This is a genomic window from Rhodobacter maritimus, from assembly GCF_058747975.1.
In genome coordinates, this window is the sequence record NZ_CM179095.1 from 3058422 (window position 1) to 3113831 (window position 55410).

At 66.7% G+C, this 55410-nt stretch carries 56 protein-coding genes (2 of these 56 running past the window's edge); 25 read left to right on the top strand and 31 right to left on the bottom strand.

Annotation, left to right across the window (positions count from 1 at the left end; genetic code table 11):
* From AC4PTO_RS15360 to AC4PTO_RS15375, 4 genes are all read left to right on the top strand, one after another.
* On the top strand, positions 1–723 hold the 3' end of the coding sequence (locus AC4PTO_RS15360; protein ID WP_492729927.1) for a hybrid sensor histidine kinase/response regulator. It extends 1203 nt beyond the left edge of the window; the window shows 723 of its 1926 coding nt (coding positions 1204–1926); its start codon lies off the left edge, out of view; it ends in the stop codon at positions 721–723.
* Positions 720–1436, top strand: coding sequence for a response regulator transcription factor (locus AC4PTO_RS15365; RefSeq protein ID WP_492729929.1), 717 nt, complete (start codon positions 720–722; stop codon positions 1434–1436). The genes AC4PTO_RS15360 and AC4PTO_RS15365 overlap by 4 nt, the downstream gene beginning before the upstream one ends.
* Before the next feature lie 68 nt (positions 1437–1504).
* Positions 1505–1762, top strand: coding sequence for a WGR domain-containing protein (locus AC4PTO_RS15370; RefSeq protein WP_492729931.1), 258 nt, complete (start codon positions 1505–1507; stop codon positions 1760–1762).
* A 9-nt stretch (positions 1763–1771) separates the two neighbouring features.
* On the top strand, positions 1772–2920 hold the full coding sequence (locus AC4PTO_RS15375) for a saccharopine dehydrogenase C-terminal domain-containing protein (protein WP_492729933.1): 1149 nt from the start codon (positions 1772–1774) through the stop codon (positions 2918–2920).
* Here AC4PTO_RS15375 and AC4PTO_RS15380 read toward each other — a convergent pair.
* The 4 genes from AC4PTO_RS15380 to AC4PTO_RS15395 all read right to left on the bottom strand — a co-directional run bounded on the left by AC4PTO_RS15380 (position 2917) and on the right by AC4PTO_RS15395 (position 5948).
* Positions 2917–3570, bottom strand: coding sequence for a pseudouridine synthase (locus AC4PTO_RS15380; RefSeq protein ID WP_492729935.1), 654 nt, complete (start codon positions 3568–3570; stop codon positions 2917–2919). The genes AC4PTO_RS15375 and AC4PTO_RS15380 overlap by 4 nt on opposite strands.
* Positions 3571–3601: 31 nt before the next feature.
* Positions 3602–4234 carry a LysE family translocator gene (locus tag AC4PTO_RS15385; protein ID WP_492729937.1) on the bottom strand — a complete coding sequence of 211 codons (633 nt, stop codon included), beginning with the start codon at positions 4232–4234 and terminating at the stop codon, positions 3602–3604.
* Positions 4235–4305: 71 nt separating this feature from the next.
* Positions 4306–4761, bottom strand: a complete 456-nt coding sequence (locus AC4PTO_RS15390; protein ID WP_492729939.1) for a GAF domain-containing protein — start codon at positions 4759–4761, stop codon at positions 4306–4308.
* Positions 4762–4772: 11 nt separating this feature from the next.
* On the bottom strand, positions 4773–5948 hold the full coding sequence (locus tag AC4PTO_RS15395) for an acetyl-CoA C-acyltransferase (RefSeq protein WP_492729941.1): 1176 nt from the start codon (positions 5946–5948) through the stop codon (positions 4773–4775).
* 99 nt (positions 5949–6047) lie between these two features.
* Between AC4PTO_RS15395 and AC4PTO_RS15400 the strand changes: the two genes are divergently transcribed.
* Positions 6048–6395, top strand: a complete 348-nt coding sequence (locus AC4PTO_RS15400) for an STAS domain-containing protein (RefSeq protein ID WP_492729945.1) — start codon at positions 6048–6050, stop codon at positions 6393–6395.
* A complete protein-coding gene (locus tag AC4PTO_RS15405) occupies positions 6385–6882 on the top strand; it encodes an ATP-binding protein (protein ID WP_492729947.1) in 498 nt (165 codons plus the stop codon). Before AC4PTO_RS15400 ends, AC4PTO_RS15405 begins: the two co-directional genes overlap by 11 nt.
* Before the next feature lie 177 nt (positions 6883–7059).
* On the opposite strand, the gene AC4PTO_RS15410 is transcribed toward AC4PTO_RS15405, so the two are convergent.
* Positions 7060–7275: a hypothetical protein gene (locus tag AC4PTO_RS15410; protein WP_492729949.1), complete on the bottom strand. Its 216-nt coding sequence runs from the start codon at positions 7273–7275 to the stop codon at positions 7060–7062.
* A 341-nt stretch (positions 7276–7616) separates the two neighbouring features.
* Between AC4PTO_RS15410 and AC4PTO_RS15415 the strand changes: the two genes are divergently transcribed.
* Positions 7617–9044, top strand: coding sequence for an efflux transporter outer membrane subunit (locus AC4PTO_RS15415; protein WP_492729950.1), 1428 nt, complete (start codon positions 7617–7619; stop codon positions 9042–9044).
* On the opposite strand, the gene AC4PTO_RS15420 is transcribed toward AC4PTO_RS15415, so the two are convergent.
* The 3 genes from AC4PTO_RS15420 to hspQ all read right to left on the bottom strand — a co-directional run bounded on the left by AC4PTO_RS15420 (position 9038) and on the right by hspQ (position 12140).
* Entirely contained in the window at positions 9038–9730 is a 693-nt protein-coding gene (locus AC4PTO_RS15420) for a sugar transferase (protein WP_492729952.1), read from the bottom strand. The two genes, AC4PTO_RS15415 and AC4PTO_RS15420, sit on opposite strands and share 7 nt — an antisense overlap.
* Positions 9731–10276: 546 nt before the next feature.
* Positions 10277–11692: a mannose-1-phosphate guanylyltransferase/mannose-6-phosphate isomerase gene (locus AC4PTO_RS15425; protein WP_492729954.1), complete on the bottom strand. Its 1416-nt coding sequence runs from the start codon at positions 11690–11692 to the stop codon at positions 10277–10279.
* Between the two features lie 121 nt (positions 11693–11813).
* Entirely contained in the window at positions 11814–12140 is a 327-nt protein-coding gene (hspQ, locus tag AC4PTO_RS15430; protein WP_492729956.1) for a heat shock protein HspQ, read from the bottom strand.
* Positions 12141–12326: 186 nt separating this feature from the next.
* Between hspQ and AC4PTO_RS15435 the strand changes: the two genes are divergently transcribed.
* Entirely contained in the window at positions 12327–12905 is a 579-nt protein-coding gene (locus AC4PTO_RS15435) for a transglycosylase SLT domain-containing protein (RefSeq protein WP_492729957.1), read from the top strand.
* A gap of 16 nt (positions 12906–12921) precedes the next feature.
* Here the strand turns inward: AC4PTO_RS15435 and AC4PTO_RS15440 are convergent, their stop codons facing one another.
* The 4 genes from AC4PTO_RS15440 to AC4PTO_RS15455 form a co-directional block, all read right to left on the bottom strand.
* The gene (locus tag AC4PTO_RS15440) at positions 12922–13524 is read right to left on the bottom strand and encodes a LolA family protein (RefSeq protein WP_492729959.1); all 603 of its coding nucleotides are present in this window, start codon (positions 13522–13524) and stop codon (positions 12922–12924) included.
* A 104-nt stretch (positions 13525–13628) separates the two neighbouring features.
* Positions 13629–16730: a DNA translocase FtsK gene (locus tag AC4PTO_RS15445; protein WP_492729961.1), complete on the bottom strand. Its 3102-nt coding sequence runs from the start codon at positions 16728–16730 to the stop codon at positions 13629–13631.
* Between the two features lie 12 nt (positions 16731–16742).
* Entirely contained in the window at positions 16743–17921 is a 1179-nt protein-coding gene (locus tag AC4PTO_RS15450; protein ID WP_492729963.1) for an aminotransferase class I/II-fold pyridoxal phosphate-dependent enzyme, read from the bottom strand.
* Positions 17922–18041: 120 nt separating this feature from the next.
* A complete protein-coding gene (locus AC4PTO_RS15455) occupies positions 18042–19367 on the bottom strand; it encodes an amidase (RefSeq protein WP_492729964.1) in 1326 nt (441 codons plus the stop codon).
* A gap of 77 nt (positions 19368–19444) precedes the next feature.
* Here AC4PTO_RS15455 and AC4PTO_RS15460 point away from each other — a divergent pair, with 77 nt between their 5' ends.
* A complete protein-coding gene (locus AC4PTO_RS15460; protein ID WP_492729966.1) occupies positions 19445–20671 on the top strand; it encodes a UbiH/UbiF/VisC/COQ6 family ubiquinone biosynthesis hydroxylase in 1227 nt (408 codons plus the stop codon).
* On the opposite strand, the gene AC4PTO_RS15465 is transcribed toward AC4PTO_RS15460, so the two are convergent.
* From AC4PTO_RS15465 to AC4PTO_RS15485, 5 genes are all read right to left on the bottom strand, one after another.
* Positions 20668–20856, bottom strand: coding sequence for a Trm112 family protein (locus AC4PTO_RS15465; RefSeq protein WP_492729968.1), 189 nt, complete (start codon positions 20854–20856; stop codon positions 20668–20670). The genes AC4PTO_RS15460 and AC4PTO_RS15465 overlap by 4 nt on opposite strands.
* Positions 20853–21488, bottom strand: coding sequence for an LON peptidase substrate-binding domain-containing protein (locus AC4PTO_RS15470; RefSeq protein WP_492729970.1), 636 nt, complete (start codon positions 21486–21488; stop codon positions 20853–20855). The genes AC4PTO_RS15465 and AC4PTO_RS15470 overlap by 4 nt, the downstream gene beginning before the upstream one ends.
* Positions 21489–21569: 81 nt before the next feature.
* A complete protein-coding gene (gene trxA / locus AC4PTO_RS15475) occupies positions 21570–22469 on the bottom strand; it encodes a thioredoxin (RefSeq protein WP_492729971.1) in 900 nt (299 codons plus the stop codon).
* Positions 22470–22530: 61 nt separating this feature from the next.
* Positions 22531–23319: an exodeoxyribonuclease III gene (locus AC4PTO_RS15480; protein WP_492729973.1), complete on the bottom strand. Its 789-nt coding sequence runs from the start codon at positions 23317–23319 to the stop codon at positions 22531–22533.
* A 64-nt stretch (positions 23320–23383) separates the two neighbouring features.
* Complete coding sequence (locus tag AC4PTO_RS15485) at positions 23384–24820, bottom strand: aldehyde dehydrogenase family protein (RefSeq protein ID WP_492729974.1); 1437 nt, start codon at positions 24818–24820, stop codon at positions 23384–23386.
* A 234-nt stretch (positions 24821–25054) separates the two neighbouring features.
* Here AC4PTO_RS15485 and AC4PTO_RS15490 point away from each other — a divergent pair, with 234 nt between their 5' ends.
* On the top strand, positions 25055–25711 hold the full coding sequence (locus AC4PTO_RS15490; RefSeq protein ID WP_492729975.1) for a peroxiredoxin: 657 nt from the start codon (positions 25055–25057) through the stop codon (positions 25709–25711).
* A 47-nt stretch (positions 25712–25758) separates the two neighbouring features.
* Here AC4PTO_RS15490 and AC4PTO_RS15495 read toward each other — a convergent pair whose 3' ends face one another.
* The 9 genes from AC4PTO_RS15495 to rbfA all read right to left on the bottom strand — a co-directional run bounded on the left by AC4PTO_RS15495 (position 25759) and on the right by rbfA (position 34004).
* Entirely contained in the window at positions 25759–26568 is an 810-nt protein-coding gene (locus AC4PTO_RS15495; RefSeq protein ID WP_492729977.1) for a glycosyltransferase family 2 protein, read from the bottom strand.
* 91 nt (positions 26569–26659) lie between these two features.
* On the bottom strand, positions 26660–27349 hold the full coding sequence (locus tag AC4PTO_RS15500; protein ID WP_492729979.1) for a hypothetical protein: 690 nt from the start codon (positions 27347–27349) through the stop codon (positions 26660–26662).
* A 126-nt stretch (positions 27350–27475) separates the two neighbouring features.
* A complete protein-coding gene (gene pnp / locus AC4PTO_RS15505) occupies positions 27476–29623 on the bottom strand; it encodes a polyribonucleotide nucleotidyltransferase (RefSeq protein WP_492729981.1) in 2148 nt (715 codons plus the stop codon).
* 177 nt (positions 29624–29800) lie between these two features.
* The gene (gene rpsO / locus AC4PTO_RS15510; protein WP_492729982.1) at positions 29801–30070 is read right to left on the bottom strand and encodes a 30S ribosomal protein S15; all 270 of its coding nucleotides are present in this window, start codon (positions 30068–30070) and stop codon (positions 29801–29803) included.
* A gap of 161 nt (positions 30071–30231) precedes the next feature.
* Entirely contained in the window at positions 30232–31230 is a 999-nt protein-coding gene (locus AC4PTO_RS15515) for a calcium-binding protein (protein WP_492729983.1), read from the bottom strand.
* A 108-nt stretch (positions 31231–31338) separates the two neighbouring features.
* Positions 31339–31872, bottom strand: coding sequence for a DUF1643 domain-containing protein (locus AC4PTO_RS15520; RefSeq protein WP_492729985.1), 534 nt, complete (start codon positions 31870–31872; stop codon positions 31339–31341).
* Between the two features lie 35 nt (positions 31873–31907).
* Positions 31908–32810, bottom strand: coding sequence for a tRNA pseudouridine(55) synthase TruB (gene truB, locus AC4PTO_RS15525; protein ID WP_492729986.1), 903 nt, complete (start codon positions 32808–32810; stop codon positions 31908–31910).
* A gap of 50 nt (positions 32811–32860) precedes the next feature.
* Positions 32861–33595: a phosphodiester glycosidase family protein gene (locus AC4PTO_RS15530; RefSeq protein ID WP_492733653.1), complete on the bottom strand. Its 735-nt coding sequence runs from the start codon at positions 33593–33595 to the stop codon at positions 32861–32863.
* Entirely contained in the window at positions 33576–34004 is a 429-nt protein-coding gene (gene rbfA / locus AC4PTO_RS15535) for a 30S ribosome-binding factor RbfA (RefSeq protein ID WP_492729987.1), read from the bottom strand. Before rbfA ends, AC4PTO_RS15530 begins: the two co-directional genes overlap by 20 nt.
* Positions 34005–34101: 97 nt before the next feature.
* Between rbfA and dapB the strand changes: the two genes are divergently transcribed.
* Positions 34102–34917: a 4-hydroxy-tetrahydrodipicolinate reductase gene (dapB, locus tag AC4PTO_RS15540; protein WP_492729989.1), complete on the top strand. Its 816-nt coding sequence runs from the start codon at positions 34102–34104 to the stop codon at positions 34915–34917.
* 30 nt (positions 34918–34947) lie between these two features.
* Here the strand turns inward: dapB and AC4PTO_RS15545 are convergent, their stop codons facing one another.
* Complete coding sequence (locus AC4PTO_RS15545) at positions 34948–35127, bottom strand: DUF1674 domain-containing protein (protein WP_492729990.1); 180 nt, start codon at positions 35125–35127, stop codon at positions 34948–34950.
* Positions 35128–35197: 70 nt separating this feature from the next.
* Between AC4PTO_RS15545 and AC4PTO_RS15550 the strand changes: the two genes are divergently transcribed.
* The 10 genes from AC4PTO_RS15550 to AC4PTO_RS15595 all read left to right on the top strand — a co-directional run bounded on the left by AC4PTO_RS15550 (position 35198) and on the right by AC4PTO_RS15595 (position 47397).
* Complete coding sequence (locus tag AC4PTO_RS15550; protein ID WP_492729992.1) at positions 35198–36499, top strand: RsmB/NOP family class I SAM-dependent RNA methyltransferase; 1302 nt, start codon at positions 35198–35200, stop codon at positions 36497–36499.
* Positions 36500–36568: 69 nt separating this feature from the next.
* Entirely contained in the window at positions 36569–38353 is a 1785-nt protein-coding gene (locus tag AC4PTO_RS15555) for a heparinase II/III family protein (RefSeq protein WP_492729993.1), read from the top strand.
* Between the two features lie 21 nt (positions 38354–38374).
* Positions 38375–39961 carry a bifunctional phosphoribosylaminoimidazolecarboxamide formyltransferase/IMP cyclohydrolase gene (purH, locus tag AC4PTO_RS15560; RefSeq protein ID WP_492729995.1) on the top strand — a complete coding sequence of 529 codons (1587 nt, stop codon included), beginning with the start codon at positions 38375–38377 and terminating at the stop codon, positions 39959–39961.
* A 39-nt stretch (positions 39962–40000) separates the two neighbouring features.
* On the top strand, positions 40001–40498 hold the full coding sequence (lspA, locus tag AC4PTO_RS15565) for a signal peptidase II (RefSeq protein ID WP_492729997.1): 498 nt from the start codon (positions 40001–40003) through the stop codon (positions 40496–40498).
* A 98-nt stretch (positions 40499–40596) separates the two neighbouring features.
* The gene (locus AC4PTO_RS15570) at positions 40597–41139 is read left to right on the top strand and encodes a DUF3035 domain-containing protein (RefSeq protein WP_492729999.1); all 543 of its coding nucleotides are present in this window, start codon (positions 40597–40599) and stop codon (positions 41137–41139) included.
* Between the two features lie 71 nt (positions 41140–41210).
* Entirely contained in the window at positions 41211–42554 is a 1344-nt protein-coding gene (locus AC4PTO_RS15575) for a M16 family metallopeptidase (RefSeq protein ID WP_492730001.1), read from the top strand.
* A complete protein-coding gene (locus AC4PTO_RS15580; RefSeq protein ID WP_492730003.1) occupies positions 42551–43852 on the top strand; it encodes a M16 family metallopeptidase in 1302 nt (433 codons plus the stop codon). Before AC4PTO_RS15575 ends, AC4PTO_RS15580 begins: the two co-directional genes overlap by 4 nt.
* A 54-nt stretch (positions 43853–43906) precedes the next feature.
* Positions 43907–45781, top strand: coding sequence for a DNA mismatch repair endonuclease MutL (gene mutL, locus AC4PTO_RS15585; RefSeq protein WP_492730005.1), 1875 nt, complete (start codon positions 43907–43909; stop codon positions 45779–45781).
* The gene (locus tag AC4PTO_RS15590; RefSeq protein ID WP_492730007.1) at positions 45778–46944 is read left to right on the top strand and encodes a DNA recombination protein RmuC; all 1167 of its coding nucleotides are present in this window, start codon (positions 45778–45780) and stop codon (positions 46942–46944) included. Before mutL ends, AC4PTO_RS15590 begins: the two co-directional genes overlap by 4 nt.
* A gap of 108 nt (positions 46945–47052) precedes the next feature.
* Entirely contained in the window at positions 47053–47397 is a 345-nt protein-coding gene (locus AC4PTO_RS15595; RefSeq protein WP_492730009.1) for a DUF3775 domain-containing protein, read from the top strand.
* Positions 47398–47489: 92 nt separating this feature from the next.
* Here the strand turns inward: AC4PTO_RS15595 and AC4PTO_RS15600 are convergent, their stop codons facing one another.
* Complete coding sequence (locus AC4PTO_RS15600) at positions 47490–48176, bottom strand: response regulator transcription factor (protein ID WP_492730011.1); 687 nt, start codon at positions 48174–48176, stop codon at positions 47490–47492.
* 136 nt (positions 48177–48312) lie between these two features.
* On the opposite strand from AC4PTO_RS15600, the gene ribA reads away from it, so the two are divergent.
* Together ribA and AC4PTO_RS15610 are read left to right on the top strand one after the other, a co-directional pair.
* Positions 48313–49395 carry a GTP cyclohydrolase II gene (gene ribA, locus AC4PTO_RS15605; RefSeq protein WP_492730013.1) on the top strand — a complete coding sequence of 361 codons (1083 nt, stop codon included), beginning with the start codon at positions 48313–48315 and terminating at the stop codon, positions 49393–49395.
* A complete protein-coding gene (locus tag AC4PTO_RS15610; protein ID WP_492730015.1) occupies positions 49395–49958 on the top strand; it encodes a L,D-transpeptidase family protein in 564 nt (187 codons plus the stop codon). Before ribA ends, AC4PTO_RS15610 begins: the two co-directional genes overlap by 1 nt.
* Here the strand turns inward: AC4PTO_RS15610 and AC4PTO_RS15615 are convergent.
* The 3 genes from AC4PTO_RS15615 to AC4PTO_RS15625 all read right to left on the bottom strand — a co-directional run bounded on the left by AC4PTO_RS15615 (position 49955) and on the right by AC4PTO_RS15625 (position 53885).
* A complete protein-coding gene (locus AC4PTO_RS15615; protein WP_492730019.1) occupies positions 49955–50614 on the bottom strand; it encodes a YggS family pyridoxal phosphate-dependent enzyme in 660 nt (219 codons plus the stop codon). The two genes, AC4PTO_RS15610 and AC4PTO_RS15615, sit on opposite strands and share 4 nt — an antisense overlap.
* A complete protein-coding gene (locus AC4PTO_RS15620) occupies positions 50601–52778 on the bottom strand; it encodes a tetratricopeptide repeat-containing sulfotransferase family protein (RefSeq protein WP_492730021.1) in 2178 nt (725 codons plus the stop codon). The genes AC4PTO_RS15615 and AC4PTO_RS15620 overlap by 14 nt, the downstream gene beginning before the upstream one ends.
* Before the next feature lie 144 nt (positions 52779–52922).
* The gene (locus AC4PTO_RS15625; protein WP_492730023.1) at positions 52923–53885 is read right to left on the bottom strand and encodes a porin; all 963 of its coding nucleotides are present in this window, start codon (positions 53883–53885) and stop codon (positions 52923–52925) included.
* 261 nt (positions 53886–54146) lie between these two features.
* On the opposite strand from AC4PTO_RS15625, the gene AC4PTO_RS15630 reads away from it, so the two are divergent.
* Positions 54147–54668, top strand: coding sequence for a DUF3576 domain-containing protein (locus AC4PTO_RS15630; protein ID WP_492730025.1), 522 nt, complete (start codon positions 54147–54149; stop codon positions 54666–54668).
* Positions 54669–54817: 149 nt separating this feature from the next.
* Positions 54818–55410 carry the start of a leucine--tRNA ligase gene (gene leuS / locus AC4PTO_RS15635; RefSeq protein ID WP_492730027.1) on the top strand. Its footprint extends 1966 nt past the window's final position, so only the first 593 of its 2559 coding nucleotides appear in the window; it begins with the start codon at positions 54818–54820; its stop codon lies off the right edge, out of view.

A 55410-nucleotide genomic window follows, 5' to 3' on the forward strand; every position in this document is an offset into this window, starting at 1 on the left:
GTGGAGGCCCTCGATCAGCCGATCCTTCTGGACCCCGGACCCTTGCAGGACAGCCTTCTGAACCTGATGCTGAACGCGCGCGATGCGATCGGCCCCGCGGGCGGCCTGATCCGCCTTGAGGCCCATGCCCTGCGCGACACATGGGCCGAGATCGCGGTGAGCGATACCGGACCGGGCTTTTCGGACGAGGCGCTGGAACGCGGGCTCGATCCGTTCTTCACCACCAAGGGCGGCGAGGGGTCGGGCCTTGGCCTGTCCATGGTCTATGACCAGACCAAGCTGGCCGGCGGCACGGTGCGGCTGGAAAACACCGGCACCGGCGCGCGCGTCACCCTGCGCCTGCCGCTGCGCCCCGCCGAGGCGCCGGGTACGCCGATGCTGGTGCTTCTGGTCGAGGACAACGAGGAGATCCGCACCGAGGTGCGCGAGATGCTGCGCCGCCTTGGCCATTCCGTGCTGGAAACCGCAAGCGCCGACGAGGCCGAAGCCCTTGCCGCGCTGCCCGAGATCGGGATGGTGCTGTCCGACATCAACCTGCAAGGAACGCGCAGCGGGGTGGATCTGGCGCAGGCGCTCGGCGGGCGGGGGCTGGCGGTCGGGCTGATGACCTCGCTTCCGCCCGGCGATGCGACACGCGCCCGAGCGCCCTGTCCGGTGCTGCAAAAACCCTTTACAGAAACGGAACTCGCCGCCTTTCTCGCGGCGACCGGAGTGCATGCATGACCCCATCCGCCCAAGCCCCCCATGTCGCCATTCTGGACGACGAACCCGAAATCCGGCGGATGCTGTCGGATACCCTGGAAGAGGCGGGCTTTCGCACCACCTGCTACGGGCGCGCAACCGAGTTCGAGGCCGGGCTGAAGCGCACCGCCCCCGATGTCTGCCTGGTCGATCTTGGCCTGCCCGACCGCGACGGCCTGGCGCTGGTCCATCGGCTCGCGCTGGAATCGGGCGCGGCGATCATCATCATCTCGGGGCGGGCGCAGGTGCAGGACCGCGTCACCGGGCTTGAGCTGGGCGCCGACGACTACATCATCAAGCCCTTCGATCCCGCCGAGGTCGTGGCCCGCATCCGCGCCCGGCTGCGCAAGGGCCGCGGCGATACCCCGCAGCAGGCGCAAAGCGCACGGTTCGCCGGCTGGACCGCGCATTTCGAACGCTATGTGCTGATCGATGCCAAGGGCAACGAGGTGCCCTTCTCGCATGCCGAGGGCGAGGTGCTGCGGCTGTTTCTCGAAAGCCCCAACCGGCTGATCTCGCGGGCGCAGATGCAAGAGGCGCTTGGCGGCGCGGCCAGCGAAAGCTTTGACCGGGCGATGGATGTGCGGATCTCGCGGTTGCGCACCAAGCTGGGCGAAGATCCGAAGAACCCACATCTTATCAAGACGATATACGGCGCTGGCTATATCTTTCTGGGGGATGTCGCCTGGGGGTGAAGATTCCTCTGGCCCCGCCGCGCCGCTTCTGATTCTTTAGGGATGAAACCTGACCGGAAGGCACTGCCATGCTGACCCTCATCCTGCATCGCGGGGCGCGCGGACGCCCCCTGCCCGCGCGATCGTTCTATCGCGTCGAGGTCGCCGACAACCTTTTCGGGGAATATTCGGTGCTGCGCGAATGGGGGCAGGCGGGGCGCCGCGGGCGCCAGAGCCTGAGCTGGTTTTCCAACCTGCGCGATGCGGTGCTGGCCGCCGATAGCTGCCACCGCCGTGCGCAGGCCCGCGGATACCATCTGACCGAACGCCGGCTGGCGCAGCGCTAGGGGGCCATGATGACGGTGCATTGGTGCGGAACGGGGCTGTCTTCGGGGCCGGGCCTGCGCAGGTTGCTGGATGCGGGCCATGACATCCGGCTTTGGCATATCGACGAAAGCGCCGCGCGCGCCCTTGTCGCCCCGCGCAGCGCCCTGTTGCGCGACTTCTCGGAAGAGGCGCTTGCGGCCGAGCTGCGCCCCGGCGACATCGTGGTTTCCATGCTGCCGCCCGAGATGCACCTGCCGCTGGCCCGGATCGCGCTGCGCGGCCGGGCGCATTTCGCCTGCTCGTCCTACATCACCGAGGGGTTGCGCGCGCTTGACACCCCCGCGCGCGAGGCCGGGGTGGCGCTTGTGGCCGAGGTCGGGCTTGATCCGGGCATCGACCATCTGATGGCGCATGACCTGGTGGCCGATTACCGCGCCAGCGGCAAGGTGGCGCCGGGCAACACGATCTCGTTCCGGTCCTGCTGCGGCGGGGTTCCGGCGGTTCCGAACGCCTTTCGCTACAAGTTCAGCTGGTCGCCGCTTGGCGTTCTGCGCGCGCTCCGGGCGCCGTCCCGCTCGATCCGGCATTTCTCGGAACTGTCGGTCAGCCACCCCTGGGACGCGATCCTGCGTTATGACGCGCCCCTGCCGCAGCCCGAGACCTTCGAGGTCTATCCCAACCGCGATTCGCTGCCCTATCGCGCGGAATACCGCTTCGATCCCGAATGGCGGATCGAGGATTTCATGCGCGGCACGATCCGCCTTCTGGGCTGGGCCGATGCATGGCAGCCGGTCTTTGCCGCGCTGGAAGATGGCGGGCCGGACGCCGAAACCCGGCTGGCCGCGCTTGCCGAACGCCTGTGGCACGACAACGCCTATGCCCCGGACGAGGCCGACCGCGTGGTTCTGGTGGTCGACCTTGCGGTGAAGCGCGATGGCGCGACCGTCTGGCACAAGGCCTGGGCGCTGGACGCAAAGGGCGATGCGCGCGGCTCGGCCATGGCGCGGCTGGTATCGGGCACGCTGTCCCATGCCGTCGAGGCGATCCTGGCCCACGAGATCCCCGCGGGGCTGCACAGCGCGCCCCATGACCCGAAGCTGGTGCACCGCTGGCTGGGCGCCCTGGAAAGCCAGGCGCAATACCTGGCCAAGCGCGATCTGACGCGCGCGCATCCCTAGAACGGGCAGGGTGCCGAGAAGGTCATGTGCCGGCCGCTGTCGGGATGGCGCAGACGCAGGCTTTCGGCATGCAGCATCAGGCGCGGAAAGGCACGCGCGGCGCCCGTGGCGTAAAGCGGATCGCCAAGGATCGGGTGGCCCAGCTCCATCATGTGCACGCGCAACTGGTGGCTGCGCCCGGTCAGCGGCATCAGGCGCACGCGGGTGGTGCCATCGGCCTCGTGGCGCAGCACGCGCCAGTCGGTCTGTGCCGGGCGGCCGGTTTCATGGTTCACATGCTGGCGCGGCCGGTTCGGCCAGTCGACGATCAGCGGCAGGTCCACCCGCCCGCGCTCGGGGTTCAGATGCCCCCAGAGCCGCGCAAGATAGACCTTCTTCGTCTGCCGTTCCTCGAACTGGCGGCCCAGATGGCGCTGCGCATGCGGGGTCAGGGCAAAGACCATCACCCCCGAGGTATCCAGATCCAGCCGGTGCACCAGAAGCACCTCGGGATAGGCGCCGCTCAGCCGCGCGATCAGGCAATCGGCCCGGTCCGCGCCCCGACCCGGAACGGACAACAGGCCCGCGGGCTTGTCGACCACGAGGATTTCATGATCGGCATGCAGGATGCACGGCGCCTCGGGCGGCGGGGCATAGACGAAATCGTTCATCGCGCCGGAGTGCCCGCTCGGCGCAGGCGCGTCAAGCGGCCCCGTCCCAGACAAGGCGCGCGGCAAGCCCGCCGAACATCACCGCCGCGATCTTGTTCACCGCCCCCATCCGCGCGGAAAGCGACCGGCCAAGCCAGCCCGCGACGATGCCGTAGCCCATCGTCACCAGCGTGCCGGTAAAGGCGAAGATGGTGCCAAGGATCACCACCTGCTGCCAGATCGGGCCATAATCGGGCCGGGTGAATTGCGGCAGGAAGGCAAGGATGAACAGCACGGGCTTGGGGTTCAGCGCGTTGGACAGGAACCCCCGCCCCACCGCACGCAGGGGCTTTACCACGCCGCGCACCGCCCGCGCGCCCGTCCCGGCGCGCCAGGATTTCCAGGCCAGCCACAGAAGATAGCCCGCCCCCGCCCAGCGGATCACCGACAGCGCACCGGGATGGGCCGCGATCACCGCCGAAAGGCCAAGCGCAGCCAGCGTGATGTGCCACACGACGCCAAGCCCCACGCCCAGCCCCGCCATGGCCCCGGCGCGCGGCCCGCCCTGGATGCCGCAGGCCGTAGCGAAGAACACATCCGCGCCCGGCGCGAAGTTGAGGATCAGCCCGCCGATCGTGAAGGCGATCAGGCTTTCGGCCGGGAAGGCCATGACAACATCCCACATGATGCAACGCCTCCGGACCGGGTGCTTTGGCGCCAGATGTAGCCGCCGCCCCGCGCCTTGGAAACAGAAAATCAGACCGCGGCGAAAACCTCTGACAGAATCCCCGCAAGGGCCTCGGCATCCGCCTGATCGAAGGCATCGGCGCGGTCGCTGTCGATATCGAGAACCCCGATCAGCCGCCCGCCGCGCCCGAAGACCGGAAGAACGATCTCGGACCGGGTCGAGGACGAACAGGCGATATGGCCCGCGAAGGCCTCGACATCGGGCACGATCTGCACCGCGCAAAGCCGCGCGGCAGCACCGCAGACCCCGCGGGAAAACGGAATCACCAGACAGCCGTGCCCGCCCTGATAGGGCCCGATCTTCAGCACGCCCGGTTCGGTCACCCGGTAGAAGCCGGTCCAGTCGAAGCGGCTGTCGGCATGGTGGATCTCGCAGGCAAGCGTCGCCATGAGCGCGACCTCGTCGGTCTCGCCCTCCGTCAGCGAAAGGATCGCGCGGCGCAGGTCGGCATAGTTCACGCGCATCGGACGGTCCTTCAGGGGCGTTCGATGGCGATCGCGGTGCCCTCGCCCCCGCCGATGCAGATCGCGGCGATGCCGCGCTTCAGCCCCCGCGCCTCGAGCGCGTGCAGAAGCGTGACCATGATCCGCGCGCCCGAGGCCCCGATCGGATGGCCAAGCGCGCAGGCACCGCCATTCACGTTCACCCGCTCATGCGCGATGCCCATCCGCGCCATGAAGGCCATGGGCACCACAGCGAAGGCCTCGTTCACCTCCCACAGGTCGACATCGGCGGCGCTCCAGCCAAGCCGGGCCAGAAGCTTTTCGGCCGCCGGGACCGGCGCGGTCGGAAACTCGGCCGGGGCCTGGGCATGGCTTGCATGGCCGGGGATGCGGGCGCGGACGGGCATCCCCTCGGCCCGCGCAACCTCTTCCGAGGCCAGCACCAGCGCCGCCGCCCCGTCCGAGATCGAGGACGAATTCGCCGCCGTCACCGTGCCGCCGGCGCGGAAGGCAGGCTTCAGCGCGGGGATCTTCTCGGGGCGCGCAAGGCCGGGCTGTTCGTCCTGCCCCACCACGCTCTCGCCGCCGCGTCCCGCCACGGTGACCGGCACGATCTCGGCCGCGAAGGCCCCGCTTGCCTGCGCCTCAAGCGCGCGCGACAGCGAGGCAAGGGCATAGGCGTCCTGCGCCTCGCGCGTGAACCCGAAGGCCGTGGCGCAATCCTCGGCGAAGGTGCCCATCAGGCGGCCCTTGTCATAGGCATCCTCAAGCCCGTCAAGAAACACGTGATCAAGCGCCTGCGCATGGCCCAGACGCGCGCCCGAGCGCATCTTGCCCAGCAGGTAGGGCGCGTTCGTCATGCTTTCCATCCCGCCGGCCACCACCACGCCGGCCCCGCCCGAGGCGATCTGGTCATAGGCCACCATCGCCGCCTTCATGCCCGAGCCGCACATCTTGTTCAGCGTCGTCGCCGGAACATCCTGCGGCAGGCCGGCGGCAAAGCCCGCCTGGCGCGCCGGGGCCTGCCCTTGCCCGGCGGGCAGCACGCATCCCATCAGCAACTCGTCCACGCGCGCCGGCGCAACGCCCGCCCGCACCAGCGCCGCCGCGATCGCCGCGCCCCCCAGCCTTGCCGCCGGCACCGAGGCGAACGCCCCCTGAAGCCCGCCCATCGGCGTACGCGCCGCACCCGAGATCACCACACCCATCGCCAGATCCTCCTGCCCCTCAAATCCCGGTCTACGGATACCGAATGGTAAGCATTGCCGTCTAGCCTCGGCGTGAACTTCTTTGGTCGGAGCCCGTGAATGCAGCTGGAAGCAGAACCCCATGGCGGCACGCTGGTCGTGCATGTGAACGAATCCCGGATCGACGCGGCGGTCGCCATCCGCTTCAAGGATCTGATGCGCGACCTTACCGCCCCGCCCGCCGATCGCGTGGTGCTGGACCTGTCGCTTGTGGAGTTTCTGGACAGCTCGGGTCTTGGTGCGGTGGTGGCGGTGATGAAATCCCTGTCGCCCGAAAAGCGGCTGGAGCTGGCCGCGCTGACGCCAAACGTGGCGCGGGTGTTTCGCCTGACGCGCATGGACGGCGTGTTTCGCATTCATGAAACACTCGACTCGGCCCTTTGCGAAGGGGCACGCGATGCTGGCTAAGCGCAGAACCGAGAAGGTCCAGATTCAGCGCATGTTGCAACGGGCCGAGCCGCGGATATTCCACTATCAGTTCGTGGCCGACCCGCTGTCCGTCCGCTATGCCCTGCGCGCGGCCATGGCCCGGTTTCTGCGCCAGATGACCGAAACGGAAGCCGGCACGCTGGAGCTTATCCTGGCCGAGGTTCTGAACAACATCGTCGAACACGGCTACGAGAATTCGGGAGAGGGCAGCATCACCCTGTCTATCGTGCGCGACCGGCGGGGCATGAATTGCGCGGTCAGCGACGATGGCACGGCGCTGCCGCTTGAATGCCTGCTGCACAGCGAGTCCGAGGGGGCGGGCGGGCATGTCCGCCCCGATCCCGGCAAGCTGCCCGAGGGAGGTTTTGGCTGGTTCCTGATTCGCGACCTGGCCGAGGAACTCGGCTATCGTCATGAGAACGGGCACAATCTTCTGGCCTTCCGGCTGCCGCTTGAACCCGCCTGAGCCGGAATCGCTGCAAAAGATCGGCGCCGCCGACTCGGTCGGCAACGTCATCCGGGTGCTGATCGTGTTGAAAGGGAAAGTCCGGCGGATGCGGGCGCTGCCTACCGCCGGAGTCTTGTCGGCCCCTTCGGATCGGATTGCGTGATGCCGCCGCGATCCAAGGCCGGAAAGGCAGGGTCAGTCGATTTCTTGCGTCAAAAGCAATGGGTCGCGCCGCACGGACATGATGCACAGCGGCTTTACCAACGCATAGACAAGGGCCAGAAGGCTGACCAACGCCGCAGCCGCGAACAACACGACAAGCGCCGTCAGGAACGAATGCCCAAGGATCAGCGCCGCGCCAGCCGCGAAATAGCCGGCAATGCTACCCAGGATGATTGATCCAACCAACACGATCGCTTCCTTCCCATGACCACAACTTCCACGCGTCCAAGCTGGAATCCGTTTGTGTCAGGAATTGGGCGATTCTGGCGTGGCCCTGTGGCGTTTGCGATATCGCCCGGAAAACACGATCCCGCAATCTCACTATTTCCCTTCTAACCCCCCGGGTTTCCGTAAATTTCCAACGCTTGCGCCCGAGGTGCCATACCCCCAGGTGATGCAATAGCGGCACAATTTGTTGCCCACATGCACCGCAAGCTTGCCGGATGGCATTTCCTGCGCCATGCTTACGTTGAGGCAGATCCGCAAAGCGCACACCGAAAAATCGGGGCGTCCGGGAAGGCAGGCAAGAGATGAACGACAAGACGCGGCGCCTGGCGCCGAGAGTTGGCGTGGCACTGACAACCGCAGCTATAGCGCTTGCGGCATGTGCGCCGGAGCAGCCCTATTTCGCACCCGCATTCGGTTTCAAGAACAGTTACGCCTCGGCAAAGGGTGGCTCGCCCGTTCTGCTGTCGAATACCGAATGGTGGCGCGGCTTCAAGGATCCAACGCTGAACGCGCTGATCGACCGCGCGATGCGCGAGAACATCGACCTTGCCATCGCAAGAGAGCGCGTGAACGAAGCGCTCGCCCAGGTCGACAGCATCCCTGCCGAAGCCTCGCTGACACCCGACCTCGAGGCGAAGCGCACCAAGGCCTATGGCGGCTCCCCGCGTACGCGCACTGCCGCGGGGCTTGAGTTCTCGTGGCTGCTCGACCCTTACGGCGCGCGGCGCGAACAGGTCAAAGCCTCGAAGGCGCTGGTCGAGGTTGCCGACGCCGAGGTGGCCGCCGCACGCCTGCTGCTGCTGCAAAACCTCTGCAATGCGGTGATCGATCTGCGCTATCGCCAGCAACTTCTGGCGGTCCGGCAGGAAGAGGTCCGCGCCCGACGCCAGACACTGAACCTGACCCGTACGCTTGTCGACCAGGGGTCCGGCACGCGTCTGGACCTTGTGCAGACCGAAGCCCGCCTGGCCGAGACCGAGGCCGTCATCCCCATGCTGCGCGCCGCGATCGGGCAAGAGAAATACCGCATTGCAACGCTGCTTGGCATGGCCCCCGGATCACTGCCTGTCGATCTGGACCGTTCGACGCGGCAGTTGCGTCCCGCGATCACGCCCAATGTCGGCATCCCCTCGGACCTCATGCGCAACCGGCCCGATATCCGCATCGCGGAACGGCTTTACTACGCCTCGCTTTCGGATCTTGCCGTCGCGCGGGCAAGCCTCTACCCGCAACTGTCGCTGACCGGCTCGATCAGTCTCGTATCGCTTTCGGGGAATGGATCGGGCAGCGAATATGTGTTCGGCCCCAGCATCGTTCTGCCTGCCCTGCCCGACAGCCCGCGCCGCGCGGCCGTCAGCGTGCGTGAATCCCGCGTCCGGCAGGCCAATGCATCGTGGAAAGGCGCGGTTCTGGACGCGCTATACGATGTGGAAAGCGCGCTCCTTGGCTACTCCGCCAGCACCGAAGCGGTCAGCCGTTCGCAGCGCACCGTCAATCTTTATGACGAAACCGTTTCACTGACGCGGGATCTGGTCTCGAAAGACGGCGCGACGATCCCCGCCCTATTGGAAGCCCAGGAAAACAGTGCCGACGCCAAGCTGATCCTTGCCGAAAACATGCGCCAGAAAGCCCGCAGCTATGTGGCGTTGAATGTCAGCCTGGGGTCTGGAAACGCAGATGCGCTGCCCGAAGACAGCGCACCCGTAATCGCGTCGGCAGCTACTCAGTAGCCCGTGCAGCGCAGCACCACGTTCACGGTGCGCAACATGATGGACAGGTCGGTGCCGAACGACAGGGTCCGGTTGTATTCGGCGTCATAATCGGCGCGCGCAGCGAAGGTGGATTCGTTGCGATCCGATACCTGCCACTTGCCGGTGATGCCGGGGCGCAGCGCGTAATAATCCGTCCCGGGATACAGCGCGCGCTGTTCCACCATCATCGGGCGCGGCCCGATCAGCGACATGTCGCCCTTGAACACGTTCCAGAACTGCGGCAGCTCATCAAGCGAGGATTTGCGGCAGAAGGCCCCGATCGAGGTGATGCGCGGATCGCGCTTCAGCTTCTGAGTGGCATCCCATTCGCGGCGCGCGTCGGGATCTTTCTGCAGATACTCCTCAAGCACCATATCGGCGTTCGGAACCATGGTGCGGATCTTGTAGATTTTGAAGAGCCGCCCGTTCCGGCCGATCCGCTCTTGCGTGTAGAACGGGGAATAGCCCGTTGCCTTCATCACAAGGGCGATCACACCTACCAAGGTCAGGACCGCGGGGGCGATCAGGACCGTGAACAGAATATCAAATCCGCGCTTGCCGAACCGACGGTAAAACCCTTCGGGCTTATCGGTCGCCGCCTCGACAGCCTCCATAAATTTCAACTCGCCCGGAAATTGGGCGAAATCCTTCAAGTGTACGGTCATGTCGCACCCCGACCCGAAAAGTCTTTCTGCATCGATGTCACTCCGCACCTGAAACGCACTGAACCAAACTACGGGAGCCCATCGGCTATCTTTAGATGCCCAAGTAACACATAGCGGCAACCAACTGTAAACTACCCCAAACAGACAACTTAATCACATCATTGGCATAACAAACTGAAAACAAAAGAAAAAGAATAGCCCACACGCGGCAGTTGCACTTAATGGGGTTAATGCACTGTTGCCCAATTTCTGCCAAAAACGCAACTACGGTTTTCCTGACCACATTTGCGACACAACGGGTGCAATCAGTGATTGAGGGGGCGCAATTTGGAGTTGTGCGGCCATTGGGACACCCCGAATCAGATGGGCTTGCACCGGTCCCAGAATTCCTCGGATCTAATTGCCGATTGGGGCTAAAGCATGACTGAAGCCCTGCACAAGACTGACCGGGATCGCCAGATCCGGTTGCAAAACAATCAACATCGCGTATGTTTGCGCAAACATCCCACCAGAAATAGTTCCGCCCACCGCGCGATGCAATTCCGATCACTTGGCGCGGTTATAGACATCCTCGTATCGGATGATGTCATCCTCACCCAGATACGAGCCGGTCTGAACCTCGATCAGGAACATCGGTACCTTGCCGGGGTTTTCCATCCGGTGCACGGCCCCCAGCGGAATATAGACCGACTGGTTCTCGGACAGCAGCTGGACCGTTTCGTCGATGGTCACGCGGGCGGTGCCGCGCACCACGATCCAGTGCTCGGCCCGGTGCACATGGCTTTGCAGGCTCAGGATGCCGCCCGGCTTGACCATGATCCGCTTGACCTGGAAGCGGTCGCGCAGGCACAGCGTCTCATACCAGCCCCAGGGGCGATGGCAGCGCGGGAATTCCACCGCCTGCGGCACGTTCTTGCGCTGCAATTCCTCGACCACGGCGCGCACGTCCTGCGCGCGGTCCAGATCGGCCACCAGGACGGCATCGCGCATGGCGATCGCGGCGATGTTCTTCAGGCCCAGCCCGACAAGGTGGATGTTCTCATCTTCGGAGCGCAGCAGGGTATCGGTGCAGTCGATCGCCGTCACCGCGCCCGACAGCGCCAGGCGCTTCTTCCCTTCGGCCTGGAAGGCATGCAGCGTGAACCAGCTGCCAAGGTCCAACCAGTCCGCACCAAGCGGCACGGCCACAACGCCGCTGGCCTTTTCCATCACGGCATAGTCGATCGAGATCGCATCGGCCTTGGCATAATCCGCGGCACCAAGGCGCAGGAAGCCCAGATCCTTTTCCGCCGCCTCAAGGGCCGCACGGCAGGGCGCGATCAGTTCGGGCGCATGCCGGGCATAGGCCTCAAGAAGGTCGGCCACGCGAAACAGGAAGATGCCCGAGTTCCACAGGTAGTTCCCCGCCGCCAGCATCGCCTCGGCCCGCGCGCGATCGGGCTTTTCGGAATAGCTGGCAAGCGGCGTGGCGATCCGCGCACGCGCATCGCCGGCCAGTTCCAGATAGCCATAGCCCGTATCGGGGCGCTGCGGTGTCACACCAAAGGCCACGAGCGCGCCACCCTCGGCCGCGGTCTGCCCGGCCTCGACCGCGGCCGCAAAGGCCTGCGCGTCGCGGATCAGGTGATCTGAGGGCACGACCAGCATCAGCGCCTCGGGCGTCTCCTCAAGGCGCAGGGCGGCGGTCAGGATCGCGGGGGCAGTATCGCGCGCCACCGGCTCAAGGATGATCTCGGCATCGGTCACGCCCAGTTCGACCGCCTGATCCTGCGCAAGGAAACGGAAATCGTCATTGGTGACGATCGTGGGCGCGGTGAATTCGGGGCCCGAAACGCGCGCCAGCGTATCCTGAAACAGGCTGCGCCCGTTCAGGAAGGCCGCGAACTGCTTGGGGAAAGCCTTGCGCGAGCTGGGCCACATCCGGCTTCCGGAGCCACCACAAAGGATAACGGGATGAATCATGAATTGCTTACTCCGAAAACACGGCGGCCGGGCCACGATCTTGCGCCTAGCATTCCCCAAGGGCCGGTTGACGGCAAGGGTGCGGCGTTTTGCGGGCAGAGATTCCGCGAACCTGCCCGGCTCAGTTCAACTGGAATTGCAGGGGATAGCGCCCATCCTCGAAATCGCCGAACAGATCGTCAAGATCGGGATGGTCCACCGGCTCTCCGGAATAGTCGGCAATAAGGTTCTGTTCCGAGACATAGGCGACGTAATAGCTGTGATCGTTCTCGGCCAGCAGGTGATAGAAGGGCTGGTCCTTCGAGGGGCGGCTGTCCTCGGGGATGGCCTCATACCATTCATCCGTATTGGAAAACATCGCGTCGACATCGAAAACCACACCCCGGAAAGGGTGTTTGCGGTGACGCACCACTTGGCCGAGATGATATTTTGCCCGCGTGGAAAACATGATGAACCCCTGAGGATTTACTAATCCTTCACCGGGGGTGTTGTCCACCGATCAGCCGCGATTCGGGCGGAAACACACTGTGGAACTTTGGCCGACAGTTCCCGCCACCCGTCGGTTTGTGATTTCCCCGCCCCCCCTTTTTCGCGTAGAATCACACAAAACAAGATCGAAAGCAGGCAGAGCAGTATGAAGAAATATGCGAAACTGGCGGTGCTGTTGCTGGCGGCATCCTGCGGCAGCAACCATTCGGCGCCGCGCAATCTGGACAATGCGTGCGAACTTGCGCGCGAACGTCCGCAGTACTTTTCAGCCATGAAGCGAACCGAGCGGCGCTGGGGCGTGCCGGTCCATGTGCAGATGGCAACGATTCACCAGGAATCGCGCTTCGTGGGCAATGCCCGCACGCCGTTCCGCTTTGCGCTCGGCGTCATTCCGATGGGCCGGCAAAGCTCGGCCTATGGCTATAGCCAGGCGCTGGACAACACCTGGGACGAATACCGCAAGGAAAGCCGCAAATACGGCGCAAAGCGCGACCGGATCGACGACGCCACCGATTTCATGGGCTGGTATATGGACGGCACGAGCACGCGGCTTGGCATCGCGAAAACCGATGCGCGCAACCAGTATCTGGCCTATCACGAAGGGCGCACCGGTTATGCCCGCGGCAGCCACAACGGCAAGGGATGGCTTCTGGCCGTCGCGGACCGGGTCGAGGCGCGCTCGCAGCTTTACCGCGATCAGCTGACCGCCTGCGGCAGGAACTGAGCCGCGCCGGGGCCGGTCAGCGCGCGCGCTTGTCGGCCTCGGTCTTGATGCTGAAAAGGCTTGCCTTCAGATCGCCGCCGGTCTTCAGGTCACCCAGAATGACGGTGGTCTGCGCACCGCTGCCATCGGTGATGACCCATTGGCGCAGCTCTGTCGGGGCGGCGGTGAAGATCAGGCGGATCGTGCCGTATTCGGGATTCTCGGGATCCTGCGCGATGACCGAGGTGGTCTTGTCATCCGCACTGTGGCCCACGACCATTTTCGCGCGCGACAGGTCCACATTCGGCGCAAGGATCAGGTTCAGCGGGGTGCGCGCCAGCGGATACTGCTCGGGCGGCTGGTTCGACTTGCCGTCAAAGACCGCCACCTGCCCGCCACCGGCCAGCACCAGGGTCTTGTCGGGCGGTGCATATTCAAAGCGCACGCGGCCGGGGCGCTTGATGAACACCTTCCCGGTCGAGATGGTGCCATCCGCATTGACCTGCGTGATCTCGGCCTCGGCCGTCTGCAAGGCGTTGAGATAGCGCGACAGCTCTGCCAGCGGGATCTTTTCCGCGAGGGCGGGAACCGCAAGGGCAAGCACGAGGACGGGCGCAAGGGCGAGACGAAGAATGTTCATGCCCGGAATATAGCCAGCCCCCTGCACGCTTGCATCCCCCAAACGGGGCCGCTCGCGGCAATGTGGCAGGACCGTGAACGGCGGCCCCGCACAAGAGGCAGGGATCAGGCCTCGGGGATCAGGATCTCGCGCTTGCCGACATGGTTGGCGGCCGTGACAACCCCGTTATCCTCCATCTGCTCGACCAGGCGCGCGGCCTTGTTGTAGCCGATGCCCAGCTTGCGCTGGATATAGGAGGTCGAGCATTTGCGGTCCCGCGCGACGATCGCCACGGCCTGGTCGTAAAGCGCATCCTCGCCATCGGTATTGCCGCCAAGGCCCAGCACCAGGTCGATATCCGAGGCCGCCTCTTCGTCCGGCCCCTCGACCACGCCCGACATGTATTCCGGCGGGCCGAAGGATTTCAGGTGGTTCACGATCTCTTCGACCTCTTCGTCGCTGACGAAGGGGCCGTGGATGCGGGTGATGCGGCTGCCCCCGGCCATGTAAAGCATGTCGCCCATGCCCAGAAGCTGCTCGGCCCCCTGTTCGCCCAGGATCGTGCGGCTGTCGATCTTCGAGGTCACCTGGAACGAGATCCGGGTGGGGAAGTTCGCCTTGATCGTGCCGGTGATGACATCGACCGAGGGGCGCTGCGTGGCCATGATCAGGTGGATTCCGCTCGCCCGCGCCATCTGTGCCAGGCGCTGGATGCAGGCCTCGATCTCCTTGCCGGCCACCATCATCAGGTCGGCCATCTCGTCCACGATGACGACGATATAGGGGATCGGGCTGGGCTGGAATTCATCCGTCTCGAAGACCGGTTCGCCCGTCTCCTCGTCAAAGCCGGTCTGGACGGTGCGCTTGAACATCTCGCCCCTGGACATCGCCTCGCGCACGCGGCCGTTATAGCCCTCGATGTTGCGCACGCCCATCTTGGACATCTTGCGATAGCGTTCCTCCATCTCGCCCACGACCCATTTCAGGGCGACGACCGCCTTTTTCGGATCGGTCACGACGGGCGAAAGCAGGTGCGGAATACCGTCATAGACCGACAGTTCCAGCATCTTCGGGTCGATCATGATCAGTCGGCATTCCTCGGGCGAAAGCTTGTAAAGCAGGCTCAGGATCATCGTGTTGATCGCCACCGATTTCCCCGACCCCGTGGTCCCCGCGATCAACAGGTGGGGCATCTTGGCAAGGTTGGCGATCACCGGCTCGCCACCGATATCCTTCCCGAGCGCAAGCGGCAGGCGCATGTTGCTGTCGCCGAAATCGCGCGCGGCCAGGATTTCGCGCAGCACGACCTTTTCACGATGCGCATTGGGCAGTTCGATCCCGATGACCGAGCGGCCGGGCACCGTGGACACGCGCGCCGACAGCGCCGACATCGAACGTGCGATATCGTCGGCAAGGCCGATCACGCGGCTGGCCTTGAGGCCCGGCGCGGGCTCCAGCTCGTACATCGTGACGACGGGGCCGGGGCGGACCGACACGATCTCGCCCTTGACGCCGTAATCGTCGAGCACGCTTTCAAGCATGCGCGCATTTTCCTCAAGCGCCTCGTCGGACAGCGAATGGCGCTGGATCGTGACCGGGTTGGTCAAAAGCGACAAGGGCGGCATTTCATAGGCGATCGGCTCTGGCTCGAATTTCAGTTTCGGCTGCGCCTCGGCCATCGCCTGACGCGAGGGCGCGGGCGCCTTCTTCACCGGCATCACCACGCGCCGCACCTCGGGCGCGGTGGGGATGACCTGACGGTTCAGCGCCTCGCGCGGCAGGGCTTCGGGGATGTAGTCGTCCTCATCATCCTCGTCCTCCATATCCGCGAAGGCATTGTGGCCGGGCAGGTCATCCTCGTGCCAGCCCGCCTCGATCTCATGATCGTCCCCGGCCCATGCCTCTGCCGGGGCGGGCAGTTCGGGCGCGAATTGCTCTTCGGCCAGCGGCGCGGCATGCGGGGCCTCCATCTGCGGGGCCGCGATGGCGGGCTGCGGCACGGTCACCGCACCGGGCATATAGCGCGGCGCGGCCTTCAGCGGCGGCTCGGCGCGTAGGGCGGCGGGGCCTGCCGCACGCGGCGCGGCCAGAAGCGGCTTGGGCCCGCGTGCCAGCCGCGCGGCAACGGCCGCCAGAACCGAGGCCGGCGCGCTCGGCCCGGGGGCGGGCGGGGCAGGTTCGGCGGCGGGCGCCGGATGCGGCATGCCGTCTGCGGCCAGCGGCGGCTCGGGACGCAGTTGCGGCGCGTTGCGGGCCTGCACGGCCTGCGCGATGCGGGCGCGGATGCGATCCTCGGACGGGGCCTCGTTCAGCGGCGCGTGCCAGTGATGCGTGGCCTCGACCAGCTCGGGCTCAAGGTATTCGGGCGCCATCATCGGTTCGGGTTCGGCCGGGCGGCGGATGCGCGACATCAGGCCGGCGCGTTCGGCCTGCACCGGATGGGCCTGTGCGGGCCCGGCATTCCACGCGGCCTGCTGCGCCTCCCATGCCGACAGATCGGCGGCGCGTTCGGTCGCTTCGGCACGGCGCTGCCGCGCGCGCTCCTGCAAGCCCTGCGCAGTGCGGACCGAGGCCGCCGCGCCCTGCCCCAGAAGCTGCATCAGCGCGGCATAGCCCGTCACGCTGCCCAGGATCAGGAACCGCAGGATGGCGCGCAATTCCGGCCGGTCGAAGCCCAGCACGAACGCCCCCATCGCCAGCATCGCCACCGCGAAAAGCAGCGTCATCAGCTTCAGCCCGAAAGAGCCCGTCACCGGCGACATCCCCAGAAGCGAGCCCGCGATCATGTCGCCGAAATGCCCGCCCAGACCGAAGGCCTGCCCCCATTCGTCCCCCGGCACCAGAAGCGCGGCATAGACCGCCACCAGCGCCACGCCGATCGGCAGGAAGATCACCCGCGACAGCGCACGCTCTTCGCCCCGGTGCAGCACGAAACGCAAGCCCCAGATCACAAGCGCGATCGGCAAAAGCCACGCGCCGCGCCCGATGATGATGTAAAGCGGCGAGGCGATCCCCGCCCCGATCCGGCCCAGAAGGTTCTGCACCGGCGCATCCGAGGCCGCCATCCAGCTGGGATCCTCGGGCGAATAGCTGCCCAGCATCATCAGCGCCAGAACGCCCAGAACCACCAGGATACCGCCCAGAAGTTCCTTGCCGCGCCGCTCAAGGACCGCCTGCGTGTTCTGGTCCAGAAGCGGATCGCGCTGTCTTGCCTGATAGGATGCCATGTTCAACCGTCCTCACGCATAAAGGCAGTCACGAAGGCTGATAAGCCCGCGCTGCGTTTCTTCTTTTGGGGCGACCAGGGCCACCCGGATATATCCCTTGCCGGGGTTTTCCCCGCCGACATCGCGCGAAAGATAGGCGCCGGGCAGAACCCGCACCCCCGTTTCGCGCCACAGCTTCAGCGCCGCTTCCTCGCCATCCGGCACGGGCAGCCACAGGAAGAACCCGCCCTCGGGCAGGCGGAAGCTGTTGACGCCCGCAAAGACCTGGCCCGCGATCGCGTATTTCTCGGCATAAAGCGCGCGATTGGCCTCGACATGGGTCTCGTCGGACCAGGCGCGTTCGGAAACGCGCTGAAGCGGCAGCGGCAGCGGCGCACCGGCATAGGCCCGCAACTGCCGGATGCGGCGGATGCTTTCCACCCCGCCCGCACAAAAGCCAGAGCGCAGCCCCGGCAGGTTCGAGCGCTTGGAAAGCGAATGGAAGATCACCACGCGCTCGGGGTCGTGGCCCTCGTCATTGGCAACCTCAAGCGTGCCGGGCGGCGGCGCATCGCGCCAGATCTCGGAATAGCATTCATCCGCGAAGATGCGGAAATCGTGTTTCTCGGCCAGACGCAGCAGCCCCGACAGGTATTCGCGCGAGGCCACCGCCCCTTGCGGATTGGCGGGCGAGCACAGATAGGCCACCGCCGTACGATCAAGCACCTCTGCGGGCAGGGCGGCGAAATCGGGCAGGAAGCCCGTTTCCTCGGTGGCGGGCACGAAGACCGGCTCGGCCCCGACGGCCGCCGCGGCAACGGCATAGACCTGATAGAACGGGTTCGGGATCAGCACCGCGGGGCGCTTGCCGTTCTTGAGTTCCGGCACAAGTGCGATGGCGGCGTTGAACAACCCCTCGCGCGTGCCGTTCAGCGCCATAATCCGATCAGGCGCGACGGATGCGCGATAGCGCCGCGCGATCCAGCCCGAGATTGCCTCAAGAAGCTCGGGCGAGCCGTCATTGGGCGGATAGACCGCGAATTCGCCGATATGCGCGGCCAGCACCTCGGCCAGGAAGGGCGGCATCGGGTGGCGCGGCTCGCCGATGGTCATGGCAACGGGATCGCCGCCCGGCGCATGTATGTCCAGCAGCTTCCGCAGCCGCGGAAACGCATATTCGGGCAGGTTCGAGAACCGCTCGGGAAATGCCATTACTTGCCTCATTCATCGGGGTCATGTCGCCCCGTTTGGCTGTCAGGTTAGCCAAGGCTGCCCGGCTCGTCCAGAAAAACCGATGAATCCCGGCCCCTTGGCCTGCCCGATTGTGGCATTTCAGCCAAGCGCCGCCTCGGCCGCCATGCCAAGGCGCAGCAGCCTGTCCTCATCCCCCGCGGGCGCCATGAACGAAATCCCCGTGGCCGGCAGGCCGGTGGGCAGCGTCAGCGCGCAAAGGCCAAGGATATTGCCGATCCGGGTGTTGCGCAGCGCCAGAAGGTTCTCGGTTGCGAAATATTCGGGATCGCTCAGCAGGCGCGCGGCATCGGGCGGCTGGATCGGCGCGGTCGGCACCAGAACCGCGTCATATTCGGCGCTTGCGGAAAGGTAATCGGCGCGGAACCGTTCCAGCCGGTCCCAACCGGCAACGTAATCGGCCGCCGAAACCCCGGCACCGCCGCGAAACCGCTCAAGGATCAGCGGATACATCCGGGCGGGCGCGGCCTCGATCACGTCCTTCCACAGCCCGTAGGCCTCGGGGGCGAACAGGATCGGGGACAGGTCCATCGCCGGGCTGACCATGGGCAGCGCGCGCCGCTCGACCGCAGCACCTGCGCGTGCAAGCCGGTCCACCGCCTCCTCGAAGCCGCGCACCGGCGCCTCGCGCGCGCCCTCGAAGGCCAGCCCTTCCAGCACCAGAAGCCGCGCGCCACGCAGATCGGCCCCGCGCAGATCCAGCGGCGCGGCGCGCCCGGTGATCGCCCCCAGGACCAGCGCGCAATCCTCGACGCTGCGCGCGAGCGGTCCGACCGAATCGAAGCGCCTGCAAAGCGGCACGACCCCTTCGGTCGACACGCGCCCCTGCCCCGGCTTGAAGCCCACAAGGTCGTTCCACGCCGCCGGGATCCGAACCGACCCGCCGGTATCCGAACCGACCGCCGCCGCCGCAAGCCCCATCGCCACCGAGGCCGCCGCCCCCGAGGAAGACCCCCCCGGCGCAAGGCGCGGATCATGCACGTTGGGCGGCGTGGCCGTCATCGGGTTAACGCCAAGGCCGGAAAAGGCCAGCTCAGTCATGTGGGTCTTGCCCAGGCAGACCGCGCCGTGAAGCGTGGCTTCGCGCAGAACCGCGGCATCGCGGTCGGGCACGCGGCCCGCAAGCAGGCGCGATCCCGCTTCGGTCGCAACGCCCGCGCTGTCGAACAGATCCTTCCACGACAGCGCCACGCCATCGAGCGCCCCGCGCGACTGGCCCGCCCTTGCACGCGAGCGTGCCGCCATCGCTTCGGCCCGCGCGCGGGCGGGCGTCAGCCGCGCATAGATCCGCCCGCCTTCGCCCGTCGAGGCCGCCGCAAGATAGGCCTCGGCCTGTTCCACGGGGTCAAGCTTGCCCGCCGCGATCGCCCGCCCCTGTTCCGCCGCTGTCCGAAACCGCCAGTCCATGCAGATCCCCCGTTTTTCGCCACGCTAGCGGCAAGGCTACGCATGGACAATCCCGATGCGCACGCCATATTGGCGGCATGACACAGGAAACCGACGTTATCATCGCGGGCGGCGGGCTGAACGGCCCGGCCCTGGCACTTGCGCTTGCTCAGGCGGGGCTTTCGGTGACGGTGGTCGATGCAGCCCCGCCCCGCGCGCGCGCCGCAGAGGATTTCGACGGGCGCGCCTATGCGCTTGCCAGTGCATCGCAAAAGCTTCTGGCCGCGATCGGCCTGTGGCCCGGACTGGCCGGGCAGGCGCAGCCGCTGAACGACGTGAAGGCCGCGGACGGGCATGCGGGCGAGGGCCCCGCCCCGTTCTTCCTGCATTTCGACAGCGGCGAGATGGATCACGGCCCCGTCGGCTACATGCTGGAGGATCGCTTTCTCTACCGCGCCTTTCTGGAGGCGATGCAGGACCATCCGCGCATCCGGCTTGTTTCGGACAACGCCGTGACGGCGCAAGAACCCGGCCCCGGCCGCATCCGCGTGACCCTTTCGGACGGGCAAAGCCTGTCGGCGAAGCTGCTTGTCGGGGCGGACGGGCGCCGTTCGGGCGTAGCCGCGCGCGCGGGCATCACCCGCAGCGGCTGGGACTACGGGCAGGTCGCGCTGGTCGCGGCCATCGCGCATGAAAAGCCCCATCACGGCATCGCGCATCAGTTCTTCATGCCCACCGGCCCGCTGGCCATCCTGCCGCTGCCGGGCAACCGCTCTTCGATCGTCTGGAGCGAGACCGCCGCCAATGCCGCCGCGATCGCCGCGCTGGATGATGCGGATTTCCTGGCGGTGCTGAGGCCCCGCTTCGGCGATTTCCTTGGCGCGATCTCACTCGCCGGGCCGCGGTTCAGCTATCCGCTGAACCTGACGCTTGCCAATGCCTATGCCGCGCCCCGCGTGGCGCTGGTGGGCGATGCGGCGCATGGCGTGCACCCGATTGCCGGGCAGGGGCTGAACCTTGGCCTGCGCGATGTCGCGGCCCTTGCCGAAACCGTGGTCGAGGCGATGCGCCGTGGCGAGGATATCGGTGCGCTGGACGTGCTGGAGCGGTATCAGGGCTGGCGGCGCTTTGACAGCACCGCGCTCGCGCTTGGGATGGACAGCGTCAACCGTCTGTTTTCGAACGACAATCCCCTGCTTCGGCTGGGGCGCGATCTGGGCATGGGGCTGGTGCAGGCGGTGCCCGGGCTGCGGCGCGGCTTTGCCCGTCAGGCGGCGGGGCTGGCCGGCCCGTTGCCACGGCTGTTGCAGGGGCGCGCGCTTTAATCGCTCAGCCGACGCGCCTCGTCCTCCAGCATGATCGGGATGCCGCCGCGAATGGGAAAGGCAAGCCCGGCCGCCTTCGACACCAGCTCGGCACGCTCGGCATCGTAGCGCAGGGTCGTCTGGGTCAGCGGACAGACCAGCCCCTCCAGCATGCGGCGGTCATGGGCGGGGCGCTCATCGCTCATTGCAGCATCTCCTCTCCGCCCCCGTAGAGGGCGAATTCCAGCAAGGTTACCAGCGTTTCGCGGCGGGTCCGAAGGGTCGGCGCCTCAAGCAGGGCCTGCTTGTCCTCGGGCTCGAACGGCAAGAGCATGGACAGCGCGTTGATCAGGAACTCGTCCTCGGCCTCTTTCATCGCGTCCCAGTCTGTATCGTGCCCCTGGGTCGAAAAATAGCGCGCCAGAAGCTCCAGAAACGCGGGGCGGTCCAACCCCTCGTCGGTTTCGCTGCGGCCCAGATCGCGGGTGAAATCGGTCCAGCCGACCTCGGCGCGGATATAGGGCGTAAAGCCCTCGACCGTGCGCAGCAGGCGAAACCGCGAAATGCCGCTCAGGGTGATCATCAGCCGGCCGTCCTCGGTTTCGGAGAATGCAGTCAGCCGCCCCGCGCAGCCGATGGCGTTCAGGCGCAGCTCTCCTTTCGGGGCGGGGCGGGGCTGGATCATGCCGATCAGCCGCGGGCCGGTCTTCATGCAATCCTCGATCATCTGAAGATAGCGCGGCTCGAAGATATGCAGCGGCAGGCGCCCGCGCGGCAGCAAAAGCGCCCCGGGAAGCGGGAACAGCGGAATGGTGTCAGGCAGATCACCGGGCTGCATCGCGTCTCACTTTCTGCGTCACGACAGATGACAAGGTAATGCCGGATCGCGCCCCGGCCAGTGCCGGGGCCGCATCCCGCGTCAGGCGAAGATCATCGAGGACAGGCGGCGGCGCCCCTTCTGCACGATCGGATCGTTGGGCTTGAGCGCATCGAAGATCGTGAAGAGCTGCGTCTTGGCCGCCCCGTCATTCCAGTCGCGGTCACGGCGGAACAGGTCGAGCAACTGCTCGACCGCCTCTTCGATCCGGCCCGCGGCATAAAGCGCCTTGGCATAATCAAGCCGCGCCTGATGGTTGCCGGGATCGGCCTCGATCGCGGCGGACAATTCGGTCAGCGGACCCGCCTCGGCGGCCTGCCGGGTCAGGGCAAGCTGCGCGCGCGCGGCCTCGACCGGCGCGGCCGAGGCGATCTTTGCCGGCACGGCGGCCAGAAGGCTGTCGGCCTTGTCAAGATCGCCCAGGGCCAGATGCGCGCGCACCAGCCCGCCATAGGCCTCGGGGTTCTCGGGTTCTTCCTCGAGGATGGCGGCGAAGGTCTCGGCGGCATCCTCGGCCGCGCCCTCGGCCAGCATCGCCTCGGCGGCGGCCACGGCCTCGGCCAGACCGCCATCCCCGGCAAGCGCCGCCAGCTTCTCCACGAATTTCTTCAGCTCCGATCCGGGCAGCGCGCCCTGGAACCCGTCGACCGGCTGGCCCTGCCAGAAGGCATAGACGGTGGGGATGGACTGCACCCGCAACTGGCCCGCGATCGCCTGGTTCTCGTCGACATTGACCTTGGCCATCACGACCTTGCCCCGGGCCTCGGTCACCGCGGCCTCAAGGGCGGGGCCAAGCTGGCGGCAGGGGCCGCACCAAGGCGCCCAGAAATCCACGATGACCGGCACGGTCATGGATTTCTCGACCACCTCGGACATGAAATCGGCCTCGGAGACATCTTTCACAAGTTCGGTCGGGGCGGGTTTTGCATCGCTGGCAAACATGGGTCGGTCCTTCGGTCTGCGTTTGGTCCTATATGCGCGCGCGGGCGCGCGCCGCCAAGGGTCAAAGGTCAAATGTCGCGAAGACGGGCGCGTGATCCGAGGGCTGGTCCCAGCCACGCACCGCGCGCAGGATGCGGCTGCCATGCGCGGCGCCCGCAATGTCGGCCGTGGCCCAGACATGATCCAGCCGACGCCCCTTGTCAGCCGCGTCCCAATCCTTCGCGCGATAGCTCCACCACGAATAAAGCAGCCCCTCGGGGATGTCCTTGCGCGTGACATCGACCCAGCCGCCCGCATCCTGGGTCTGGGCCAGATGCTCCACCTCGATCGGGGTGTGGCTGACGATCCTGAGAAGCTGCTTGTGGCTCCAGACATCGTCCTCGCGGGGCGCGATGTTCAGATCGCCCACAAGGATCGACCTCTGCGGACGGTCGGCATGAAAATCGTCGCGCATATGGGTCAGGAAATCGAGCTTCTGGCCGAATTTCTCGTTCACCTCGCGGTCGGGAATGTCACCGCCCGCGGGAACGTAGAAATTGTGGATCGTGACGCCGTTTTCCAGCCGCGCGGCAACGTGGCGGGCATGGCCAAGCCCCGCATAATCGCCCGCCGCCACCTCTTCGATGGGCAGCTTCGACAGGATCGCCACGCCGTTATAGCCCTTCTGCCCGCGCGCCACCATGTAGCGGTAGCCCAGGGCCTCGAAGGCCGCGCGCGGGATCTTCTCGACCGGGCTCTTGCATTCCTGCAGGCACAGCACATCGGGCGCTTCCTCGGACATCAGCCGCGCGACAAGCCCTTCGCGCAGGCGGACCGAGTTGATGTTCCAGGTGGCAAGGGTAAAACTCATCGCGATCTCCTTGAAAGCCGCGCGATACTGTCTGACCGCGCGGCCAAGGGCAACCCGAAGGCTGCTATTCCGCCCAGCCCGAGATCGACTTCACCTCGCAGAACTCCTCGATACCCCAGTGCCCGCCCTCGCGCGCGCGGCCCGAGGCCCCGACACCGCCGAAGGGCGCGCCCGCACCGCGGCTTTGCCCGTTCATCTCGACCATGCCCGAGCGCAGCGCCCGCGCAAGCCGGTTGCGCCGCGCGCCATCGCCGCTCTGGACATAGTTGGTCAGCCCGTAGGGCGTGGCATTGGCGATGCCAAGCGCCTCCTCCTCGGTGTCGAAGGGCATGATCGACAGCACGGGGCCGAAGATTTCCTCGTTCATGATCGTCATGTCGGGGGTGCAGTCGGCAAAGACGGTGGGGCGCACGAAGAACCCGCGATTGAGGTCCTCGGGGCGGCCCGGCCCGCCGGCCAGAAGCCGTGCGCCCTCGGCCAGGCCGGTCTCGATCAGGGACTGGATCTTGTCGAACTGGGCCTTGTTGACCACCGGCCCGATATGGCGGCCGGGCAGATGCGCCGGGGCCACCGTCGTCGCCTCGGCGGTTTCGCGGGCGATCTCCAGCGCGCGGTCATAGGCGGCCCGCTCCACCAGCATCCGGGTGGGGGCGTTGCAGGACTGGCCCGAATTGTTGAAACAGTGGCGCACGCCGCGCTGCACCGCCTTGTCGTCGGCATCCGCGAAGATCAGGTTCGCGCCCTTGCCGCCCAGTTCAAGGCAGACCCGCTTGAGCGTCTCGGCCGCCGCTTTCGAGATCGCGCGCCCCGCGCGGGTCGACCCGGTAAACGAAATCATCTCGATATCGGGATGGGTCGACATCTGCGTGCCCACGCCCGCGCCATCGCCGTTCACAAGGTTGAACACCCCCGCTGGCACGCCCGCCTCATGCAGGATCTCCGCAAAAAGAAGCGAGGAAAGCGGCGCCTCTTCAGAGGGTTTCAGAACCATGGTGCACCCCGCCAGCAAGGCCGGAATCACCTTCAGCGTCACCTGGTTCATCGGCCAGTTCCACGGCGTGATCAGCCCGACCACGCCCACCGGCTCCATCGCGATCATCGCGCCGGGCGTGCCATCACCCAGGGGGCGGATCCACTGGAACTCTTTCGCGGCATGGATGAAATTGGTGATGTGCCCGGTGCCCGAGGCTACCTGGCTGCTGAGTGCCATGTCGATCGGGGCGCCCATTTCCATGCTGATTGCATGGGCCATGTCTTCGGCGCGGGCCTCATAGACCTCAAGGATCCGTTGCACCACCGCAAGGCGCGCCTCGGGCGGGGTGGCGCGCCATCCCGGCAGCGCCGCCTTGGCCACCGCGACCGCCGCGTCGGTATCGGCCCGGTCGCCCAGGGAGATCACGGCACAGGGCTCTTCGGTGGATGGATCGATCACTGCGTGATCGCGCGGCTGCACCGGCGCCACCCATTGCCCGTTGATGTAGAAGTCACGTTTTTCGATCATGGAAAGCCTCCTGTCCGGGGCCAAGGTGGCACCGGCAAGCGACAAGAACAAGCCGGGTGCCGGATCCGCTGCACGCAAATCGCCATCACCGAAGAAAATGCGGAATATGGTTCGCCCCGCACTGGCGATCGGAAGACAGTTTCCCATATTGGCGATAAAGACCCGCGGGCTCTCGAAACTTCTTTCCGCTTGGCCTAGATAGCGGGCAGTTCTTTCCATGACAGGAGGCCGACCATGGGTCTGCGCATCAACGATACCGCCCCGGATTTCACCGCCCAGTCCACCGCAGGCGAAATCCGTTTTCACGACTTCATCGGTGACAACTACGCCATCCTGTTTTCGCACCCGCGCGATTTCACGCCGGTCTGCACCACCGAATTCGGCGCGGTCGCGCAGCTGGCCGACGAATGGGCCAAGCGCAACACCAAGGTGATCGGCGTTTCCGTCGACTCGGTCGAGGAACACCGGAAATGGAAAAGCGATATCGAGGCTTTCTCGGGCAGCCCCGCGGATTTCCCGATCATCGACGATACCTCGATGACGGTTTCCAAGGCCTATGACATGCTGCCCGCAGACCATTACCTACCGACCGAGGGCCGCACGCCCGCAAACTCGGCCACGGTGCGCACCGTCTATATCATCGGCCCCGACAAGAAGGTGCGCCTGACGATGACCTACCCGATGTCGGTGGGCCGCAACTTCGCCGAGATCTTGCGCGCGCTGGACGCGGTGCAGGCCACCGACAACGCCCCCTTCGCCACCCCGGCCAACTGGGTGCCCGGTCAGGACGTGATCGTGGCGCTTTCGGTCTCGACCGAGGATGCAAAGGCGCGTTTCGGAGAGGTGGACGTGAAACTACCCTACCTGCGCACCGTCAAGCGCCCGGCCTGAGGCGGCGCGGAAATGCAAAAGGCCCGGCGTTTGCCGGGCCTTTTTCGTCAGTAACCCTTGGGGTCGCCCGGCTCCTCCGGGGGCACCTTTTCCAGCGCCTCTGCCTCCCACCGCTTGGCTTCGGTCAGGAAGGAATAGATCGCGCCGCTGGAGGCGTTGACGAACCCCGCCCAGCCGCAGCGCCACAGCCCATGGCCGAAATACCAGCGTGAAAAGAAGAAGATCGGACTGAACAGCATCTTCCACGGACGCGCCGGAATGCCGCGTTCGCGCTTCATCTCGGCCTTCAGCGAGGAATACTTGTTCTTCTTCTGGATCAGCTCGGCCAGCGGGATCGGGCGGAAATGCAGCAGGCCTCCCTCAGCGATCTTGCGCACCTCGCCGTCGATACGAATGCCCTCATGCACCTTGTCGGTCGGATCGAACCGGCCGGTGCCGCGCCGGAAAAGCCGGTTGTGATAGCGTTCATGCGCTCGGGGGGGGACATAGCCATATCCGGCAAGGTAATCGTAGCGCGTGACGCGGTAGCCGTTCACGCCGTCGGCCTCAAGCAGCGCAGGAAGCACCTTCGCCAACCGTTCGCTGACCCGCTCGTCGCTGTCGACCGAGAAGACCCAGGGCTGGGTGCATTGTTCCAGCGCGAACTGCTTTTGCGCGCCGTAACCCCGCCACGCCTCGTGCAGGAACATAATCGGGAATCCTTCGCCTTTCAGTTCCTCGATGATCTCGACCGTGCGATCGGTGGAGCCGGAATCGACGATGACGATCTCGGCGCACATCGAGAGGCTGCGGATACACGCCTCGATGAAAGGCTCTTCATCCTGACAGATGATGAATGCGGATATCGGCAAGCGCATGAAGGGCTCTTTCATCAGAATTGGTGCAGGCGTCGTGCCGCATATTACACTTTGGCCCCCGGCGCACGAAGAACAGCGGGCGGCACGCGGATCACCGCTTGCGCAGGAACCAGTTCTTGAGCCGCTTCTCCAACGGCACCTTCGCCTCGGTCACGCTGGTTTCCCATCCGATATGGGCACAGGCGCCGGGATCCAGATACGCGGTGAACTGCCCCTGCCCGCGGACATGGCGAGAGATGTGGCGCTCTTTCCTGAACCCGGAAAATCCACCCAACCGTTCCCAAAGCGCCTTGCGCCCCAGATGCGGGTTGAAGGTGAACCCGTGCCACTGGTCATGCAGGTGGTCCAGCCGGACATAATCACCCGCATCGTCATGCACCGATCGCGGCGCATCACCCCAGTCCACGGATTGGGGAAAGTCCGAGACATCGCGCAGGCAAACGATCGAGATCCCCGGATCACTTTGCAAAAGCGCACGCGCCTGCCCCAGAAAACCCTGCCGGTGGAAGCCCCAGTCATCCTCGAGGTGAAAGATAAAGGGGGTGCGAACCTCGCCGTAAAGCGCATCGACCGCGGGGTGATGGCCAACCTGACGCCCAAGGTCGATGCGGCGTCCCTGCGGGCAGACCTGCGCGAACATTTCATTCGTTTCCGAATCGCCGAAATCGTTGATCGCCAGAACCGGCAGGCCGTCCAGTTCCGCACCCAGGCTTTCGAATGTCTGGCGCAAGAGGTCCGGCCGGCGGCCCATGGTCATGCAAACTGTGATCGCGTCGTTCATTGCCACCCGTGGATCAAGGCCGAACCGGCCACGCCTGCAAACGAATCACGGGGGCGCGGGCGTTGTCCAGTAAAAAGACCCCGGGGCGCGCTGCCCCGGGGTCCTGTGCGGTTCGCGGTGAAAAGCTCAGCTTTCGGCCGCTTCTTCTTTCTTCTCGGGGGCGATCTCCTCGCCGGTCTCCTGATCGACCATCTTCATGCCAAGGCGCACCTTGCCACGGTCGTCGAAGCCGAGAAGCTTGACCTTCACTTCCTGACCTTCCTTCAGCACCTCGTTGGGGTGGTTCAGGCGCTTGTTGGCGATCTGGGACACATGGACCAGGCCGTCGCGCTTGCCGAAGAAGTTCACGAAGGCGCCGAAATCGACCAGTTTCACCACCTTGCCGGTGTAGACCTTGCCTTCTTCCGGCTCTGCCACGATCGAATAGATCATGTCATAGGCCTTCTTGATCGCATCGCCATTGGCCGAAGCGATCTTGATCACGCCGTCGTCGTTGATGTCGACCTTGGCGCCCGAAACCTCGACGATCTCGCGGATGACCTTGCCGCCCGAGCCGATCACTTCGCGGATCTTGTCGGTCGGGATCGTCATCGTCTCGATCCGCGGCGCATGGGCCGAGAATTCCTGACGGCCGGCGGAAAGCGCCTTGTTCATCTCGCCCAGGATGTGCATCCGGCCATCCTTCGCCTGCGCAAGCGCCTGCTCCATGATCTCGGGGGTGATGCCCGCGACCTTGATGTCCATCTGCAACGAGGTGATGCCCTCGGCGGTGCCGGCCACCTTGAAGTCCATGTCGCCCAGGTGATCCTCGTCGCCGAGAATGTCGGTGAGAACGGCGTAGCGGCCGTCTTCCTCAAGGATCAGGCCCATGGCCACACCCGCGACCGGCGCTTTCAGCGGCACGCCCGCATCCATCATCGACAGCGACCCGCCGCAGACCGAGGCCATCGAGGACGAGCCGTTCGATTCCGTGATCTCGGACACGACGCGGATCGTGTAGGGGAAATCGGTCGCCGCCGGCAGAACCGCCTGAAGCGCGCGCCAGGCAAGCTTGCCATGGCCGATTTCGCGGCGGCCGGGCGAACCCACGCGGCCGACCTCGCCCACCGAATAGGGCGGGAAGTTGTAGTGCAGCAGGAAGTTCGAGCGCGAGTTGCCATGCAGCGCGTCGATGATCTGTTCGTCATCACCGGTGCCCAGCGTGGTCACGACAAGGCCCTGCGTCTCGCCGCGGGTGAACAGCGCCGAGCCGTGGGTGCGCGGCAGCAGGCCGACCTCGGACACGATCGGGCGCACGGTCTTGTTGTCACGCCCGTCGATCCGCGCGCCACCGTTGATGATGTCGCCGCGCAGGATGCCCGATTCCAGTTTCTTGATCGCGGAACCAAGGTTCGGATCGACCTGATCCTCTTCCGACAGGCTTTCCTTGATCTTTGTGACCGCAGCCGAGATCGCGTTCGAGCGTTCCTGCTTGTCCTTGATCGCGAAGGCGGCGCGCATGTCGGTCTCGCCCGCGGCTTTCACTTTGTCGAACAGCGCGCCGTATTCCGGCGGCTGGAAGTCGAAGGGTTCCTTGGCGCATTCCTCGGCGAAGTCGATGATCAGGTCGATCACCGGCTGCATCGCCTCGTGGCCGAATTTCACGGCGCCCAGCATCTCGGCTTCCGAAAGCTCATAGGCTTCGGACTCGACCATCATCACCGCGTCCTTGGTGCCCGCGACGACAAGGTCCAGGCGCTGCTCGGGGTTTTCGCGCAGCTTCTGCATGTCGTCGACTTCGGGGTTCAGGACGTAGTCGCCATCCACGAAGCCCACGCGCGCGGCGCCGATCGGGCCCATGAAGGGAACGCCCGAAATGGTCAGCGCGGCCGATGCGGCGATCATCGCCACGATGTCGGGTTCGTTGACCAGGTCATGCGACAGCACGGTGCACATCACGAGAACTTCGTTCTTGAAGCCCTCGACGAAGAGCGGGCGGCAGGGCCGGTCGATCAGACGCGAGGTCAGCGTCTCTTTCTCGGACGGGCGCGCCTCGCGCTTGAAGAAGCCGCCCGGAACCTTGCCGGCGGCGTAGTATTTTTCCTGGTAGTGGACGGTCAGCGGGAAGAAATCCTGCCCCGGCTTCGCTGCTTTCGCGAAGGTCACGTTGGCCATGACCGAGGTTTCCCCCAGCGTGGCGATGACGGACCCGTCCGCCTGACGCGCAACCTTGCCGGATTCCAGCGTCAGCGTTTCTTCGCCCCACTGGATCGATTTCCTTGTGATCTTGAACATAAGTTTTTCCTATCGTCGCGCAGGGACCCTCCCCGCGCCTGTTTGCGTACGGGCCCCATGCCCGTGGCTCCTTTTCCTTTCACGGCTGCCCGTCCCATGGAGCCCGGTGGGAAGGCCGACACCCGGAAACCTGTCCGGGTTGAAAGAGAAACGCGCCCCGAAGGGCGCGTCCCTGGATCAGCGGCGCAGGCCCAGACGCTCGATGAGCGAGGCGTAGCGCGCTTCGTCCTTGCCCTTGAGGTAGTCCAGCAGCTTGCGGCGCTGAGCGACCATCATCAGAAGGCCACGACGGGAGTGGTTGTCCTTCTTGTGGGACTTGAAGTGTTCCGTCAGCGTCGAAATGCGCGAGGACAGGATAGCAACCTGAACTTCGGGCGAACCGGTATCGCCCTGTTTGGTGGCGAATTCCTTGATCAGACGGTTTTTCTCTTCGGCAGTGATCGACATCGGGGTCTCCTTGAAGGTTAGAGGAATGGCGCAGGCCGGGATGTCGTCCAGCAAGGCCCGTGGAGGGTCCGCCTGTCATGGCGGATGCGCGCATATAGGGGAAATCGGGTGAAAAGGAAAGTGATATTCACGTTTGGCGTGATGCCCCGGCAGGGCCATGTCTAAAGCGCAGCAAAGGCCTTGGGCGACATTAGCGCGATATCCGCAGCGCTCAGTTCCGCTCCGTTGAGCACCTCGGCAATGCGGATGCCGTTCACCAGCACCCAGGCCGCCCCTTCCGTGCCGTCCGACGGCGCGACCGAGATTTCGGGCGCCGCGCCCTCGGGCACGTCCATCACCACGGCGATGCGGTCCTGCACGGGGTCGTAATCCTCGATAAGGGTGAGGGGCGCGGCCTCGCCGGCCCAGGCAAGGGCGAACAGGTCCGCATCCTCGCCGCCATGAAGCCGGTCATCCGCGTCGCCGATCAGCGTATCGGCCCCCTTGCCGCCATTGAGGAAATCGCGCGGCGCGGTAAGGGGACCCTCGTCCCCCGCAAGGCCCGGCGCGCGGCCGTCAAGAAGATCGTCGCCCTTGCCGCCGAACAGCTCATCCGCGCCCGCGCCGCCGGTCAGCGTATCGGCCCCGTCATGCCCCTCCAGCGTGTCATCGCCCGCGCCACCGTCCAGCAGGTCATCCCCCGCGCCCCCCAGAAGCAGGTCCGCCCCCGCCTCGCCCGAAAGCGTGTCATGGCCCATGAACCCGGAAAGCGTGTCCGCGCCGATGCCGCCCAGGATCAGGTCATCGCCATCCTCGCCGCCAAGCGCATCATCCCCCGCACCGCCCAACAGCACGTCCTGCCCCGCACCGCCCCAAAGCACGTCGCGCCCGTCATCGCCGGACAGCGTATCGTTGCCGTCAAGGCCGTTGGCCTGATCCGCGCCCGGCGTGCCCGCAAGGTCATCCGCCAGCTCGGTGCCGCCGATGATCCGCCCCTGCGGCGCGGCATCGGGCAGGGGCGGCACATCGTCCAGAAGATCGCCCGCCGCGGTTTCGTCACCCGCTTCGGGCGCGGGGTCATCACTATCGTCCCCGGTATCGTCGCGGGTCACAGCTTCGGGCAGAAACCCGATCGAGGCACCCGCAAGCAGCAGCCCGAGCAAACCGGAAAGAAGGAACATCGCCGCACCCTTTGTCGTCGCATCGCCGCAAGGCTAGGGACAATTCCCTTCCAATGCCTTACGCGCGTCCCCCATGCCACGAATTTCGCTGCAAAGGGTTAACGCCGCCTAAAAGGTCGCGGGTTGCGGCCAGGGCTCAGGCTGGCGGTCATAGCCGATGTAAAGCGGATGGCGCGGCGCGCCGGCCTTGGTCAGGCCCAGATGGAAGAGCGGCTGCCCCGAGGCCCGCAAAAGCCGCTCGACCGCCGCGCCGCGATCCAGATGCGCGCCATGCGCCCCCCAGGCGCAGATGATGCGCGCCTCGGGCGCCACGGCCCAGGCCAGGCTTTCGGTGATGGCCGCGTCGTTTCCGGGGCCGACCGGATCGGCCTCGGCCCGCATCACACGGGGATCGGTGGCGCGATAGGCGAAGATGTTCGTCACCCGGAACGCCCCGAAGCCAAGCGCGCGGGCGCGCCTTTCGCAGCGCTCCACCGTGGGATCGTTCTGCGCCTCGGTCGCGGTCGAGGGGTTGAGCAGGATGAACAGCGCGCGCGGCGCGCCGGGGGCCCAGGTCCGGGTCAGAAGATAGCGGTAGCGCTCGCAGTCGGAATAGACGGCGGTCGATTCCGCATCGCCCTTGAGGTGGTGTCGCGTGATCATGCCGCCTTGTGCCAAAGCCCGCCTGCCCCGGCAAGTCAGAGGTTGAACACGCGGCTTGGATGCAACTCGCCGGATTTGTAGATGCCGACGGCCAGCGGCTTGCCCTGATGGCTGGCCCAGGCTTCCTCGCCGAACCCGACATCCGAGGCGATGACCATGCCCGGATTTCCGTTTCTCAGCCGCGCCGCCCCTTCGGCGGTGGCGCGCAATTCGGGCAGCTCGGCCAGCCCCACCTCAAGGGGCAGGACCCGCGCGTCCAGTTCGGGCGTGCGGGCAAGGCGGTCAATCTCGTCCAGGCCGATCCCGTCCGAGGTCTCGAACGGCCCCGACCATTCGCGCCGCAGCCATTGCACATGGCCCAGGCACCCCAGCGCCGCCCCCAGATCCCGCGCGATCGAGCGGACGTAGCCGCCCTTGCCGCAGACCATCTCCAGCTCGACCGTATCGGCATCGGGGCGGGCAACCACCTGAAGGCTTTCGACGTAAAGCGGGCGGGCGGCAAGCGCCATCTCCTCGCCCGCGCGGGCAAGGGCATAGGCGCGTTCCCCATCGACCTTGACGGCCGAGAACTGCGGCGGAACCTGCTCGATATCGCCGACAAAGGCGGGAAGCGCGGCGGCGATCTGCGCATCCGTGGGCCGCAGTTCGCTGGTGGCGATCACCGCGCCCTCGGCATCGTCGGTATTGGTGGCCGCCCCCATGCGCATGGCGAAACGGTAGCATTTCAGCGCATCGGTGATGTAGGGCACGGTCTTTGTGGCCTCGCCCAGCGCGACGGCCAGAACGCCGGTCGCGGCGGGATCGAGCGTGCCGGCATGGCCCGCCTTCTTCGCATCCAGCGCCCAGCGCACCTTGTTCACGACCGTGGTCGAGGTCACGCCCGCGGGCTTGTCCACCACCAGCCAGCCGGAAATCTCACGACCCTTCTTGCGCGCCATGGCACCCTCCGATTGCGAAGGCCGCGTGCTAGCGCGAAGCGGCGCAGGGGTCAATCCGGCGCGACCATCCCCACGATCGGCCCCATCGGAACGCCGGTATCCGCGCGCCCGATCCCCGGCGCGATCAGGCGCGAAACGGAGCCGTCGAAATACAGCGCATCGGGCGCACCCAGCCGGTCGCGGAACAGCCGCGCGAAGCGGTGAAAGCTGACCGGCGCGTCCGAGATGGCGAACCAGGCCGTCCCGCCATCGGGCGCCACCCCCACGCCGTTGCGGATATGCAGGCTGTCGCTGTCGGGCAGGAAACGCGGATGCAGCGCCCCCCCGATCACCAGCATCGGCCCCGATTGCGAGGCATAGCGGCAATCCTGCGGGGCGGCGGCATAGGCGCGCGATTCGATCACCGCCAGCCTTTCGTCGATGCAGAAGACGCCGTTGGGCAGCATCCCGAAATTGCCCGGCCCCGCGCGGGTCACCAGCGCGGTCTGCTCGGCGCCGTCAGCGACGAACAGGCCCACGGGCCGTCGGTCGGGATGATACATCCCCGCATTCATCGCAAAAACCAGCCGCTCGCCGGGGGCAAGCTGTTCCGTCAGGCGTTCGGGCGTGCCGATCAGCGCGCCGCCCGCATCGTCGAGCCACAGGCGCAGATCGTCCCCCGCCCGCGCCTCGCAGACCGTGAAGGGCGTATCCTCGAAGCTCAGGGAACGGCAGGGGCCTGCCCCGGCCGCAAGCGGCGACACCAGCAGCGCCAGAAGCGCCGCGCTATTGCGGATCGTCCGGATCATCGTCTTCCCGGCCCCGCGCGATATCGCGCTGCACCGTCTCGTCCGAGAACATGCGCCGCGTCTCGTCCAGCCTGTCGAAGGTCTCGTCCATGCGGAAGCGCAGCTCGGGCGCGAATTTCAGCGTCAGCGCGCGCGAGACAAGGTGGCGCAGCTCGCCCTTGTTGCGGCGCAGGGCAACCAGCATCTCTTCGGTGCCGCGCCCACCCAAGGCCGAGACATAGGCCGTGGCCACCTTCAGGTCGGGCGTGGTGCGCACCTCTCCGACGGTGATCGAGATACGGTTCAGGTCGGGGTCGTGCACATCGCCGCGCATGAGCACATCCGACAGCGTGCGCCGGATAAGCTCACCCACGCGAAGCTGACGTTGCGACGGACCTTCGCCCGAGGAAAAGCGGTTCTTAGCCATGCCTCCCATGTAGGCCAAGCCCGCCCCGCCCGCAACTGGGCTTTGCCAAGCCGGGCCGCGCGGGCTAAGGAATGGCGATCACGAAGGAGAGAGAGCCATGACCGATCTGCCGGGCATCGTCATTACCGGGGTTTCCGGCCGCATGGGCCGCATGCTGGCCCGGACCGTCGCCGCATCGGACAAGGCCCGCCTTGCCGGCGCGGTCGAACGGACCGGCCATGACTGGATCGGCAAGGATCTGGGGCAGGTGACGGGCGGGCAGGCCAATGGCGTGATCGTCACCGACGATCCGCTGGAGGCCTTTGCCGGTGCGCAGGCGGTGATCGACTTCACCGCCCCCGCCGCGACGGTGGAATTCGCGGCCCTCGCCGCGCAGGCGCGCGCGGTCCATGTGATCGGCACCACGGGGCTGGGGCCTGCGCATCTTGAAAAGCTGGCCGCCGCCGCGCGCCATGCGGTGATCGTGCGGGCGGGCAACATGTCGCTTGGCGTCAACCTGCTGGTGCAGATGACGCGGAAGGTCGCGCAGGCGCTCGATGCCGACTGGGATGTCGAGGTGGTCGAGGCGCATCACCGCATGAAGGTCGATGCGCCCTCGGGCACGGCCCTCATGCTGGGCCGCGCGGCCGCCGAGGGGCGCGGCATCGCGCTGGAGGAGAACACCGAATCCGGACGCGACGGGATCACCGGCGCGCGCAAGCCCGGCGCCATCGGCTTTGCCGCCATCCGGGGCGGCGACATTGTGGGCGAACATGACGTGATCTTCGCGGGCGAGGGCGAACGCATCGTGCTGCGCCATGTCGCCACCGACCGCGCGATCTTTGCCCGCGGCGCGCTGAAGGCCGCGCTTTGGGGGCAGGACCGCAAGCCCGGCGCCTATGACATGATGGACGTTCTGGGCCTGTCGGACTGAACCCGGCAGGGCCCGTGCCGCGCCCGCCGCCTAGAAATCGACGGCGATGCCCTTCTTTTCCCAATCGCCGAAGCGCACCGGCTCGGGCCCGTCGCGGCCGCCCAGTTCGGGCGGAAGCTCGGCCGGGGCGGCCTTGCGGCGGCGCTCTTCGGCCTCGGCAAGGGCCCGATGCGCGGCGGGCGGCAGGTCCTGGCGTGCCTCTTCGCTCATGCTTGCATTCCTTGTGAACCACTTGGCCATGATATAGGCCCACAGGGGCACCGAGAACAAGGCGAAGGGCATGCAAATGGGCGGAACGGATGCGGCACGGCAAGCGGCGCTTGGCCTGATCGTGGGGGTGCTGGAGGATCGCCAGCCCCTGTCCGACCAGCTTGCCGCGGGCGATCTGGACCACCTGCCCCCCGCCGAGCGCGCCCGCGCGCAACGGCTGGCCACGCTGACGCTGCGCCATCTGGAACAGGCGGATGCGGAGCTCAAGCCCCTGCTGCGCAACCCCCCGCCCGCCGATATGCGCGCGCTTCTGCGCCTTGCCACGGTCGAGATCCTGCAAGACGGCGCCGCGCCGCATGGCGTGGTCAACGCCGCCGTGACGCTGGCGCGCGCGGGCGGGCAGCGCACCGCGGGCTTTGCTGGTCTGGTCAACGCGGTGCTGCGCCGGGTGGCCGAAAACGGGCCGGACAGATGGGCCGGCCTGCCGGCCCCGGCGCTTCCGGGCTGGCTGCGCGGGCGGCTGATGTCGGCCTATGGCAAGAAGGCCACCCAGGCGATGGAGGCCGCGCATCTGCGCGGCGCGCCGATCGACGTGACCCCGAAGGACGGCGATGCCGCAACATGGGCGGCAAGGCTGGGCGGAGAGGCTCTGCCCACCGGCAGCATCCGCCTGCCCCTGCGCGCGCAGGTCTCGGACTTGCCGGGGTTCGGCGATGGCGCCTGGTGGGTGCAGGACGCCGCCGCGGCGCTTGCCGCGCGCCTGCTCGCCCCCCGGATGGGAGAGCGCGTGCTGGATCTTTGCGCGGCCCCCGGCGGCAAGACGCTGCAACTTGCCGCGCAGGGCGCAGAGGTCACCGCGCTGGATATCTCGGGGCCGCGGATGGAGCGGGTGCGCGCCAATCTTGCCCGCTGCGGGCTGAAGGCAGAGATCGTGGTGGCCGACGCGCTTGCCTGGCAGCCCGACGCGGCGTTCGACGCGATCCTGCTCGATGCGCCCTGTTCGGCCACCGGGACGATCCGCCGCCACCCGGACCTGCCGCATGTGAAGGAGGCCGCCGGCCTCAAGCCGCTGATCGCCTTGCAGGCCGAACTGCTTGACCGCGCGCTTGGATGGCTGCGGCCGGGCGGGCGGCTGGTCTTCTGCACATGCTCGCTTCTGCCCGACGAGGGCGAGGGCCAGATCCGCGCCGCCCTGTCGCGCCATCCGGGCCTGCGCGTCCTGCCCGCCGCCCTGCCGGGACAGGAGGAGCAATGGCAAAGCCCCGAGGGCGGATTGCGGCTGCGGCCCGATTTCTGGCCCGAACGGGGCGGCATGGACGGGTTCTACATCGCCGCCCTGCAAGGCTTTGCCAAGGCCGGAATTGATCGGTGACAGGGCCGCGGGCGCGCATTATGGTGCGCGCGACTTCGGGCAACACGGAACGGGGCAACCGTCATCAGCATGGCAGGGCAAGGCAGGCGTGTCGGACAGGGACAAACGCGAAGCGTGCTTCGCGCGCGTTCTGACGCGGCGCTGAACCGGCTTGCCGCGCTGCGCGCCACCCGCGCGCGCCCCGCCACCGGCTTCGTCAGCCAGCCCGAGCCGCGCAGCATCGGCACATTCGCCCGCGGGCGCCAGCTGATCGCCGGGAATTTCCTGTTCGCCGGTTTCCTGATCGAGGGGCAGGACAAGCCGATCTGGGATCTGCCGATGCCCGATCCCGCCTTCGAAGAGGCGCTGCACGGGTGCGCCTGGCTTGACGACCTGGCCGCCGTGGGCGACCGCGCGGCCCGCGAGCGCGCGCAGGCCTGGGTCTTCGACTGGATCGCCCGCTTCGGCGCGGGCACCGGCCCGGGCTGGACGCCCGACCTGACGGGGCGGCGGCTGATCCGCTGGATCAACCACGCCATCCTGCTTCTGAACGGCCAGGACCGCGCGGCCGCCGACGGCTTTTTCCGCAGCCTCGGGCATCAGACCATCTTCCTGTCGCGCCGCTGGCGCTCGGCCTCGCCGGGACTGCCGCGATTCGAGGCGCTGACCGGGCTGATCTATGCCGGGCTCGCCCTGACCGGGATGGAGGGGCATGTGGCCCCCGCCGTCGCGGCCCTTGCGCGCGAATGCCGCGAACAGATCGACGCGCAGGGCGGCATCCCCACCCGCAACCCCGAGGAACTGCTCGAGGTCTTCACGCTGCTGATCTGGGCCGCCGCCGCCCTGAGCGAGGCCGGGCGCGTCCCCCCGCCCGAACATACCGCCGCGATCGAACGCATCGCCCCCACCCTGCGCAGCCTGCGCCATGCCGATGGCGGGCTTGCGCGCTTCCACGGCGGTGGGCGGGGCGCCGAGGGGCGGCTTGACCAGGCACTTGGCCAGTCCGGCGTGCGCACCGCCACCGGCCCCGGCCCGGCGATGGGCTTTGCACGCATGAGCGCGGGGCGCTGCACGCTGATCGTCGATGCGGCCGCGCCGCCGCAGGGGCGCGCCTCGGCCAATGCCCATGCCTCGACCCTGGCGTTCGAGCTGACATCGGGGCGCCGCCCGCTGATCGTCAACTGCGGCTCGGGCGCCTCGTTCGGGGCCGACTGGCACCGCGCGGGCCGCGCGACGCCCAGCCATTCCACGCTGGCGATCGACCGCTATTCCTCGTCCCGGCTGGGGCCGGACGGGATGTTCGGGGGCGCCTCGCGCGGGCTTTTGACCGACACCCCGCAAGAGGTCTGGACCCAGGCCGAACCCGCCGATGACGGCCAGCGCCTGCTGTTCGGCCATGACGGCTATGTGCCGACCCACGGGATGACGCATCTGCGCGATCTGACGCTGTCTTCCGACGGGCGCATGCTGCATGGCAGCGACACGCTTGGCGCCATGACCTCGGATGACCGCAAGCGTTTCGACGTGATCTTCGAACGCTCCGCGCTGAAGGGGATCGCCTTCTCGATTCGTTTCCATCTGCATCCCGATGTGGATGCCACGCTGGACCTGGGCGGATCGGCGGTGTCGATGGCGCTGAAATCGGGCGAGATCTGGGTGTTCCGCCATGACGGCACCGCCGATCTGGCGCTGGAACCCTCGGTCTATCTGGAACGCGGCCGGCTGCGCCCGCGCCCGACGCGGCAGATCGTCCTTTCTGCGCGGGTTCTGGACTATGCCTGCCAGACAGGCTGGACCTTGGCGAAAGCTCAGGATACCCCCGCGGCAATCCGCGACCTTGATCCCCGCGAAGATGAAGACCCGACCGACGACTGACCCATAAGGACCCTGCTGCCGATGACAAACCTCGTCCCGCTGCGCCGCGCGCTGATTTCCGTTTCCGACAAGACCGGGCTGACCGAATTCGCAGGCGCCCTTGCCGCCCGGGGGGTGGAGTTGGTCTCGACCGGGGGCACCGCCAGGGCGCTGCGCGAGGCCGGCCTTGCCGTGCGCGACGTGGCCGAGATGACCGGCTTTCCCGAGATGATGGACGGCCGCGTCAAGACGCTGCATCCGGTGGTCCATGGCGGGCTTCTGGCGCTGCGCGACGATGACGAGCATCTGGTGGCGATGGCCGCGCACGGGATCGAGCCGATCGACCTTCTGGTGGTGAACCTCTACCCGTTCGAGGAAACCGTGGCGAAGGGCGGCGACTATGCCGACTGCATCGAGAATATCGACATCGGCGGCCCGGCGATGATCCGCGCGGCAGCCAAGAACCACGCCTTCGTCGCCACCATCGTCGACGTGCAGGATTACGATGCCGTGCTGGCCGAGCTGGCCGCACATGACGGGCGCACATCCCTGACCTTCCGCCAGCGTCAGGCGCAGATCGCCTATGCCCGCACCGCCGCCTATGACGCCGCCGTCAGCACCTGGATGGCCGGCGCGATCGGCGAGGAGACCCCGCGCCGCCGCGCCTTTGCCGGCACGCTGGCCCAAAGCCTGCGCTACGGCGAGAACCCGCATCAGCAGGCGGCCTTCTATACCGACGGCTCGGGCCGGCCGGGGGTGGCCACCGCGACGCAGTGGCAGGGCAAGGAGCTGTCCTACAACAACATCAACGATACCGACGCGGCCTTCGAGCTGGTGGCCGAGTTCGCCGGCAAGGGCCCCGCCTGCGCGATCATCAAGCATGCCAATCCCTGCGGTGTCGCCACCGGCGGCAGCCTGCTTGAGGCCTATCGCCGCGCCTATGACTGCGACCGCACCTCCGCCTTCGGCGGCATCATCGCGCTGAACCAGACGCTGGACGCCGCGACCGCCGAAGAGATCTGCAAGATCTTCACCGAGGTCGTGATCGCCCCCGATGCAGATGCCGGCGCGAAAGAGATCTTCGCCGCGAAGAAGAACCTGCGCCTGCTGACCACCGGCGCGCTGCCCGATCCGATGGCGCCCAGCCTGGCCTTCCGTCAGGTCGCGGGCGGCTTTCTTGTGCAGGGCAAGGACAATGGCGCGATCACCGAGGCCGACCTGAAGGTCGTTACCAAGCGCGCGCCGACCGCGCAGGAACTGACGGACCTGCTTTTTGCCTGGAAAGTCGCCAAGCACGTCAAGTCGAACGCGATCATCTATGTCAATGACGGGGCCACGGTGGGCGTGGGCGCGGGCCAGATGAGCCGCGTGGACAGCACCCGCATCGCCGCGCAGAAAGCCCGCGACATGGCCGGGGCGATGGGGCTTGACGCACCGCTGACCAAAGGTTCGGTCGTGGCGTCGGATGCGTTCTTCCCCTTCCCCGACGGACTTCTGACCGCCGCCGAGGCGGGCGCGACCGCGGTGATCCAGCCCGGCGGCTCGATGCGCGACGCCGAGGTGATCGCCGCCGCGGACGAGGCGGGCCTTGCGATGGTCTTCACCGGCATGCGCCATTTCCGCCACTGATCCCGGCCGGACAGACGAAACCCTGCGAACGGAGGCGGCATGCGACTGGCGGCAAAGGTGACAGCGGCGGTTCTGGTGCTGGACCAGATCACGAAATACGCCGTGGTGCACGGCATGGGGCTGGACCGCAAGCTTGCCATCGACGTGCTGCCGCCCTGGCTCAATTTTCGCATGGCCTGGAATCAGGGCGTGAATTTCGGCCTGTTCGCGGGCAATAACGACTGGTCCCGCTGGGTCCTGATCGCGGTGGCGCTTGCCATCTCGGCCTGGGTCTGGCGTTGGGTCACCCGCGAGGCGCATTCGAAACCGATGCAGATCTCAGCCGGGCTGCTGATCGGCGGCGCGCTTGGCAATGTGGTCGACCGCGTGCTTTACGGCGCGGTGGCGGATTTCCTGAACATGTCCACGCCCTGGTTCAGCAATCCCTATTCGTTCAACGTGGCCGATATCACGGTTTTCGCGGGTGCGGCGGGTCTTGTGCTCTTCTCGGGGCGCGAGGCTTCGAAGAAACCGGCCGACAAGGAGCGAAAGGGATGAAAAGCCTTGCTACTTGCCCGCCTTTCCCCCGTGACGCGCGCGGACACATGCGCTAAGACGGTTCGGAACGCAGGCGCCAAACGGATGAGGGAGTGGCCATGCAGGCAAAGATCGGCACGCAGGGAATCGCATTGGCGGCGGTTCTGATGCTGGCCGCCTGCGGTGGCGGGCGGGAACCCCAGCTGATGAATCTGCGCTCGGGCACCAACGGCCCGGACGAATTCGGGATCCTGCCGACGAAACCCTTGCAGATGCCCCCAGATCTGGCCGCACTGCCCGAACCGACCCCGGGTGGCAGCAGCCTTACCGATCCGACGCCCGAAGCCGATGCCGTGGCCGCCCTTGGCGGCAATCCCGGCCGTCTTGTGCGTGGCGGCGGGGTGCCGGCGGGCGATGGCGCACTTCTGGCCTATGCCGGACGCATGGGCACCTCGGCCACTATCCGCACCGACCTTGCGGCCGAGGACCTCGAATTCCGGCGCAAGAACGATGGCCGCCTTCTTGAGCGGCTGTTCGATGTCAGCATCTACTACAAATCCTACCGCGTTCAGGCGCTGGACCAGGAGGCAGAGCAGGAACGCTGGCGCAAGGCCGGACTGCGCACGCCCGCGTCGCCCCCCAATTCCGCATTGCTGGAATAACCATCAACTCCGCGTCAGGCATCTTGAAGCCCGCGCGCTGACGCGTAGGTTGTAGGCGACATTCCAGGAGGTTGTTCATGCTCCGATTCACGGGCGCGGCACTTGTCGCCGCAAGTCTGGCTGGCGCCACCCTTGCGGGCGATGTCACCCATTTCACGCTGGACAACGGGATGGAAGCCGTCGTGATCGAGGATCACCGCGCCCCCGTCGTGGTTCACATGGTGTGGTATCGCGCGGGCTCGGCCGACGAGGTGCCGGGCAAGTCCGGCGTGGCGCATTTCCTGGAACACCTGATGTTCAAGGGCACCGACGATCTTGCCCCCGGCGAATTCTCTAAGACGGTGGCGGCCAATGGCGGCTCGGACAATGCCTTCACCTCATATGACTATACCGCCTATTTCCAGCGCATCGCGGCAGACCGGCTTGACCTTGTGATGGGCATGGAGGCCGACCGGATGCGCGACCTGATCCTGTCCGAGGACGACTGGAAGACCGAGCTTCAGGTCATCATCGAGGAACGCAACCAGCGCACCGACAGCGACCCGGCCGCGATCTTCGGCGAGCAGCGGCGCGCAGCGCAATACCTCAACCATCCCTATGGCCGCCCGGTCATCGGCTGGCGCCACGAGATGGAGGCGCTGACCCGCACCGACGCGCTTGACTGGTATCGCCGCTACTACGCACCCAACAACGCGATCCTCGTCGTGGCGGGCGATGTCACCCCCGACGAGGTGCGCGCCCTGGCCGGGCAGCATTACGGCCCGCTGGAACCGACCCCCGGCCTTGCCCCCCGGCAACGGGTGAGCGAGCCGCCGCAGCTTGCCGAACGGCGCCTGCGCTTTCCCGATGCGCGCGTGGCCCAGCCCTATGTCATGCGCACCTATCTTGCGCCCGAACGCGACCCGGGCGATCAGACCCGCGCCGCGGCCCTGACGATCCTTGCGGAACTGCTGGGCGGCAATTCGGCGACCTCGGTCCTGGGGCGCGCGCTGGTCTTCGACTCGGGCTGCGCGCTTTACGCTTCGGCCTTCTATGACGGGCTGTCGCTTGACGACACCACCTTCACCCTTGTCGCGGTTCCCGCCGCCGATATCGGCCTGGACGAGCTGGAGGCGGACATGGATGCCGCGATCGCCCGCTTCATCGACGAGGGCGTGAACTCCGACCAGTTCGAGCGCGTCAAGACGCAGCTCATGGCGGCCGAGATCTATGCCCGCGACAACGTGGAAGGCCTTGCCCGGCGCTATGGCGAGGCAATGGCCACCGGCCTGAGCGTCAAGGACGTGACCGCCTGGCCCGAGACGCTGATGGCCGTGACCGAGGCCGACGTGATCGCCGCCGCGCGCGAGCTGTTCGACCGCCGCCGCGCCGTCACGGGCTATCTGGAAAAAGCCGAAACCGGGGGAACGCAATGATCCGCTTTGCACTGGGCGTTCTTGCCGCCGCATGGCTTGCCCTGCCCGCGCAGGCCGCGGTCGCAATCACCGAGGTGACATCGCCGGGGGGGATCCGCGCCTGGCTGGTCGAGAACCATGACCTGCCCTTCACCGCGCTCGAGATCCGCTTCAAGGGCGGGGCCAGCCTTGACGCCCCCGGCAAGCGCGGGGCCATCAACCTGATGACCGCGACGCTTGAAGAGGGCGCGGGAACGATGGACAGCCAGGCCTTCGCCGAAGCCGCCGAGGCGATCGCCGCGCAGATCGGCTTCGGGGCCAATGACGACGCGGTCTCTGTCTCGGCCCGGATGCTGACCGAACACCGCGACGCGGGCGTGGAGCTGCTGCGCGAGGCGCTGATCAACCCGCGCTTCGACCAGATCGCGCTGGAACGGGTGCGCGGGCAGGTGCTGTCCTCGATCGCGTCGCAGGCCAAGGACCCGCAATCCATCGCGGGCGACACCTTCGCGCGCCTCGCCTATGGCGATCACCCCTATGGCAGCGCAATCGACGGCACCGCCGAAAGCGTGAAGGCGCTGACCCGCGAAGACCTGTTCGACGCCAAGGCCCGGGTGATGGCGCGAGACCGCCTGTTCGTCTCGGCCGTGGGTGACATCAGCGCGGACGAGCTTGGCGTTCTTCTGGACCGGCTTCTGGGCGAGTTGCCCGAGACCGGCGCCACCATGCCGCCGCGCGCCGAACTGGGCCTGGTGGGCGGGGTGACGGTGGTCGATTACGACAGCCCGCAATCGGTGGTGATCTTCGGGCAGAAGGGCATCGCCATGGACGACCCCGATTTCTTCGCGGCCTATGTGCTGAACCACATCCTTGGCGGCGGCGGCTTCTCGGCCCGGCTGATGGAAGAGGTGCGCGAGATGCGCGGCCTGACCTATGGCATCGCCTCCTATCTCGTGCCGATGGATCTGGCGGAAACCTGGCAGGGCTCTTTCGCATCGGCCAACGAGAAGGTCGCCGAGGCGATCGCGGTGACGCGGGCCGAATGGGCGCGCATCGCAAGCGGCGGCGTCAGCGAACAGGAACTTGCCGATGCCAAGACCTACCTGACCGGCGCCTATCCGCTGCGTTTCGACGGCAACGGGCCGATCGCGGACATATTGGTGGGCATGCAGATCTCGGACATGCCGATCGACTATGTGAACACCCGCAACGCCCGTATCGAGGCCGTCAGCGCCGAAGATGTGGCCCGTGTCGCCAGACGGCTGATCGACGCGGAAAGCCTGCGCTTCGTGGTGGTGGGCCGGCCCGTCGGATTGTGACTGCGGCGGCCGAATCTGTGGCCCTTTGGTCCGGGTTCTGCTATCTGTAGTGGTATGAACGCCTCTCAGCCCAAAATAGGCTCATCGCGCCCGATCATCCGCCAGCTGGATGAAACCGCCGCCAACCGCATCGCGGCGGGCGAGGTGGTGGAACGCCCCGCCTCGGCGGTCAAGGAGCTGGTGGAAAACGCGCTCGATGCGGGGGCCGCGCGGATCGACATCGCCTATGCCGATGGCGGCAAGACGCTGATCCGCATCACCGACGACGGTTGCGGCATGACGCCCGAGGATCTGCCGCTGGCACTGTCGCGCCATGCCACCTCGAAGATCGACGGATCGGACCTGCTGAACATCCATACCTTCGGCTTCCGCGGCGAGGCGCTGCCCTCGCTTGGCGCGGTGGGGCGGCTGTCCATCACCTCGCGCGCCGAGGGGTTCGAGGCCGCGCAGATCACCGTGTCGGGCGGGCGCATCGCCCCGGTCCGGCCCGCCGCGCTGAACCGCGGCACGGTGGTCGAGCTGCGCGACCTTTTCTTCGCCACCCCCGCGCGGCTGAAATTCCTGCGCACCGACCGGGCCGAGGCCGGCGCCATCGCCGATGTGGTCAGGCGGCTGGCGATGGCCGAACCCTATGTCAGCTTCACCCTGCGCGACATGTCGGCCGACGCCTCCGGCAAGGGCGGGAACGGGCGCGAGGTGTTCCGCGCCGACGCCGAACAGGGAGAGATGTTCGACGCGCTCGAACGCCGCCTTGCCCGTGTCCTCAACCGCGAATTCACCGACAACGCGCTGCGCATCGACGCCGAGCGCGAGGGCATCCGCCTGACCGGATTCGCCGCCCTTCCCACCTATTCGCGCGGCGCGGCGGTAGAGCAGTTCCTGTTCGTCAACGGCCGTCCCGTGCGCGACAAGATGCTGACCGGCGCGCTGCGGGGCGCCTATATGGATTTCCTCTCGCGCGACCGGCACCCCGCCGCCGCGCTGTTCCTGAGCTGCGCGCCCGAACAGGTGGACGTGAACGTGCACCCCGCCAAGGCCGAGGTCCGCTTCCGCGAGGCCGGCATCGCGCGCGGGCTGATCGTCAGCGCGCTGCGTCACGCCCTGGCCGAGGCCGGGCACCGCGCCTCGTCCACCGTGGCGACCGCGACGCTTGGCGCCATGCGTCCCGAACCCGCCGGCGGGGCGGCGCCGCACATCTACCAGATGGATCGCCCCTCGGCCGGGGCGCTGCGCATCGCCCATGGCGCGCAGGCGCCCGTCTTCGACGAGGCCCCGCAACCCTTCGATGCCCCCTTCGCGCCGGCCGCGCGGGCCGAGGCCCCTCCGCCGGAGGCGCCCGAACTGACCCGCGCCCCCCTTGGCGCCGCCCGCGCGCAGCTGCACGAGAATTACATCATCGCCCAGACCGAAACCGGCATGGTGATCGTCGACCAGCACGCCGCGCATGAACGGCTGGTCTATGAACGGCTCAAGCGGCAGATGGCGGAAAAGGGCGTCGCCGCACAGGCCCTGCTGATCCCCGAGATCGTGGAGCTTTCCGCACAGGATGCCGCGCGCCTGCTGGAGGTGGCCGGTGATCTTGCACGGCTGGGCCTCGGGATCGAACCCTTCGGCGGAAGCGCCGTGGCCGTGCGCGAAACCCCCGCGATCCTGGGAGAGATCAACGCAGCAGCACTTCTGCGCGACATCCTCGACGAACTGGCCGATCTGGGCGACAGCCAGAAGCTGCGCGCCAGGATCGACGCGGTTCTCAGCCGCATGGCCTGCCACGGCTCGGTCCGCTCCGGCCGCCAGATGCGTGCCGAAGAGATGAACGCGCTTCTGCGCGAGATGGAGGCCACGCCCCATTCGGGCCAGTGCAACCACGGCCGCCCCACCTATGTGGAACTGAAACTATCCGATATCGAACGGCTTTTCGGGCGCACATGATCCAGATCGGCGACACCCCCTATCCTCTTGACCATCCGCTGGTTCTGGCCACGCTCGGCGGGGCGGCGGCACTGCTTCTGCTGTTCGTTCTGGTGGTGCTGACGCTGCGGGCCTCGGGCCGTTCGGCGCGCGCGCTGGACCCGATGGTGGCGCAGATGGTGGCGCTCGGGCAGCGCGTTCAGGGCCTGTCGGACGGCCAGCAGCAACTGGCCGGCGGCCTGCATCAGGTGACCGAGGCGCAAACCTCAAGCCAGACGCGGGTGCTTGCACTGATGGAACAGCGGCTGGCCGATGTGTCGCGCGGCATGACCGAAAGCCTGCACGGCACCGCCACGCGCACCGCCCGTTCGCTGGGAGAGCTGCAACAACGCCTCGAGGCGATCGACCGCGCGCAGGCCAACATCGAGAAGCTCTCGGGCAATGTGCTGGGCCTTCAGGACATCCTGTCCAACAAGCAGACCCGCGGCGCCTTCGGCGAAATCCAGCTGCACGACATCGTGCAAAAGGCCCTGCCCGGCGATGCCTTCACCATGCAGGCAACGCTTTCGAACGGCCGGCGCGCGGATTGCCTGATCCACCTGCCCAACCCGCCCGGTCCCATCGTCATCGACTCCAAATTCCCGCTCGAAGCCTATGAGGCCCTGCGCCGCGCCGAAAACCAGAGCCAGACGATCGAGGCGCAGCGGATGATGCGCGTGGCCCTGCGCGCGCATATCAAGGCAATCTCGGAACGCTACATCCTCGAGGGCGAAACCGCCGACGGCGCGCTGCTCTTCCTGCCCTCCGAGGCGGTCTATGCCGAACTGCACGCCAATTTTCCCGAACTTGTGCGCGAAGGGTTTGCCGCCAAGGTCTGGATTGTCTCGCCCACCACCTGCATGGCCACGCTCAACACCATGCGCGCGGTGCTGAAGGATGCGCGCATGCGCGAACAGGCGGGCGCGATCCGCAAGGAACTTGCGGCGCTTTACGCCGATGTGGACCGGCTGGGCACGCGGGTGGACAATCTCGACCGCCATTTCGGGCAGGCCGCGAAGGATCTCGAGGATATCAAGATCTCGGCTGACAAGGCCGGCAAACGTGCCCGCCGGCTGGATAATTTCGACTTCGAGGAACTCGCCCCCGATACCGATGCCACGCGCGTGGTGCAGATCAAGCCCTGACCCCGCCAAGGCCCCCGGAATTTCAGCGCCCTCACACCGCCAACCGGCGCAAGGCCCCTTGCGTCGGGGCCTGCTTGGCGCAAGACTGTATCGCGACAGGAGACCAGAATGCTTCACATCAGCCCCGCGAAAATCGCCCATGTCATCATCCGCGCGCGCAAGTTCGACGCCGATGTTCCCGGCTCGGGCCAGGGCCGCGAATTGCGTGCCTTCATCGGGGCGCTGAACGAAGACGAACAGGCCGCCCTGACCGCCGTCATGTGGATCGGCCGGGAAACCTTCGACGCCGCCGAATATGACGAGGCCTTCGAAACCGCCCGGGCCGAAGCCACCGCCCCGACCGAGGATTACCTGCTGGGCAACCCCATGCTGGCCGATCACCTGGAAGACGGGCTGAATGCCCTCGGCCTCAGCCTCGAAGAGGCCGAAGAAGACATCAACCCTTCGGTCTGATCCCCCGACGACATGCAAAAGGGGGCCGCCGCCCCCTTTCATCTTCGCCCAAATATCCCGGGGGGTGCGGGGGGTGGACCCCCCGCCTTCCATCATGCCACCAGACGGTAGCCCCCCGATTCCGTCACCAGCAGGCGCGCATTCGACGGATCGGGCTCGATCTTCTGGCGCAGACGGTAGATATGCGTCTCCAGCGTGTGGGTCGTCACCCCGGCATTATAGCCCCAGACCTCGTGCAGCAGCACATCGCGCGCCACCACGCCATCCGTCGCCCTGTAAAGGAACTTCAGGATATTGGTTTCCTTCTCGGTCAGCCGGATCTTGCGATCCTTCTCGTCGATCAGCATCTTCATCGCCGGCTTGAACGTATAGGGGCCAAGCTGGAACACCGCATCCTCGGATTGCTCATGCGTGCGCAACTGCGCGCGCAGCCGCGCCAGAAGAACGGGAAACTTGAACGGCTTGGTGATATAGTCGTTCGCGCCGCTGTCCAGCCCCAGGATCGTATCCGCATCCGTATCGTGCCCGGTCAGCATGACGATGGGGCATTTCACGCCCAGCTTGCGCAGTTTCTTGCACAGCTCGCGCCCATCGGTATCGGGCAGGCCCACATCAAGGATCGCCAGGTCGTAAAGCGCCTCCTTGGCCTTCTCGACGGCCTCCGCCCCCGAGCCAGCCTCGAAAACGTCGAAATCATCGGTCGCCACCAGCTGCTCGGCAAGCGCCTCGCGCAGGTCGGTATCGTCATCCACCAGAAGGATCTTCTTAAGTCCTGCCATCTCGGCCTCCTCTGTTCTGCGCCCAAGCTGTCGTCCCATCACGGCCCCGGCAAGGGGTGTGAAATCTTTCTCACGCGGACGTGTCGCAGCACCGGGAAATGTTTCAATTTGTTTCACGCAGGTCTATCAGTTGGCCATGGAACACCACGAGCAACCCCTTGGCCCGACCACCGCCGAGCGCCTCAACCGCGCGCGCGCCGACCTGCGCATGGGCCTTCCGGTCCTGCTGTCCGATCACATGCTGGCCGTGGCGGTCGAAACGCTTTCGCCCGAAAGGCTCGCCGCGATGGCGGGGATGGGACCGCTTACGCTTGCGCTGACTGCGCGGCGGGCCGAAACCCTCAAGGCGCGCGCCTATGACGGCGATCTTGCCCGGATCGAGGTGCCTCCGGGCGCCGACCTGCGCTGGTTGCGCGCCCTGGCCGACCCGGCCGACGATCTTCTGGTGCCCATGAAAGGCCCGTTCGTCAGCCGCCGCGGCGGGTCGGCCGAACTGGAACGCACGGCCCTCGCGCTCGTGAAATCCGCACAGCTTCTGCCCGCGGCCCTCCTCGTGCCGCTGACCGGCCCCGCCCCTGACGGACTGACCTGCCTGCCCGCCCCCGAAGCCCTGCGCCTGCTGGCCGCCGAAACCCGCTTCGGCCCGGTCGCCGCCGCCCGCGTGCCGATGCGCGCCGCCGAACAGGGCCGGCTGCACGTCTTTCGCCCCGAAAACGGCGGCGAGGAACATTACGCCATCGAGATCGGCGCCCCCGCCCGCGATGCCCCCGTGCTCGCACGCCTGCACTCGGCCTGCTTCACCGGCGATGTGCTGGGCAGCCTGAAATGCGATTGCGGCGCCCAGCTCGACGCCGCGCTGACCCAGATGGGAACCGAGGGCGCGGGCATCCTGCTCTACCTCAACCAGGAAGGCCGCGGCATCGGCCTTGCCAACAAGATGCGCGCCTATTCGCTTCAGGATCAGGGCTTCGACACGGTCGAGGCCAATCACCGCCTCGGCTTCGAGGATGACGAACGCGATTTCCGCATCGGTGCCGCGCTGCTCAGGAAGCTCGGCTTCTCGAAGGTCCGGCTTCTGACCAACAACCCCGCCAAGGTCGCCATGCTGCAAGCCAACGGGATCGACGTGACCGAGCGCGTCCCGCTGCGCGTCGGCATGGGGCGCCACAACGCGCATTACCTCGCCACCAAGGCCAGAAAATCGGGGCATATCCTGTGATGCGCCTCACCCCGCGGGGGCTGCTGTTCCGCGGCCGCTGCCTGCCCGCCGAAATCGGTCGCGCGGGGCTCAGCGCGGCGAAACACGAAGGCGACGGCGCCACCCCCATCGGCACGCTGCACATCCTTGGCATGCTCTACCGCGCCGACCGGCTGGCGCGCCCGGCGCCCTGGGCGCGGCCCATCGGCCCGCGGGATCTGTGGTGCGACGCCCCCGCCGATCCGGCCTATAACCACCCCGTCCGCGCGCCCTTCTCCGCCAGCCACGAACGCATGGCCCGCCCAGACCCGCTTTACGACATCGTCCTGATCACCGACTGGAACCATCCGCAGGCCCGGCCCGGCAAAGGCTCCGCCATCTTCCTGCATCAGCGCCGCAGGCCGGGCTACCCGACCGCCGGCTGCATCGCACTTTGCCGCAAGGACCTGCTCTGGCTCGCCCGGCACCTGCGTCCGGGCACCGGACTCGTGATCCCCGATCTCGCCTGCTTTCATCTTCGTGCAAATATCCCGGGGTCCGGGGCAGCGCCCCGGCCCAACCGTCCCCCGCGCGACAAGGCCTAGCGCCCCGCGTAGTCCCGCGCCCCGAATATGGCCGAGCCGACGCGCACATGCGTGGCGCCCGCGGCGATCGCGGCCTCGTAATCGCCCGACATCCCCATCGACAACCCCGCCAGCCCGTTGCGCGCGGCCATCCCGGCCAGCATGGCGAAATGCGGGGCGGCATCCTGCGCCTCGGGCGGGATGCACATCAAGCCCACGACCGGCAGATCGAGCGCGCGGGCGCGCGCCACGAAATCATCCAGATCGCCGGGCAATAGGCCCGCCTTCTGCGGCTCCTGCCCGGTATTGACCTGCACGAACAGATCCGGGCTTGCCCCCCGCGCCTGCGCCAGGCGGGCAAGCCTTTCGGCCAGGGACGGACGGTCGAGCGTGTGGATCGCCTCGAACAGCTCGACGGCCTGCCGCGCCTTGTTGCTCTGCAAGGGGCCGATCATGTGAACCTGCACGCCGGGGAATGCCGCGCGCCATGCGGGCCATTTCCCGGCCGCTTCCTGCACATAGTTCTCGCCGAAAAGCCGGTGCCCTTCCTCCAGCACGGCCTCCACCCGGCCGGGCGGCTGCACCTTGGACACCGCGATCAGCCGCACCGATCCGGGCGCGCGCCCCGCGGCGGCCTCGGCACGGGCGATGCGCGCACTGACCTCACTCAGCCCCATGCTTCGCCCCCGCCGCCAGATCGCCAAGCGCCGCGATCATCGGCTCCAGGTCCTTCTCGTAGCGCTGCCATGCCCGCACCGACCCCGAAGAGATCGGCTGGCGCGCCTGATAGACCGACAGCGTATTGACCTTGCGCGTGCTCTTGTGAAAGTCGAGGCAGCGATCCTCCCATTCCAGCCCCGCCGCCGCGATCAGCTTGCGGCTTTCGACCTCGGGATCGGCGACCAGCGTCTCGTAATCGACCTCATGGATCCAGTCGGGCACGGTGGCGCGCCAGAACGCCACCATCTCGACGAAGCTGCGGTAATAGATCGCCAGGTCCTTCAGGTCATAGGCATAAAGATGCGTGCCCTCGGCGAACTTGTTCTTGTAGATCGACAAGAGCGTGTCGCGCGGATCGCGTCGCACCACGATGAACCGCGCGCGCGGCAGGGCAAGCTTCAGAAGCCCGATATGCATATAGGTCAGGATCGACTTGTCGGTGATCCGCGCCACGTCGGGAAAGCGCGCACCCAGCTTTTGCGCATAGTCATGGCCGATCGCGGCAATCGCCCCGGAGGGCAGGGTGGAGACCGGCGCGAATCCCCCGCCGTCGGCCGTGATCAGGCGCAGGGCCGCCCCGGCTGCCACGCCAGCCTCGCCCGCGCCCTCGACCTGCGAATGGGCGGCGATGATCTGCTCGACCAGCGTGGTGCCCGAACGCGGCATGCCGGTGACGAAGATCGGGGCGTAATCGCTTGTCCCCTCGACCCGCGCGGCGTGGAAATCGAACCCCGCATAGGCCGCCTTCAGCGCGCGCACCTCTTCCTGCCGCTGCGCGATATCATAGGGCCAGGCCTTGCGCATGAGGCCGTTGGCCACGTTCAGATACTCGAACACCCGGTCATACTGGCGCGTATCTTCCAGCGCCTTGGCGATGGCAAAGCCGAAATTCATCCGGTCGGTATCGGACAGGCTGTCCTGGTTGAACCGCGCGATCATCTGATCAAGAAGCGGATCGTCGGCCCCGGTCTTGTGCGAGGCGATGAACAGCCGGTACTGCTCGCCATTCGTGGGGTCGGCGTCGAAGCTGCGGCGGAAGAGAATCTCGGCCTCGTCAAAGCGTCCGAGGCTTTGCAGCAGCCCCGCCTTGCCGGACAGGCCCACGGCATTGTCGGGGGCGCGTTCCAGAACCCGGTCATATTCCGCCAGGGCCTCGGCGTCGCGGCCAAGCCGGGTCAGGGCCTGTGCCAGCGACAGGCGCGGCTGAAGCCCGGACGGATTGGCCGCAAGGGCCTGCCGGAATGCCTCTGCCGCCGCGTCATACTGCCCCGAGCGGAAGTGGATCTCGCCCAGCAGAAGCGCCGCGGGGGCGGATTTCGGCTCCAGCAGCGCGGCCTTGCGGGCATAGGGCAGCGCGCGGGGCTGCGCGCCCATCCGGTTCAGCGCATCGGCCAGGCCGACAAGCGCAGCGGGCCAGTTCGGCGCGGCGATCACGGCGGCGCGGAAGGCGCGCGCGGCATCCGTCAGGCGCCCCGCGTCGCGCAGGGTCACGCCAAGGTTGTTCTGCGCATCGGCATAGTGGCGGTCCTGCGCGACCGCGCGCTGAAAGCTGGCGATGGCCGCCTCGCGCGCGCCAAGCGTGCGTTGCGCAAGGCCAAGCACGTTGAGTAGGGCCGGCTCTTTCGGGTTGCGCGCAACCTCGGCGGCGGCAAGGCGCTGCCCCTCGGCGGCCTTGCCCGCCTGCATGAGCTTGGCGATCCGCTCATACCCCTTGCGGGCCGCGGGCGACATGCGCGGCTGCGGGCGCCCGCGATGACGGGCAAAGCGGTCCTGAAGGGCGATGCGGTGCGCCGGATCGAGCGGCGCGGATCGGAGCACGTCCAGAAACGCCCCCTCGGCCTCGGGGTCGGCCGCAAGGGCGGCGGCCTCGGCCCAGGCCAGCCAGACCACCGGCTCTGCGGGCTTGAGCGCGGCGGCGCGGTGTAGGTGATCCAGCGCGCGCGCGAAACGATCGGTCACCAGACAGACCCGGCCGATCGCGAAATGTACCTCGGCGATATCGGGATCGGAGGTCAGGATGCGGTCATAGCAGGCCAGTGCTTCGTCGAAGTGACGCTCGGACTGAAGTTTTTGTGCCCTGGCAAACAGAACCTGCACGGAATCGGATTTGGTTTGCGACATCAGGCTTGCCCTTGTCTGGGCCCGATCGGGCGGAACGCGCCGGACCTTAGCCCCCGCTTTGCGCCTTGTCGAGGCAGGGAGCCATAGCCCCAAAAAGAAAAGAGCGGGCCTTGGCCCGCTCTTCCCTGAGTAATGATCCTAAGATCAGAACGCCATCGAAACGCCCAGCGAGTAGGTCTCTTGGCCAGCGTCCGAACCGAACGCAGCGTCCCACTTGGAGTCGCCGTAGCCAGCATGGACCGACAGACCGCCGCCCAGGTCGTAGGCAGCCGCAACACCGAAGCCTTCGATGTCGCCAGCAGCGGTGTCCCACACGCCGTAGTTCGCGCCGATCGAGAACGCACCGGTGGTGTAGCCCATCGACAGCTGGGTGTGATCCCTGTCAGCACCAGCAATGCTCGAATCCCAGTCGGAGTACATGATGCCAGCCACGAAACCGTTGCCGAAGTCAGCGTTAGCCGCAACAGCGATGATGTCGAGGTCAGCAGCACCAACTTCAACGCTCTGGTAGCCGAGGCCGAGGCCAACAGCGGTCGAACCGAAGGTGGTGTTGTATTTCACACCGACGGCATAGCCAGCGTCGTTGCTCGAGTCGTCGAGCTCGGCCGAGATCGCGAACCCGAAGGCGCCCATGGTGTAGTCATAGCGCAGGTGCTGGTTGTCGTAGGTGCCGTCAGCGAAGGCGCCCATGTAACCGGCGTGGATGGTTTCGTCGTCGCCGATCGAACCCGGGTTGCCCACGGTTTCAACGATCGCCCAGTCGATGGCCGAGTCGATTTCGCCCATGGTCAGGGTGCCGAAAGCGCCCGAGATGAAGGCGGCTTCGTTGTCGATCGAAACGTTGCCGTTGGCGTCGCCTTCGACTTTCGAGAAGTCGAACGAAGCACCGAACGACAGGCCGGTGTCGGTTTCGCCGGTCGCTTTGATGCTCAGCGTAACGTCGTTGTGGAATTCCAGGTCACCGGTCGGGGCCGCAAAGCCCGGGTTGCCAACGCCGTCACCGCCGCCGACGAAGCCCATTTCGGCCGAGCCGGAGATGGCGATTTCCGCCGAAGCGGCGCCAGCGAACGCGACCAGAGCAGTCGTCGCAAAAAGAACCTTTTTCATCGTTTTCCCTCGTGTCTCTAAGGTCAACCCCAACTCAGGGGAATCCGAGTTGGGTATGTTTGCTATTTCACCCCTGACGCCCCGCTTTGCAATCGAAACGGACTTCGTGACGGGAAAGGTGCCGCGCATGGTGCAGTCTTGCCACAGTGCTGTGCCCCGGACCTTATACCGAATGCCGGGAAATGCCTTGTCGCCTTGCGGTCGCTGGGCTAGAGATCGGAACACCTGATAAGGTCGAAGCCGAACGGAGGCCGCTTGCCGATGACGATCCGAAATACCTTGCGCATGAGCGCCCTGCTTGCCCTGACGGTCGCGCTTGCGGGATGTGGCAACGGCATCAGCAGCGGAAACATCTTCTCTTTCGGCGGCGGGCAAAGCCCTCGGACAGCGGATACGCAGGACACCGAGCATGCCATGCGCCTGGACCCGCAGCAAAGACGCTCGACCATCTGGGACCTGTTCACCAACGCGCAGGATCCCAATGTCACCGTCGAGGTGAACAAATATCTCTGGCAGGCTTCGCTTGAAGTGCTGAACTTCCTGCCGATCCAGTCGGTCGATCCGTTCTCGGGCGTGATCGTGACGGGCTATGGCACCCCGCCGGGCGGCGGGCGGGCCTATCGCGCCACTGTCTATATCCAGGATCCGGCGCTGGATGCGCGCAGCCTGAAGGTCGCGCTGGAAAGCCGGGGCGGCGCGGTTTCCGCCGATACGGTGCGGGCGGTCGAGGACGCGATCCTGACCCGCGCGCGGCAGATCCGGATCCGCGATTCCAAGCTGTAATCCCCGCACCCCTGCCACGAGACAGCGCCCGGCGGCACGGCCGGGACGCTCCGCGGGGGATATTTTGGCTCTGAAGAAGGGCAGTGTCTGGACCTTGCGGGTTGCGCCGGTGTAGCAAGCGGCGGCAGTTTTTCGCATGAGGGGCCAGAATGTCGCGCTACGCACCCGCCAAAACCGAGAAGAAATGGCAAGCCAGCTGGGATAAGGCGGAGCTTTTCGCCGCGCGGCGCGATCCGGCGCGGCCGAAATACTATGTGCTCGAGATGTTCCCCTATCCTTCGGGACGCATCCATATGGGGCATGTGCGCAACTATACGATGGGCGATGTGGTCGCGCGCTACAAGATGAGCTGCGGCTATTCGGTGCTGCACCCGATGGGGTGGGACGCGTTCGGCATGCCTGCCGAAAACGCAGCGATGGAGCGGGGCGGCCATCCCAGGGAATGGACCTATGGCAACATCGCCGACATGAAGGAGCAGATGAAGCCCCTGGGGCTTTCGATCGACTGGAGCCGCGAGTTCGCCACCTGCGACCCGGAATATTACGGCCAGCAGCAGGCGATGTTCATCGACATGCTGGAGGCGGGCCTTGTCTATCGCAAGAATGCGGTGGTGAACTGGGACCCGGTCGACATGACGGTGCTGGCCAACGAGCAGGTGATCGACGGCAAAGGCTGGCGGTCGGGCGCCGTGGTCGAGCGCAAGGAGCTGACGCAGTGGTTCTTCCGCATCTCGGATTATGC

Bases quoted from the DNA above. Each gene is read 5' to 3' on its own strand.
- AC4PTO_RS15365 (WP_492729929.1), top strand. From the start codon at position 720: ATGACCCCATCCGCCCAAGCCCCCCATGTCGCCATTCTGGACGACGAA.
- AC4PTO_RS15370 (WP_492729931.1), top strand. From the start codon at position 1,505: ATGCTGACCCTCATCCTGCATCGCGGGGCGCGCGGACGCCCCCTGCCC.
- AC4PTO_RS15375 (WP_492729933.1), top strand. From the start codon at position 1,772: ATGACGGTGCATTGGTGCGGAACGGGGCTGTCTTCGGGGCCGGGCCTG.
- AC4PTO_RS15380 (WP_492729935.1), bottom strand. From the start codon at position 3,570: ATGAACGATTTCGTCTATGCCCCGCCGCCCGAGGCGCCGTGCATCCTG.
- AC4PTO_RS15385 (WP_492729937.1), bottom strand. From the start codon at position 4,234: ATGTGGGATGTTGTCATGGCCTTCCCGGCCGAAAGCCTGATCGCCTTC.
- AC4PTO_RS15390 (WP_492729939.1), bottom strand. From the start codon at position 4,761: ATGCGCGTGAACTATGCCGACCTGCGCCGCGCGATCCTTTCGCTGACG.
- AC4PTO_RS15395 (WP_492729941.1), bottom strand. From the start codon at position 5,948: ATGGGTGTGGTGATCTCGGGTGCGGCGCGTACGCCGATGGGCGGGCTT.
- AC4PTO_RS15400 (WP_492729945.1), top strand. From the start codon at position 6,048: ATGCAGCTGGAAGCAGAACCCCATGGCGGCACGCTGGTCGTGCATGTG.
- AC4PTO_RS15405 (WP_492729947.1), top strand. From the start codon at position 6,385: ATGCTGGCTAAGCGCAGAACCGAGAAGGTCCAGATTCAGCGCATGTTG.
- AC4PTO_RS15415 (WP_492729950.1), top strand. From the start codon at position 7,617: ATGAACGACAAGACGCGGCGCCTGGCGCCGAGAGTTGGCGTGGCACTG.
- AC4PTO_RS15420 (WP_492729952.1), bottom strand. From the start codon at position 9,730: ATGACCGTACACTTGAAGGATTTCGCCCAATTTCCGGGCGAGTTGAAA.
- AC4PTO_RS15425 (WP_492729954.1), bottom strand. From the start codon at position 11,692: ATGATTCATCCCGTTATCCTTTGTGGTGGCTCCGGAAGCCGGATGTGG.
- hspQ (WP_492729956.1), bottom strand. From the start codon at position 12,140: ATGTTTTCCACGCGGGCAAAATATCATCTCGGCCAAGTGGTGCGTCAC.
- AC4PTO_RS15435 (WP_492729957.1), top strand. From the start codon at position 12,327: ATGAAGAAATATGCGAAACTGGCGGTGCTGTTGCTGGCGGCATCCTGC.
- AC4PTO_RS15440 (WP_492729959.1), bottom strand. From the start codon at position 13,524: ATGAACATTCTTCGTCTCGCCCTTGCGCCCGTCCTCGTGCTTGCCCTT.
- AC4PTO_RS15445 (WP_492729961.1), bottom strand. From the start codon at position 16,730: ATGGCATCCTATCAGGCAAGACAGCGCGATCCGCTTCTGGACCAGAAC.
- AC4PTO_RS15450 (WP_492729963.1), bottom strand. From the start codon at position 17,921: ATGGCATTTCCCGAGCGGTTCTCGAACCTGCCCGAATATGCGTTTCCG.
- AC4PTO_RS15455 (WP_492729964.1), bottom strand. From the start codon at position 19,367: ATGGACTGGCGGTTTCGGACAGCGGCGGAACAGGGGCGGGCGATCGCG.
- AC4PTO_RS15460 (WP_492729966.1), top strand. From the start codon at position 19,445: ATGACACAGGAAACCGACGTTATCATCGCGGGCGGCGGGCTGAACGGC.
- AC4PTO_RS15465 (WP_492729968.1), bottom strand. From the start codon at position 20,856: ATGAGCGATGAGCGCCCCGCCCATGACCGCCGCATGCTGGAGGGGCTG.
- AC4PTO_RS15470 (WP_492729970.1), bottom strand. From the start codon at position 21,488: ATGCAGCCCGGTGATCTGCCTGACACCATTCCGCTGTTCCCGCTTCCC.
- trxA (WP_492729971.1), bottom strand. From the start codon at position 22,469: ATGTTTGCCAGCGATGCAAAACCCGCCCCGACCGAACTTGTGAAAGAT.
- AC4PTO_RS15480 (WP_492729973.1), bottom strand. From the start codon at position 23,319: ATGAGTTTTACCCTTGCCACCTGGAACATCAACTCGGTCCGCCTGCGC.
- AC4PTO_RS15485 (WP_492729974.1), bottom strand. From the start codon at position 24,820: ATGATCGAAAAACGTGACTTCTACATCAACGGGCAATGGGTGGCGCCG.
- AC4PTO_RS15490 (WP_492729975.1), top strand. From the start codon at position 25,055: ATGGGTCTGCGCATCAACGATACCGCCCCGGATTTCACCGCCCAGTCC.
- AC4PTO_RS15495 (WP_492729977.1), bottom strand. From the start codon at position 26,568: ATGCGCTTGCCGATATCCGCATTCATCATCTGTCAGGATGAAGAGCCT.
- AC4PTO_RS15500 (WP_492729979.1), bottom strand. From the start codon at position 27,349: ATGAACGACGCGATCACAGTTTGCATGACCATGGGCCGCCGGCCGGAC.
- pnp (WP_492729981.1), bottom strand. From the start codon at position 29,623: ATGTTCAAGATCACAAGGAAATCGATCCAGTGGGGCGAAGAAACGCTG.
- rpsO (WP_492729982.1), bottom strand. From the start codon at position 30,070: ATGTCGATCACTGCCGAAGAGAAAAACCGTCTGATCAAGGAATTCGCC.
- AC4PTO_RS15515 (WP_492729983.1), bottom strand. From the start codon at position 31,230: ATGTTCCTTCTTTCCGGTTTGCTCGGGCTGCTGCTTGCGGGTGCCTCG.
- AC4PTO_RS15520 (WP_492729985.1), bottom strand. From the start codon at position 31,872: ATGATCACGCGACACCACCTCAAGGGCGATGCGGAATCGACCGCCGTC.
- truB (WP_492729986.1), bottom strand. From the start codon at position 32,810: ATGGCGCGCAAGAAGGGTCGTGAGATTTCCGGCTGGCTGGTGGTGGAC.
- rbfA (WP_492729987.1), bottom strand. From the start codon at position 34,004: ATGGCTAAGAACCGCTTTTCCTCGGGCGAAGGTCCGTCGCAACGTCAG.
- dapB (WP_492729989.1), top strand. From the start codon at position 34,102: ATGACCGATCTGCCGGGCATCGTCATTACCGGGGTTTCCGGCCGCATG.
- AC4PTO_RS15545 (WP_492729990.1), bottom strand. From the start codon at position 35,127: ATGAGCGAAGAGGCACGCCAGGACCTGCCGCCCGCCGCGCATCGGGCC.
- AC4PTO_RS15550 (WP_492729992.1), top strand. From the start codon at position 35,198: ATGCAAATGGGCGGAACGGATGCGGCACGGCAAGCGGCGCTTGGCCTG.
- AC4PTO_RS15555 (WP_492729993.1), top strand. From the start codon at position 36,569: ATGGCAGGGCAAGGCAGGCGTGTCGGACAGGGACAAACGCGAAGCGTG.
- purH (WP_492729995.1), top strand. From the start codon at position 38,375: ATGACAAACCTCGTCCCGCTGCGCCGCGCGCTGATTTCCGTTTCCGAC.
- lspA (WP_492729997.1), top strand. From the start codon at position 40,001: ATGCGACTGGCGGCAAAGGTGACAGCGGCGGTTCTGGTGCTGGACCAG.
- AC4PTO_RS15570 (WP_492729999.1), top strand. From the start codon at position 40,597: ATGCAGGCAAAGATCGGCACGCAGGGAATCGCATTGGCGGCGGTTCTG.
- AC4PTO_RS15580 (WP_492730003.1), top strand. From the start codon at position 42,551: ATGATCCGCTTTGCACTGGGCGTTCTTGCCGCCGCATGGCTTGCCCTG.
- mutL (WP_492730005.1), top strand. From the start codon at position 43,907: ATGAACGCCTCTCAGCCCAAAATAGGCTCATCGCGCCCGATCATCCGC.
- AC4PTO_RS15590 (WP_492730007.1), top strand. From the start codon at position 45,778: ATGATCCAGATCGGCGACACCCCCTATCCTCTTGACCATCCGCTGGTT.
- AC4PTO_RS15595 (WP_492730009.1), top strand. From the start codon at position 47,053: ATGCTTCACATCAGCCCCGCGAAAATCGCCCATGTCATCATCCGCGCG.
- AC4PTO_RS15600 (WP_492730011.1), bottom strand. From the start codon at position 48,176: ATGGCAGGACTTAAGAAGATCCTTCTGGTGGATGACGATACCGACCTG.
- ribA (WP_492730013.1), top strand. From the start codon at position 48,313: ATGGAACACCACGAGCAACCCCTTGGCCCGACCACCGCCGAGCGCCTC.
- AC4PTO_RS15610 (WP_492730015.1), top strand. From the start codon at position 49,395: ATGCGCCTCACCCCGCGGGGGCTGCTGTTCCGCGGCCGCTGCCTGCCC.
- AC4PTO_RS15615 (WP_492730019.1), bottom strand. From the start codon at position 50,614: ATGGGGCTGAGTGAGGTCAGTGCGCGCATCGCCCGTGCCGAGGCCGCC.
- AC4PTO_RS15620 (WP_492730021.1), bottom strand. From the start codon at position 52,778: ATGTCGCAAACCAAATCCGATTCCGTGCAGGTTCTGTTTGCCAGGGCA.
- AC4PTO_RS15625 (WP_492730023.1), bottom strand. From the start codon at position 53,885: ATGAAAAAGGTTCTTTTTGCGACGACTGCTCTGGTCGCGTTCGCTGGC.
- AC4PTO_RS15630 (WP_492730025.1), top strand. From the start codon at position 54,147: ATGACGATCCGAAATACCTTGCGCATGAGCGCCCTGCTTGCCCTGACG.